The organism is Nocardioides sp. JCM 18998 (assembly GCF_055391535.1).
Genome location: NZ_AP043886.1, coordinates 2,827,962 through 2,883,422 on the forward strand (window position 1 = coordinate 2,827,962; position 55,461 = coordinate 2,883,422).

The following is a 55,461-nucleotide window of genomic DNA, read 5'->3' on the forward strand; positions in this document are numbered from 1 at the left end:
GTCGTGCCAAGGCGGAGAGCGCCGAGAGCCAGGCCGAGTCCCGGACCGAGTCCCGGACCGAGTCACGGACCGCGGACGCGCCGGGCGAGAGCCAGAGCGAGGCGGGCGCCCAGCAGGGCGACACCGCGGACAAGGGCGAGCAGGACGGCCAGCGCCAGCAGCGTCAGGGCCGGCGTCAGCAGGGCCAGCAGCAGGGCCAGGGCCGCCAGCAGCAGAACCAGCAGCAGAACCAGCAGCAGAACCAGTCCCAGCAGGGCCAGCAGCAGGGTCAGGCCCAGCAGCAGGGTCAGGCCCAGCACGGCCAGCAGCACCAGGACGGCGACGACGAGGGCGGCAGCCGTCGCAACCGTCGCCGCCGCGGCCGTGACCGCGACCGCCCGGCCGGCGCCGGCCGGGGTGACCTGGACGTCGAGATCCGCGAGGACGACGTCCTCGTGCCGGCCGCCGGCATCCTCGACGTGCTCGACAACTACGCCTTCGTCCGCACGTCGGGCTACCTGCCCGGTGCCGACGACGTCTACGTCTCGCTGTCGATGGTCCGCAAGCTCGGCCTGCGCCGGGGAGACGCGATCGTCGGGCAGGTGCGCCAGCCGCGGGAGGGCGAGCGCAAGGAGAAGTTCAACCCGATGGTGCGCATCGACAGCGTCAACGGGACCGACCCGTCGAACGCCGCGAGCCGCGTCGAGTTCTCCAAGCTCACCCCGCTGTACGCCAACGAGCGCCTGCGGATGGAGACCAACGCCGAGAACATGATCGGCCGCGTCATCGACATCGCGGCCCCGATCGGCAAGGGCCAGCGCGGCCTCATCGTCAGCCCGGCCAAGGCCGGCAAGACGATGATCATGCAGTCGATCGCCAACTCGATCACGGCCAACAACCCCGAGTGCCACCTCATGGTGGTCCTGGTGGACGAGCGGCCCGAGGAGGTCACCGACTTCCAGCGCTCGGTCAAGGGCGAGGTCATCTCCAGCACGTTCGACCGCCAGCCGACCGACCACACCATCGTCGCCGAGCTGGCCATCGAGCGCGCCAAGCGCCTCGTCGAGCTCGGCCACGACGTGGTCGTCCTGCTCGACGGCATCACCCGCCTCGGCCGCGCGTACAACCTCGCCGCCCCGGCGTCGGGCCGGATCCTGTCCGGTGGCGTCGACTCGGCCGCGCTCTACCCGCCGAAGAAGTTCTTCGGCGCCGCGCGCAACATCGAGAACGGCGGCTCGCTGACCATCCTCGCCACCGCGCTCGTCGAGTCCGGCTCAAAGATGGACGAGGTGATCTTCGAGGAGTTCAAGGGCACCGGCAACATGGAGCTGCGGCTGCGCCGCGACTTCGCCGACAAGCGCCTCTTCCCGGCGATCGACGTCGTCCAGTCCGGCACCCGCCGCGAGGAGCTCCTGCTGAGCAAGGAGGAGCTGGCCATCGTCTGGAAGCTCCGCAAGGTGCTGGCCGGCCTCGACGGCCAGCAGGCGCTCGAGCTGCTGCTGGAGCGGATGAGGAAGACGCACAGCAACGTCGAGTTCCTGATGCAGGTCGCCAAGACCACGCCGGGCGACGAGAAGTAGCACGCCCGTACGACCTCGCGGGCCGGCGGCGCACATGCCAGGGGAATTGGTGGCCGGCCCGCGTTGTTCGTACCATTGCCTGTCGGTTCCGGTTCACGTCGCGCACCCGCGCTGGACGACCCGGAACCCCGAGAGATGAGGACACCATGAAGGCTGACATCCACCCGACCTACGTCGAGGCCCAGGTCACCTGCACCTGCGGCAACACGTTCACCACGCGCAGCACCAAGGCGGACGGCATCATCCGTGCCGACGTCTGCAACGAGTGCCACCCGTTCTACACCGGCAAGCAGAAGATCCTCGACACCGGCGGTCGCGTCGCGCGCTTCGAGGCCCGGTACGGCAAGAAGGCCTAGCGTCCTCCGAGCGCCGACCTCCCCGATCACGGGGAGGTCGGCGCTCGTCATTTACCCCCACGTCGCCACCGGTCAGCGGAGAAGGTCATGTTCGAAGCAGTTGCGGGACTCGTCGATGAGCACAGCGCCCTGGAGGGCCGGCTCGCCGAGCCCGAGACCCATGCCGACCCCCGGCTGGCCAAGCGGCTCAACCAGCGCTACTCCGAGCTCAACGCGATCCTCGGGGCCTGGCGCGAGTGGGGGCAGCTCGCCGAGGACATCGAGGCCGCGCGCGAGCTCGCCGCCGACGACCCGGACTTCGCCGACGAGGTCGAGACCCTCACGACGCGTCGCGGCGAGGCGGAGGAGCGGCTGCGCCGCCTGCTCGCGCCCCGCGACCCGGCCGACGACAAGGACGCCATCCTGGAGGTGAAGTCGGGGGAGGGCGGCGAGGAGTCGGCGCTGTTCGCCGGCGACCTGCTGCGGATGTACATGCGCTACGCCGAGCGCGTCGGGTGGAAGGTCGAGCTGCTCGACGCCAACGAGTCCGATCTCGGCGGCTACAAGTCGGTGACCGTCGCGGTGAAGGCCCGGTCATCGGCGGGGCGGACGCTCGAACCTGGTCAGGCGCCGTACGGGATGCTCAAGTTCGAGGGCGGGGTCCACCGCGTCCAGCGCGTGCCCGCGACCGAGTCGCAGGGCCGCATCCACACCTCCGCCGCCGGCGTGCTGGTGATGCCGGAGGCCGAGCAGGTCGACGTCGTCATCGACGAGAACGACCTGCGCATCGACGTCTTCCGCTCCTCGGGGCCCGGTGGCCAGTCGGTCAACACCACCGACTCCGCCGTCCGGATCACCCACCTGCCGACCGGCACCGTGGTCAGCTGCCAGAACGAGAAGTCGCAGTTGCAGAACAAGGAGCAGGCGATGCGGATCCTGCGCGCACGGCTCCTGCAGGCGGCCGAGGAGGCCGCCGCGGCCGAGGCCGGCGATGCCCGCCGCTCCCAGGTCCGCACCGTCGACCGCTCCGAGCGGATCCGCACCTACAACTTCCCGGAGAACCGGATCTCCGATCACCGCACCGGCTACAAGGCCTACAACCTGGACCAGGTGCTCGACGGGGACCTCGGCCCGGTGCTGAACTCCGCCGTCGAGGCCGACCTGGCCCAGCGCCTCGAGGCGCTGGAGAAGTGAGCGCCGCGCAGTGAGTCCGGTCTCCGTACGCCGCCGCGACCTGCTCGCGTCGGCGACCGATGAGCTGCGTGCCGGCGGCGTGGCCAGCCCCGAGCACGACGCCGCCGAGCTGCTCGCCCACGTCCTCGGCACGAGTCGGGTCCGGCTCGCGTTCGTCGACGAGGTCGACGCCGCTCGCGCCGCCGACTTCGCCGCCCTGATCGCGCGTCGCGCCGCCCGCGAGCCGCTCCAGCACCTCACCGGCATCGCGTACTTCCGCCACGTCGAGCTCCGGGTCGGGCCGGGTGTCTTCGTGCCCCGCCCCGAGACCGAGCTGCTCGCCGGCTGGGCGATCGAGCAGGCGGGGAGGGTCTCGACAGGCTCGACGTCCGGGACCGGCTCGACCTCCGGGACAGGCTCGACCTCGCGGCCTCCGGTCGTCGTCGACCTGTGCACCGGTTCGGGCGCGATCGCGAAGGCGGTGAAGGACGAGCTGCCCGCGGCGGACGTGCACGCGGTGGAGCTCTCCGAGGACGCGCACGCCTGGGCGCAGCGCAACCTCGCCGACACCGGCGTCGATCTGCGGCAGGGGGACATGGCGACCGCCTTCGACGACCTGCTCGCCCGCGTCGACGTGGTGGTGTGCAACCCGCCGTACATCCCGCTCGAGGCGTGGGAGTCCGTCGCCGCCGAGGCGCGCGACCACGACCCCCACCTCGCCCTCTTCTCCGGTCAGGACGGCCTCGACGCGATCCGCGTCCTCGAGCGCCGTGCCGCGGAGCTGCTCGTACCCGGCGGCGTGGTGGGCTTCGAGCACGCCGACGCGCAGGGTGTCGACGGCGGTCGGTACAGCGCGCCGGCCGTTTTCGCCGCGACCGGGCGCTGGAGCGACGTACGCGACAACCTCGACCTGGCAGGTCGACCGCGCTTCGTGACCGCGAGGCTGGCACGATGACCCTCATGAGCACGCGCTTCCGCACCGGCACCGACGAGGAGCGCGAGGCGGCCATCGCCGCCGCCGTGCAGGCCCTGGGGGCGGGCGAGGTGGCGGTCATCCCGACCGACACCGTCTACGGCATCGCCGCCGACGCGTTCGACGCCGCCGCGGTCCGCAAGCTGCTCGCGGCGAAGGGCCGCGGCCGCGAGATGCCGCCACCGGTCCTGGTCAGCGCACCCAGCACGGTCGACGCGCTCGCGATCGAGGTCCCGGACTGGGCCCGCGCCCTCTTCGTCGAGTTCTGGCCCGGCCCGCTGACCGTCGTGCTGCACCAGCAGTCCTCGCTCCAATGGGACCTGGGCGAGACCCGTGGCACCGTGGCCGTTCGCGTCCCCGACCACGCGCTCACCCTCGAGGTCCTCGGCCGTACGGGCCCGCTCGCGGTCAGCTCGGCCAACAAGACCGGTCTGCCCGCGGCGCTCGACGGCGATGCCGCCGAGGCGATGCTGGGCGAGGACGTCGTGGTCATCGTCGACGACGGCGCCGTGCCCGGGGGTGAGGCCTCCACGATCATCGACGCCACCGGCGCCGAGCCGCGCCTGCTCCGGCTGGGCGCGCTCGCGGTCGAGCGCATCGACGCGGTGCTGGAGCCCTTCGGCGTCAGCGTCCAGGGCGTCGAACGAGAAGACTGAGTCGAGGCATCTGCTGTGCGGGCCTATCTCCTGCTCTTCCTCGTCGCCGGCACCGTCACCTATCTGCTGACCGTCGTCGCCCGCGAGGTCGCGCTGCGCACCGGCGCAGTGGCGAGGGTGCGTGACCGTGACGTGCACGCCGAGCCGATCCCGTACATGGGCGGGCTGGCGATGCTCGGCGGCCTCGGCGCCGCCTACCTGGTCGCACGGCACATGCCGTTCCTCACCGAGTCCCAGCCGTTCGTCGTCCGTGACGCCGGGGTCGTCCTGGCCGCGGGCGCGCTGATCTGCGCGGTCGGGGTGATCGACGACATCTTCGAGCTCGACGCGTTGACCAAGCTCGGCGGCCAGGTGCTCGCGGTCGCGGTGCTGATCTACTTCCAGATCCAATACACCTTCATCACCTGGTCCGACGGCCGGGTCTTCTCGCTCGACCCGGCACAGGGCGCGCTGCTGACCGGCTTCGTCGTGGTGGCCACCGTCAACGCGGTGAACTTCGTCGACGGCCTCGACGGCCTGGCTGCGGGAGTGGTCGCGATCGGGGCTGTCTCCTTCTTCCTCTTCTCCTACGAGCTGCTGCGGGCCAACGACCTGAGCCGGGCCGCGACCCCCGCCCTCCTGAGCGCCGCCCTGGCTGGTGCCTGCGGCGGCTTCCTCGTGCACAACTGGCACCCCGCGCGCCTCTTCATGGGCGACAGCGGCTCGATGCTGATCGGCCTGGTGCTGGCCGCGAGCGCCGTCAGCCTGTCCGGCCAGTTCACCTCCGAGCAGCTCACCTCGGGCGCGGGCGGGTCGCGGGCCAGCCTGCTGCCGACCCTGCTGCCGGTGCTGCTGCCGGTGACGATCCTGATCGTGCCGTTCACCGATCTGGTCCTGGCGGTCGTACGGCGCACCCGGGCGGGGCGCTCGCCGTTCGCGCCGGACAAGCTCCACCTGCACCACCGGCTCCTCGAGATCGGCCACTCGCAGCGTCGCGCGGTGATGATCATGTGGCTGTGGGCCGCCCTGATCGGCTTCGGCTCGGTGCTGGCCAGCCTCTACACCGGTCCGTGGATGTGGGGCGCCCTCGCGGTGATGGTCGTGGTGACCCTGTCGCTGACGTTCCTGTTGCCCAAGGTCTCCACGCCCGGCCACCCGGTGCAGCGCCCCGTCTCCGGGGACGCTCCGGCGGACGTGCCTTGAACGATCCATTTCGGGCGTGAAGCGCGCTCGTGATAGCGTTCACGAGCGTTGACGGGGACCTTCCCGTGACGCCCGACGACCGCCCTTTTTCAACAGAACGGCCGCCAATGTTGACGACCGAGTCGAGCACGACCAGCCGCGCCACGAGCGCCGGTCAGCTCCTCGTCGCCGCGTCTTTTGCGGGTCTGGTGGGTCTGCTCATCGGCCTCGGCGGAGCGATCCTGAGCGGCCACGGCACGTTCGAGGCGGCGCTCGTCGGCGCAGCGATCGGGCTCGGCGTCCTCTTCTTCGGCTCGTTCCTGGTCGACCTGGTCGCGAGCGTCATGCCCTCCGCGGCACTGCTCGTCGCCCTGCTCACCTACACGCTGCAGCTCGCGCTGCTCCTGATGCTCCTCATCGCGATCGACCGCTCCAACGCCTTCGCCGCACCGGCCGAGGCGCGTGCGCTGGCGACCGCGGTGATCGGGGTCGTGCTCACCTGGACGGTCACCCAGATCGCCCTGGCGGTGCGCCGCCGTACGCCGGTGTTCGACCTTCCGGTCACGAGCACCATGGCGGGGGAGCGGTGAGCGCCGGTGACTGTTATCCTCCGGGGCGTGAATGGCCCCGAGCGATCGTCTTCGGACGAACCGCACGGGGACCCCTGGCACTCGTTCGGCTACATCACGGCGGGGGTCGCGGTCTACGGACTGATCGGCTTCCTGCTGGACCGTTGGCTGGGCACGCACTTCCTGGTAGCGGTCGGCATCCTGGCCGGAGCCGCCTTCGGGATCTACATGACCTGGGCGCGCTTCAACAAGCCGCACCAAACCAAGCAATCACCGTACGACGACAAGACATGACGAAGCAGGAGGAACAGTGAGTTCCGTGATCCGAGCCGAGAGTTTCCACGCCCCGGGCCCGGCGGACTTCGACCTCCCGGGCTTCTTCAGCATCGGTGGCACCGACATCACCAAGCCGATGATCCAGCTGGTCCTGGCCGTGATCATCGTCTTCGTGTTCTTCCGCCTGGCGATCCGCCGCGGGACGCTGGTGCCCGGGAAGCTGCAGTACGCCGGTGAGAGTGCCTACGGCATGGTCCGCAACAGCATCGGGCGCGACATCATCGGCAGCCACGACTTCGCGAAGTTCACGCCGTACCTGGTGACGCTGTTCTTCTTCATCCTGGTGAACAACCTGTTCGGCTCGGTGCCGTTGCTGCAGTTCCCGACCTTCTCGCGGGCCTCGATGGCGTACGCGCTGGCCGCTGTCTCCTGGGTGCTCTACAACGCGGTCGGCATCAAGAAGCACGGCCTCGGTGGCTACCTCAAGCTGCAGTGCGTCCCGGCCGGTGTCCCGGTCGCGATGTACCCGCTGCTGGTCCCGCTGGAGTTCTTCTCCAACCTGCTGATCCGCCCGGTCACGCTGGCCCTGCGTCTGTTCTGCAACATGTTCGCCGGCCACCTGCTGATGCTGCTGTTCGCGACCGGCGGTCTCTACCTCATCGAGCACGTCGGCGGCATCGGCTACGTCGCCGGCCCGCTTGCCTGGGTCCTCGCGATCCTGGTCTCCTTCCTGGAGATCCTGGTCCAGTTCCTGCAGGCCTACGTCTTCACCCTGCTCAACGCGATGTACCTCCAGGGTGCACTCGCCGACGAGCACTGATCCACCCTGATCCAACCCAGCTCCACCACCCGCTTCACTCTCAATTAGAGAAACAACCGAAAGGAAGAGAGTCATGGACGGCTCCCTGAACATGGTCGGCTACGGTCTGGCTGCCATCGGCCCCGGTGTCGGTATCGGCCTCATCTTCGCCGCCTACATCTCCGGCGTTGCCCGCCAGCCCGAGGCGCAGAGCCGCCTCCAGTCGATCGCGATCCTCGGCTTCGCGCTCGCCGAGGCGCTGGCGATCATCGGTATCGCCCTCGCGTTCGCCCTCTGACCCACGCGTTTAGCGGTACCTGACAAGGAAGCTGCCCCATGCAGACAGATCTGATCCTCGCCGCCGGGGACGCGGAGGACAAGAACCCGCTGGCCTTCGTGCCGGTCGAGTTCATCCTCTCGCTCGTCACGTTCGGCATCCTGCTGTTCCTCATCACGAAGTACGTGGTGCCGCGGTTCGAGCAGACCTACAGCGAGCGCGCCACCGCGATCGAGGGCGGACTCGCTGCAGCGGAGAGCAAGCAGGCCGAGGCCGACGCCAAGCTCGCGGAGCTCGAGCAGCAGCTCGCCGAGGCTCGGCACGAGGCGGCGCGCATCCGTGAGGAGGCGCGCGCCCAGGGTGCGCAGATCGTCACCGAGATGCGTACCCAGGCCCAGGCCGAGGCCGACCGCATCGTGGAGCACGGCAAGACGCAGATCGAGGCCGAGCGTCAGCAGGCGGTCACCGCTCTGCGCGCCGAGGTCGGCTCGCTCGCGACCGGCCTCGCCGGTCGCATCGTGGGCGAGAGCCTGGAGGACGACGCCCGGCAGAGCCGTGTCGTCGAGCGCTTCCTGGCCGACCTCGAGTCCGGGGTGAACTGATGGACGTTCGTGGTGCATCCGCGGACGCCGTTGCGAGCCTGACCTCCGAGCTGGAGACCGCAGTCTCCGGCTCGGAGGGCGTGGCCGCCGAGACGGCGTCCTCGCTGTTCTCGGCCTCGCAGACGCTGCGCGCCGAGGGCACGCTGCGTCGGTTCCTCACCGACCAGGCGGTCGCCGAGCAGGCCAAGTCCGGCCTGGTCCAGGAGCTCTTCGGCGGCAAGCTCGCCGCCGGCGCCCTGGCACTGATCGGCTCCGCCGTCACCCGTCGTTGGACCCACGCCGGCGACCTGCCGGCGGCGCTGGAGCGCCTCAGCGAGATCGCCGTGGTCCGCTCGGCCGGCGGCGACGCCAAGCGGCTCTCCGACGAGCTCTTCGGCGTGCGCCAGCTGGTCCAGGACAACCCGGAGCTGCGCGACGCGCTCTCCGACCCGAGCCGGACGATCGCCGACAAGTCGGCGCTGCTCGACTCGCTCCTCGGCGGCAAGGCCCTCCCGGCCACCGTCACCCTCGCCAAGCAGGCCCTCGCGGGCACCTACCGCACCGTCTCGGTGGCGCTGAACGAGTACCAGAAGGTCGCCGCGGCGGCCCACAACGAGGGCGTCGCGACGGTCCGCGTCGCCAAGCCGCTCAGCGACGCCGAGACCTCCCGTCTCGCGGCGGCGCTCGAGCGCCAGTACGGCCGTCCGGTCCACCTCAACCTGCTGGTCGACCCGACCGTCGTGGGTGGCATCAAGGTCGAGATCGGTGACGACGTCATCGACGGGACCGTGGCCAGCCGCCTCGACGACGCACGCCGCCTCCTGGCCGGCTGAACCCGCCCAGCACCCACCGCAGCAGACTTAGACAGACAAGAGAGAAGGCATCTGAGATGACGGAGCTGACCATCCGTCCGGAGGAGATCCGCGACGCGCTGGCGAAGTACGTCGCCGACTACAAGCCGGAGGCCGCGAAGACCGAGGAGGTCGGCACGGTCGCGCAGACCGCTGACGGCATCGCGCGCGTCAGCGGGCTGCCCTCGGCGATGGCGAACGAGCTGCTTCAGTTCGAGGACGGCACGCTGGGCCTCGCCCTGAACCTCGACACCCGCGAGATCGGTGTCGTCATCCTGGGTGACTTCGACAAGATCGAGGAGGGCCAGACCGTCCGTCGCACGGGCGAGGTCCTCTCCGTCGCCGTCGGCGACGGCTACCTCGGCCGCGTCGTGGACCCGCTGGGCAACCCGATCGACGGCCTGGGCGACGTCGCCACCGTCGGCCGCCGCGCCCTCGAGCTGCAGGCGCCGGGCGTCATGCAGCGCAAGTCGGTGCACGAGCCGCTCGCCACCGGCATCAAGGCGATCGACGCGATGACCCCGATCGGCCGCGGCCAGCGCCAGCTGATCATCGGCGACCGCGCGACCGGCAAGACCACCATCGCGATCGACACGATCATCAACCAGAAGCAGAACTGGGAGACGGGCGACCCGTCGAAGCAGGTCCGCTGCATCTACGTCGCCATCGGCCAGAAGGGCTCGACCATCGCCTCCGTGCGTGGCGCCCTCGAGGAGGCCGGCGCGCTCGAGTACACCACCATCGTCGCGGCCCCGGCCTCCGACTCGGCGGGCTTCAAGTACCTCGCGCCCTACACCGGCTCGGCCATCGGCCAGCACTGGATGTACGAGGGCAAGCACGTCCTCATCGTCTTCGACGACCTGACCAAGCAGGCCGAGGCCTACCGCGCCGTGTCGCTGCTGCTGCGCCGCCCGCCGGGCCGCGAGGCCTACCCGGGTGACGTCTTCTACCTGCACTCCCGCCTGCTCGAGCGCTGCGCGAAGCTCTCGGACGACATGGGTGCCGGCTCGATGACGGGTCTGCCGATCATCGAGACGAAGGCCAACGACGTCTCGGCGTTCATCCCGACCAACGTCATCTCGATCACCGACGGCCAGATCTTCCTGCAGTCGGACCTGTTCGCGGCCAACCAGCGTCCCGCCGTGGACGTCGGTGTCTCGGTCTCCCGCGTCGGTGGCGCGGCCATGACCAAGGCGCTCAAGAACGTCACGGGCTCGCTCAAGGTCGAGCTGGCGCAGTACCGCGCCATGGAGGCGTTCGCCATGTTCGCCTCGGACCTCGACGCCGCCTCCAAGCAGCAGCTGGCCCGCGGTCAGCGCCTCATGGCCCTCCTCAAGCAGCCGGCGTACTCCCCGTACCCGGTCGACGAGATGACCGTCTCGCTGTGGCTCGGCACCTCGGGTCGCCTCGACGCTCTCCCGGTCGGCGACGTGATCAAGTTCGAGCAGGAGTTCCTCGACTACCTGCGCCTCTCGCAGCCGGGCATCCTGGCCGGCATCCGCGAGACGCTGAAGTTCGAGGACTCGACGGAGTCGCAGCTGGCCAGCGCGTACGACACGTTCCTGGGCCAGTTCGAGACCTCCGACGGCGAGACGATCAAGGCGGGTTCGGCCAAGGCCGACGCGCTTGAGGACGGCGACGTCGCGCAGGAGCAGATCGTCAAGCAGAAGCGAGCCTGATCCATGGCCGTTTCGCTGCGTGAGTACCGTGCGCGGATCAAGTCGACGGAGTCGATGAAGAAGATCACGCGCGCCATGGAGCTCATTGCTGCGTCCCGCATCGTCAAGGCGCAGCAGCGGGCCAACGCGGCCGCGCCGTACGCTCGAGAGCTGACCCGGGCGGTCTCGGCCGTGGCGACGTACTCCAACGTCGACCACGCCCTGACCACCGAGCCGGCCTCGCCGGACCGGGCCGCCGTCCTCGTGATCGCGAGCGACCGCGGCCTGGCCGGTGCGTACGCCGCCAACGTCCTCCGCGAGGCGGAGGGCCTGGTGGCCAAGCTCCAGGCTGAGGGCAAGACCGTGGACCTGTACGTGTCCGGCCGCAAGGCCGAGGCGTACTTCAAGTTCCGCAACCGTCCCGTCGTCAAGACGTGGATCGGCGGCTCGGACCAGCCGTCCTTCGAGGTGGCGCAGGAGATCGGCACCACGCTGATCACCACGTTCCTCGAGGGTCAGGAGCAGGGTGCTGAGGGCGTGCACGAGGTGCACCTCGTCTCGACCCGCTTCCACTCGATGATCCGCCAGGAGCCGCAGGCCGTGCGCCTGCTGCCGCTGGAGGTCGTCGAGGGCGAGTCGAAGCCGGAGTCGGACGACGTCCTGCCGCTCTACGAGTTCGAGCCCAGCCCGGAGCAGGTGCTGGACTCGCTGCTGCCGCAGTACGTCGTGAGCCGGATCTGGTTCTCGATGCTGCAGGCCGCGGCCTCCGAGCTGGCGGCTCGCCAGAAGGCGATGAAGTCGGCGACGGACAACGCCCAGGAGCTCATCAAGAAGTACACGCGGATCGCCAACCAGGCTCGCCAGGCCGGCATCACGCAGGAGATCAGCGAGATCGTCGGTGGCGTCAACGCCCTGGCCGACGCCACCGCTGCCAACGACTGAGAACCCACCTCGAGAAGGACACCGAAACCATGACCGCAACGGTTGACGAGACCCAGACGGCGACCGGACGTATCGTCCGCGTCATCGGCCCGGTCGTCGACGTGGAGTTCCCCGTCGACGCCATGCCGGACATCTACAACAAGCTCGAGATCGAGGTCACCCTCGGCGACGAGACCACCACCCTGCCGCTCGAGGTGGCCCAGCACATCGGTGACGGCGTCGTCCGCGCGATCTCGCTGAAGCCGACCGACGGCATGGTCCGCGGCGGCGCAGTCCGCGACACCGGCGACCAGATCACGGTCCCCGTCGGTGACGTCACCCTCGGCAAGGTCTTCAACGCCACCGGTGACATGCTCAACCTGGAGCCGGGCGAGACCGTCGAGGTCAAGGAGCGCTGGGGCATCCACCGCAAGGCCCCGGCCTTCGACCAGCTCGAGCCCAAGACCCAGATGTTCGAGACGGGCATCAAGGTCATCGACCTGCTCACCCCGTACGTCCAGGGCGGCAAGATCGGTCTGTTCGGTGGCGCCGGTGTCGGCAAGACCGTGCTGATCCAGGAGATGATCGCCCGTGTTGCGCGCAACCACGGTGGCGTCTCCACGTTCGCCGGCGTCGGCGAGCGTACGCGTGAGGGCAACGACCTGATCCACGAGATGCAGGAGGCCGGCGTCTTCGGCCAGACCGCCCTGGTCTTCGGCCAGATGGACGAGCCGCCGGGCACGCGTCTGCGGGTCGCCCTGTCGGCGCTGACGATGGCGGAGTACTTCCGCGACGTGCAGAAGCAGGACGTGCTGCTCTTCATCGACAACATCTTCCGCTTCACGCAGGCCGGCTCCGAGGTCTCCACGCTGCTCGGCCGGATGCCGTCCGCGGTCGGGTACCAGCCCAACCTCGCCGACGAGATGGGCACGCTCCAGGAGCGGATCACCTCGACGCGTGGTCACTCGATCACCTCGATGCAGGCGATCTACGTCCCGGCCGACGACTACACCGACCCGGCCCCGGCGACCACCTTCGCCCACCTCGACGCCACCACCGAGCTCTCGCGTGAGATCGCCTCGCTCGGTATCTACCCGGCCGTCGACCCGCTGACCTCGACGTCGCGCATCCTCGACCCGCAGTACATCGGTCAGGCGCACTACGACGCGGCCATCCGGGTGAAGCAGATCCTGCAGCGCAACAAGGAGCTCCAGGACATCATCGCCATCCTCGGTGTCGACGAGCTGTCGGAGGAGGACCGCACCGTGGTCCACCGTGCGCGTCGCATCCAGCGCTTCCTGTCGCAGAACACCTACGTCGCCAAGCAGTTCACCGGCATCGAGGGTTCGACGGTCTCGCTGGCGGACAGCATCGAGGCGTTCAACAAGATCTGCGACGGCGAGTACGACCACGTCGCCGAGCAGGCGTTCTTCATGTGCGGTGGCCTCGACGACGTCGACCGCAACTGGGCCGACATCCAGAAGAACCTCTGATCCTGTGGACGAGCGAAGCGAGTTCACCATCGGGTGCCGTCGGCCTTGTGCCTCGTCGGCGCCCGGAGCGAAGCGAGGACGTCGATGAGCAATAACCTTCAGGTGGAGCTCGTCGCTGCGGACCGGGTGGTCTGGAGCGGCGAGGCCACCATGGTCATCGCCCGTACGGTCGACGGAGACGTCGGCGTGCTGCGTGGGCACGCGCCGATGCTCTCCGTGCTCACCGACGCGGTCGTCGAGATCAACCCGGCGGAGGGCCCCGTGGTCGTCGCCTCGGCTGACGGCGGCTTCATCTCGGTGGCGAACGACCGGGTGTCGATCCTGTCGGCGCACATCCTGCTCGCCGAGGAGATCAACGTCGACGAGGCCCGTACCGAGCTGGAGAAGGCTCAGGGCCTGATCGGCGTCGACGACGAGGCGGAGCAGCGGATCCGCCGCGCCGAGGCCCGCATCCGCGCGGTCGAGAAGGCGCACTGATCCGTCGATGGCGTGGTGGGAGGAGCTGCTTGATCTCAGTGGGCTGCTGCTTCTGCTCGTCCTCGTCTATGGCGTCTGCCTGATGGTGCGCCGCCGGGTGATCGCCCGGCACGGCGGCACCTTCGAGCTGAGCCACCGCGTCCGGGCCACCCGGCCCGGACGCGGTTGGCTGCTCGGAGTCGGCCGCTATACCGGATCCACCCTCGAGTGGTTCCGGGTCTTCTCGCTCGCGCCCGCCCCCAAGCGGCGGTGGGAGCGGACCGGACTGGTCTACATCGCGAGCCGTCCGCCGCAGGGTGGCGAGGCGCTCGCGCTCTACCCCGACCACCTCGTCGTCGAGTGCCAGACCCTCGATGGCGAGTTGGTCGAGCTCGCCATGGGACCACAGTCGCTGATCGGGTTCCAGGCCTGGCTCGAGTCGCGCAACCCCGGCACCGACTGGTCCCGCTGATTCGACCCAGCTCGCCTCATCCCGTTGAATGAGAGCGTGATCACGCGGACGCCGACCCTGCCCCAGACGCGCACCGCAGTCGGCCTCGCCTTCGCCCTCAATGGGCTGCTCTTCGCCACGATGGTGTCCCGACTCCCGGACATCCGCGAGGGCCTCGGGCTGAGCAACTCCGACCTCGGGCTCCTGCTGATCTGCGCCTCCATCGGCTCGGTCGGATCGCTGCCGCTCAGCGGCAAGGTGATCGAGCGCTTCAAGCCCGGTCCCACGGTCTGCGGTGGCGCGATCGCGGTCGGCGCCGGCATCGTGATCCTCGGTCTGGGGGCGGCGGTGCTGCAGTGGGTCCCGCTCGCCTGCGTCGGGCTCTTCCTCTACGGCTCGGGCACGTCCTTCTGGGATGTCGCCATGAACGTCGAGGGCGCGGACGTCGAGCGCCGGCTGGGTCGCACGATCATGCCGCGCTTCCACGCCGGCTGGAGCATCGGCTCCATCGTCGGCAGTGGCGTCGGCGTCCTGATGGCCGCCCTCGGCGCGCCGGTGCTGCTGCACTACGCGCTGGTCATGGTCCTCGCCGTCGGCCTCACGCTGCGCTCCGCGCAGGCGTTCCTGCCCGTCACCGAGCACCACGAGACGGTCGCCGCAGAGCCCCAGGTCTCGGTCTGGCGCGAGCCGCGCACGCTCATCATCGGCCTGCTGGTGCTCTGCTACGCCACCGTCGAGGGCACCGCCAACGACTGGCTCTCGCTCGCGGTGATCGATGGCTTCGACACCCCGCACTGGGTCGGCGTCGCCGGCTTCTCCACCTTCGTCGTCTCGATGACGATCGGTCGTCTGGCCGGCACCCACCTGCTGGACCGCTTCGGCCGCGCCCCGGTGCTGTGGACCTGCTCGGTCGCCGCGGCGGTCGGCGTCCTGGTCGCCGTCTACGGCGGCTCGCTCACCACGCTGTTCATCGGCGTCGTGATCTGGGGCTTCGGTGCCTCGCTCGGCTTCCCGGTCGGGATGAGCGCCGCGGCCGACGACCCGGTCCGCGCGGCGGCACGGGTCTCGGCGGTGGCGACGATCGGCTACGCGGCGTTCCTCGCCGGGCCGCCGCTGCTCGGCATGCTCGGTGATCGCGTCGGCACGCTCAAGGCATTGGTGGTGGTCCCGATCCTGATGGTTCCGGCCGCGCTCACCGTCTTCGCGGCGCGGACGCCCCGGCCGGCGGCGAAGCCGGCCGAGGAGCCCGTCCAAGCCTGACCGACCCTCCGGCCGATGGTCGGCTCACGCGTTCCGTTCGTTCCTCACTTCGCGCGCTCGCCTCCGGCCGATGGTCGGCTCACGCGTTCCGTTCGTTCCTCACTTCGCGCGCTCGCCTCCGGCCGATGGTCGGCTCACGCGTTCCGTTCGTTCCTCACTTCGCGCGCTCGCCTCCGGGCACCCACAGCACGTCGCCGCGCTCGCGGTTGGCGTAGCGGGCCAGGATGAAGAGCAGGTCCGAGAGCCGGTTGAGGTAGGTGATCGCGAGGGGATTCATGGTCTCGCCGTGCACCGCGAAGGCGGCCCAGGCCGAGCGCTCGGCCCGGCGCGCGACCGTACGGGCGACGTGCAGCCGTGCCGCGGCCGGGGTGCCGCCGTTCAGGATGAAGCTGCGCAGGCTCTCCAGGTCGGCGTTGTAGTGGTCGCACAGCGCCTCGAGCCGGTCGACGTACTCCTGCTCGACGCGCAGCGGCGGGTAGGTCGGGTCGGGGACGATCGGCGTGGAGAAGTCGGCACCGACGTCGAAGAGGTCGTTCTGGATCCGGGTCAGGACCTCGACGACGTCGTCCGCCAGGCCACCGTCGGCGATGGCGACGCCGATCGCCGCGTTGGCCTCGTCGACGTCCGCATAGGCACCGAGCCGGAGGTCCGTCTTGCTCGTCTCGCTCATGTCGCCGAGCCGGGTCGTGCCGGCGTCGCCGGTTCGGGTGTAGATGCGTGTCAGGTTGACCATGGGCAGACACTATGCGGCGAGGGAGGATGCGGACCATGAGGACCACCATCCGAGGCGCCTGGCGGGCGCCCGCGGTCACGATGCTCGCGGTGCTCGGCACCTGGCTGACCGCCTGGCGCCTCGAGGCTGGGCTCGGGCTGGGCATCGACGTGATCGTGCTGGCCACGATGCTCGCCGTCACGCTGGCCCGGGTGGTCGCGGCCGAGCGTCCGCGAGCCGCCCTGCCGTACGTGCTGCGGGTGGCCTCGCTGCCGCTGATCGCGATCCTCGCCACCGAGGTGGGCCGGCTGCTCGTGCACCACGAGGTGCTCGGCGGCGCCGCCTTCATCGTCGTCCTGGCCGGATCGGTCTGGATCCGCCGCTTCGGCCTGTGGTGGCGACGCCTGGGCTCGCTGGCGAGCCTGCCGTTCATCGCGCTGCTGGTGGTTCCGGTGCCGGTGGATCCGCAGACGGCCCGCACCTGGTGGCCGGCCGTCTTCGCCCTGGTCGCCTTCGCCTGGGTGCTGGCGTGTCACCTGCTCGCGTGGCGCACCGGCTTCCTCGTCCCTCCGAGGGAGTCGGCTCCCGCGCCGACTGCCACGACTCCCGCGCCGGGCGGAAGGCGGCTGCAGGCGAGCACGCGGATGGCACTCCAGCTCGGGGTCGGCCTCGCGGTCGCGTACGCGTTGGGCCGGTGGCTGTACCCGGAGCACTGGCCGTGGCTGGTGCTCTCCTGCTACGTGGTGTGCAGCGGCAACCGCGGGCGAGGCGACGTGCTGCACAAGGGGACCCTGCGACTGGTCGGTGCGGCGGCGGGCACGCTCGTCGCCACGCTGATCGCGGGGCGGCTCGCGGCCGGCGATCGCGGGGCGATCGTACTGCTCTTCGTGGTGATGGCCCTCGCGCTGTGGGCGCGCCGGATCAGCTACGCCTACTGGGCCGCAGGGGTGACGGCGATGGTGGCACTGCTGCACGGCTACGCCGGCGTGGGCGGCTCCGGCGAGCTCGGCGAGCGGCTCGGCGGCGTGATCCTCGGCGCGATCATCGGGGTGCTCGCCTCCTGGTTCATCCTGCCGGTGCGCAGCCGCGACGCGTTCCGCAAGCGTCGCGGTGCCGCCCTGATCGCACTGCGCGACCTCCGCGACGAGCTGCGCGATCCGGCGTCGGACGAGGCCGCGCGGACCCGGGCCACGCGGAGCTTCGGGAGGGCCGTGGAACTGCTCGAGGAGCTCGATCCGCTGTGGCGGCTGCATGCCCGCGTACGTCCCCGGCACGCCCGCGAGCTGGGCGAGCCGGCCGTGCTGATCGCCCGCCTGGTGGCGCTGCGTGACGAGGTCGAGTCGCTGCCGCGGGAGGCCGCGAGCGCCCGGGCGGGGCACGTGCTGCGCGAATCTGTGACTTCTGGGAAGAAAGAGTCGCGAGTGATGCAACCCGAACGGGGTACTTCGGCGTCATAGTGGTAGGAGGTGTGCGTCTCCACGGGTACAGAGGCGCCACGACTCGGGCGAGGGAGCAGGCGATGGACATCTTCACCGACGGACCACGACTGGTGCTGGTGGGCGACTTCGACGTACGGAGCACCCTGCAGGTACGGGCGGCCCTGTACGACCACCTCGCCGAGCATCCCGAGAACGTCGTCCTCGACCTGAGCCGGGTCGACATGATCGACGTAACAGCGCTCAAGGTGCTCGCGGTCGCGAGCCGCCACGCGGTCTCCCACGGCCATCACCTCACCCTGCGCGGCTGCCGCCCGGCGGTGCGCCGGATGATGCTGATCTCGCGGCTGCACCGGATGGTCGAGGTCGAGCCCGAGGCCGTCTCCGCCTGATCCTGATCCTGATCGGGAGGCGCCCGCGCAACGTGGGCTGTTCCACATGGCACAGGGTTACCGGCCGGTAGACAAAGGCATATCCTCCGTCTCATGAGCAGCGAGAAGCAGGCGCGCCCGGTCAAGGATCGTCCGTGGGTGATGCGGACGTACGCCGGCCACTCGACGGCGGAGGCGTCCAACGCCCTCTACCGGACCAACCTGGCCAAGGGCCAGACCGGCCTGAGCGTCGCCTTCGACCTGCCCACCCAGACCGGCTACGACCCGGACAGCCCGCTCGCCAAGGGCGAGGTCGGCAAGGTCGGCGTCCCGGTCCCGCACCTGGGTGAGATGCGGAAGCTGTTCAACGACATCCCGCTCACCGAGATGAACACCTCGATGACGATCAACGCCACCGCGATGTGGCTGCTGGCGATGTATCAGGTGGTCGCGGAGGAGCAGAACCCCGACCTGTCGCCCGAGGAGGTCGCCGCGCAGCTGGCCGGCACCACTCAGAACGACATCATCAAGGAGTACCTGTCGCGCGGCACGTACGTCTTCGGGCCCGAGCACTCGCTGCGCCTGATCGGCGACATGATCGCGTACACGGTCAATCACATCCCGAAGTGGAACCCGATCAACATCTGCAGCTACCACCTGCAGGAGGCAGGGGCCACGCCGGTGCAGGAGATCGCCTACGCGATGTGCACCGCGATCGCCGTCCTCGACCAGGTCAAGGCCTCCGGGCAGGTCTCGGACGAGGACTTCGAGAAGACCGTGGGGCGGATCTCCTTCTTCGTCAACGCCGGCGTCCGCTTCGTCGAGGAGATGTGCAAGATGCGCGCCTTCGTCGACCTGTGGGACGAGATCACCCGGGAGCGCTACGGCGTCCAGGACGAGAAGATGCGACGCTTCCGCTACGGCGTCCAGGTCAACTCGCTCGGCCTGACCGAGGCGCAGCCCGAGAACAACGTCCAACGCATCGTGCTCGAGATGCTCGCCGTCACGCTGTCGAAGAAGGCCCGCGCCCGCGCCGTCCAGCTGCCCGCCTGGAACGAGGCCCTCGGCCTGCCGCGGCCGTGGGACCAGCAGTGGTCGCTGCGGCTGCAGCAGGTGCTCGCGTACGAGTCCGACCTGCTCGAGTACGGCGACATCTTCGACGGCTCGCCCGTCATCGAGGCCAAGGTCGCCTCCCTGGTCGAGGGCGCCAAGGCCGAGATCGACCGGGTCCAGGCGATGGGCGGCGCCATCGCCGCCGTCGACTCGGGCTACATGAAGTCCGAGCTCGTCTCGAGCCACGCCCGCCGCCGGGCGGCGATCGAGGCGGGCGAGGAGATCATCGTCGGCGTCAACAGGTTCGACACCACCGAGCCCTCGCCGCTGACCGCCAACCTCGACGAGGCGATCATGGTCGCCGACCCGCGCGCCGAGCAGGCCGCGATCGCGTCGGTCGCGGCATGGAAGGCCCAGCGCGACCAGGCCGAGGTCGACGCGGCCCTGGCCGCCCTGGCGGCCGCCGCCAAGACCAGCGAGAACCTGATGGGCCACACCCTCGTCGCGGCCCGGGCCGGCGCGACGACGGGGGAGTGGGCCGCCACCCTGCGCGGCGTCTTCGGGGAGTTCCGGGCGCCGACCGGCGTCCAGGGCGCCGTCGGTGCTGTGCAGGACGGGGCGGGCGAGGCCGGCGCTGCACTCACCGCCGTACGGGAGAAGGTCGCGGCCACCGGCCACGAGCTGGGGCGCAAGCTGCGCTTCCTGGTCGGCAAGCCGGGCCTGGACGGCCACTCCAACGGCGCCGAGCAGGTCGCCGTACGAGCGCGTGACGCCGGCTTCGAGGTCATCTACCAGGGCATCCGGCTGACGCCGGAGCAGATCGTCTCGGCGGCGATCGACGAGGACGTCGACGTCGTCGGACTCTCGATCCTGTCGGGCTCCCACATGGAGCTCGTGCCGATGGTGGTGGAGGGCCTCCAGGCGGCCGGCATGGGCGAGGTCCCGGTGATCGTCGGCGGCATCGTCCCCGAGTCCGATGCCAAGGCGCTGATCGCCTCGGGCGTCGCGGCGGTCTACACCCCCAAGGACTTCTCGCTGACCGAGATCATGAGCGACGTCGCCGACGTCATCCGCCGGGCGAACGGTCTCGCCTGACGCCTCGTCGCGGTGGCCTGAGGGGTGCTCGCGCCGGCCGAGGCGAGCACCCCTTGTTAGGTAAGCCTTCCCTGGATTAGGGTGCGGCCGTGGGGAAGAGCGCCAAGCTGCCGAAGACCGAGTGCTGCGCGTCGAAGAAGAAGTGCGACCGCTGCCCGCTCCGCATGCTGAAGGACGGCACCCTGCCGAGCGGCTACACCGTGAAGCGGCGCAAGCTGGTCAGGGTCGACGGCGGTAAGGTCAGCAAGAAGCAGCTGCGGAAGGCTGCTTGATCCCAACGCTAGGAGTCCCGTGGTCGCCGACCGCTTCGTGAAGCAGCTCAATGTCCAGATCGGCAACGAGCTCGCCTCGCACAATCAGTACCTCGCCTGTGCCGTCTACTTCGACGCCCAGACGATGCCGCAGACCGCGGCGTTCTTCTACCGCCAGGCGGAGGAGGAGCGCGAGCACGGGCTGATGATGGTCCAGTACCTGCTCGACACCGACGCCCAGGTCGAGTTCCCGGCCATCCCCGGCGTGATCAACGAGTTCGACAGCATCGTCGCCCCGGTCGCGCTCGCCCTCGAGCAGGAGAAGCGCGTCACCGCGCAGTGCAACGAGCTCTACAAGATCGCGCGCGAGGAGGCCGACTTCGCCTCCGAGCAGTTCATGTCGTGGTTCATCAAGGAGCAGGTCGAGGAGATCGCCACGATGAGCGATCTGCTCACCGTCGTCACCCGCAACGAGGGCAAGATCGAGCAGATCGAGGCCCACGTCGCCCGCGAGACCGGCCGCGGGGCAGCCGACCCGACGGCCCCGTCGATCGCCGGGGCCGGAGCCTGACGCCTCGAGCAGCGCGAGAGCCGCCGACCGGGTCCGGTCGGCGGCTCTCGTCGTGCTGGACCAGGAGTGGTCGACGGTGATGAGCGGTCAGGTCGGGTTGATCCAGGTCGCGATCGTCAGAACAGCCGGTCCTCGGAGTTGTCGATGCCGCGCAGCGCGTCGTAGTCGACGACCGCGCAGGTGATGCCGCGGTCCTCGGCCAGCACGCGGGCCTGCGGCTTGATCGCCTGTGCGGCGAAGATGCCCCGTACGGCGCCCTTCTCGGTCAGCAGCGGGTCGCGGTTGAGCAGCTCGAGGTAACGGGTCAGCTGCTCGACGCCGTCGATCTCGCCGCGGCGCTTGATCTCGACCGCCACCGACAGGCCGCCGGCGTCGCGGCACATCAGGTCGACCGGGCCGATCGCGGTGGGGAACTCGCGCCGTACCAGGGTCAGTCCTGCGGCGAGCGTGGCCGGGTGCTCGGCCAGGAGCTCCTGGAGGTGCTTCTCGACGCCGTCCTTCTGCAGGCCGGGGTCGATCCCGAGGTCGTGGGAGGTGTCGTGCACGATCTCGTCGATGAGGATCCGCAGGGTGTCCTCGGTCTTGGCGGCCGACACGGTCCACTCGGGGCGGCCGTCGTCGGAGGTGCCCTCCGTGAGGGAGCACGGCGGCGACATCCAGTTCAGCGGCTTGTACGAGCCGCCGTCGGAGTGCACCAGGACCGATCCGTCGTTCTTGATCATCAGCACCCGGGTCGCCATCGGCAGGTGCGCCGTCAGGCGACCCGCGTAGTCGATCTGGCAGCGCGCAACGACGAGTCTCACGGGCCAGGAATCTACAGCGGCGTCGGCCTGGTCGCGGCGAGCACCCCCGGGATCGGCGGTTGAGCCGAATCCGCGTCGAGGGCGGCGAGGGCGCTCCCGATCAGGGGCACGACGTCGATGGCCGACTCCGGGCGCCCGATGAGGTAGCCCTGGACGATGTCGCACTCCAGCGTGCGCAGGCGCTCCAGCTGAGTGGAGCGCTCGACGCCCTCCGCGATCACGCTCATGCCCAGGATGTGGGCAGCGTTGATCACGCCGGCGATGAGCTCGGCGTCGGCCTGGTCGGAGTCGATCCGCTCGACGATGCTCTGGTCGATCTTCAGCGTGCTCACCGGCAGCCGGCGCAGCATCGACAGCGACGAGTAGCCGGTGCCGAAGTCGTCGAGGTGGACCGTGATGCCGGCCGACTGGAGCTCGCGCAGCTGTGCGTTCGCGAGTCCCTCGTCGAGCACGGCGCGGCTCTCGGTCACCTCGACCTGCAGCAGCCGGTGCGGGATGCCGGCCTCCTCGACCGCGGCGAGCACGGCGCCGGCCAGGCCGGGCGCGGCGAGCTGGACGGGGGAGACGTTGATCGCCACCGACCACGCGTGACCGGCGTCCATCCACACCCGGGCCTGCGCGCACGCGGTCCGCAGCACCCAGTCGCCGACCAGGCGGATCAGGCCGGTGTTCTCCGCGACGTCGATCAGCTCGCCGGCGGACACCACGCCCAGGAGGGGGTCGGTCCAGCGCACCAGCGCCTCGACGGAGGTGATGTCGCCGGTGCGGAGATCGAGCTTGGGCTGGTAGTGCAGCCGCAGCAGGTCGTCGCGGACCGCCTCGGGCAGGCGCTGGCGGATGAGTGCGCGCCGCTCGGAGAGGCCGCTGGCGGTGGGCTCGTTGGGACGGCCCATCCGGGCCTTGCCGGACCGCTTCGCGTAGAGCATCGCGGCATCGGCCTGCTGGAGCAGGGCGTCCAGCGGACTCAGTGAGGCGCCGGAGGTGGCGAGGTCACTGCCGACGGCGACGCCCACGGTGGCCGAGAGCTGCAGCTGGTTGCCGATCAGGTCGAACGGCTCCTGGGCGAGCTTGACGATCCGGTCGGCGATCGTGGTGGCCTCCTCCAGGGTGGTGTCGTGCAGGAGCACGGCGAACTCGTCGCCGCCCAGGCGCCCGGCGAGGTCCGCGGGGCGTACGGTGCGGGCGAGTCGGCCGGCGAAGGTGAGGAGGAGCTCGTCGCCGGCCTTGTGGCCGAGGGTGTCGTTGACCTGCTTGAAGCCGTCGAGGTCGATGTAGAGCACGGCCATCCGCTCGGGGTCGACGCCGGCGGCCACCAGGTCCGCGCCGCGCTCGTCGAGCATCCGCCGGTTGGGCAGGCCGGTCAGCGGGTCGCGCAGGGCGACCTCGCGAAAGACGGTGCCGACCTCACGGAAGACCACCGAGACGGCCACGATCCCGATCGGGGTGCCGTCCTCCTCGACGACGAGCACATCCTCCTCGGCGCCGCCGCGGGCGAGGATCTCCGCGGCCGCGTCGCGCAGTGACAGCTCGGCGTTCAAGCGCAGGGGGTCCTCGGCGAGGATGTCGCACACGCGGGCGCGGGACAGGAGGGCGCGGCCGAAGCCGAGGCGGCCGCTCAGCATCGTCTCCAGGCGCAGCCGGGTCAGCAGGTCGGTGCTGTCGGGGGCGAGCACCGCGACCGCGCGCAGGTGCGGATCGTCGCGGAAGGCGCGCTCGACCGGCTGCAGGGGGTCGGAGGCCGCGACCTCCGGCACCCGGGTGCTGAGCTCGCGCAGGGTCGGGACGCGGATCGCTGTCATATCCGGCACGAGCAGGGCGTCATCCGTCACGACCGACACGTCGGGCGGCCGGGACGGCGGGTGAGCGGAAAGACGTGAACGACCGGCGAACAATCGGTGCCCCGGCTTCGGAACGGCGGCGTGATGCCGATCACTACGGGGTTACCGACGAGTAGTAACGGTGTCATGATGCCCGGCATGAGTGCTTCGCAGTCGCCCGAGCAGATCGCCCCGACGCTGATCTACCCGTACCTGAACCACGCGGTGAAGTTCCTCCAGGACGAGTACGCCACCGCCTCCGACATCGACAACGGCATGCGCTTCGGCTGCGGCTACCCGGTGGGACCGCTGGCCTACCTCGACCAGGTCGGCCCCGGGGTCGTCCGCGACGCGCTGGCCGCACGCTTCGCCGAGACCGGCGACAGCCTGCACAAGCCGGTCGCGCTGCTCGAGCAGATCGCCGACGCCGGGACGACGTTCCACGGCCCGTCGGGCGCGGCCGGAGCCGGCGCCCCGGAGCTCAGGCACCAGATCGCCACGGTGGGCGTCGTCGGCACCGGCACCATGGCCAGCGGCATCGTCCAGGTCTTCGCCCAGGCCGGCTACGACGTAGTCTACGTCGGCCGCGGCCAGGACAAGGTCGACGGTGTCGTCGGCTACATCGGCAAGAACCTCGACCGCGCGATCGCCAAGGGCAAGGCCACCGAGGATGAGAAGCGGGCCGTGCTCGGCCGCCTCACCGGTGCCACCGAACGCGGCGCCCTCGCCGACGCCGACATCGTCATCGAGGCGATCGCCGAGGACCTCGAGGTCAAGACCGAGCTCTTCACCGACCTCGATGCGATCCTCGAGCCGGGTGCGATCCTGGCGACCACCACGAGCAGCCTCCCGATCACCCGGCTCGCCGAGGTGACCGCTCGCCCCGCTGACGTGATCGGGATGCACTTCTTCAACCCGGCTCCGGTGATGAAGCTGGTCGAGATCGTGACGACCACCCACACCGCCCCCGAGGTCGACGAGACCGTCCGTGCGCTGACCGCCCGGGTCGGCAAGGTCGGCGTCAGCTGCGCCGACCGGGCGGGCTTCATCGTCAACGCGCTGCTGTTCCCCTACCTCAACGACGCGGTCAAGCTCTCCGAGGCCGGCGTGGCCCTCGGCACCATCGACGGTGCCGTCAAGGAGCAGGTCGGCCTGCCGATGGGCCCCTTCGAGCTGCTCGACGTGGTCGGAAACGATGTCTCCCTGGCGATCGAGAGGGAGCTCTTCGCCGAGTTCAAGGAGCCGGGCCTGGCTCCCGCGGCGACCCTGGAGCAGAAGGTCGCCGAGGGCAAGCTCGGTCGCAAGACGGGCGAGGGCTTCCACACCTACTGAGGCGACGCCTGCCCAGTCGACCGTGCCCAGTCGACCGTGCCGGGTCCGGCCCTTTCCGGGTACCTGTCCGGGCATGAGCACCATCGAGACAGGCAGGATCACCACCGACATCCCGGCACGGCTGGACCGGCTGCCGTGGGCGCGATGGCACTGGCTCGTGGTGATCGGCCTCGGCACGGTCTGGATCCTGGACGGTCTCGAGGTCACCATCGTCGGGTCGATGTCCGATGCGCTGCGCCCGAGCGACACCGGTCTGGGGATGAGCGGCTGGGACATCGGCTTCGCCGGGGCCTCGTACGTCGCCGGCGCCTGCGTCGGGGCGCTCTTCTTCGGCCAGCTCACCGACCGGTTCGGTCGCAAGCGGCTCTTCCTGATCACTCTCGGCGTCTACGCCGTCGCCACCGTCCTCACCGCCTTCTCGATGAGCCCGGCGTGGTACTTCGCCGCCCGCTTCCTCACCGGCACCGGCATCGGCGGCGAGTACGCCGCGATCAACTCGGCGATCGACGAGCTGATCCCCGCGAAGTACCGCGGCCGGGTCGACGTGGCGATCAACGGCTCGTTCTGGGTCGGCGCGGCAGCGGGGTCTCTGCTCACCATTCCTCTGCTCGACCCCTCGATCGTGGACGCCCGGATCGGCTGGCGACTCGCGTTCGGGCTCGGCGCGGTGCTCGCGATCGGGATCCTGCTGGTGCGCCGCAACGTGCCCGAGTCGCCGCGCTGGCTCTTCATCCACGGCCGCGACGAGGAGGCCGAGGAGATCGTCCGCGACGTGGAGCGGACGGTGACCGAGGAGACCGGCGAGGAGCTCGGCGAGGTGGGCGAGTCGATCACCATCCGGCAGCGGCGCAGCATCGGCTTCGTCACGATCGCCCACACCGTGTTCGCCCGCTATCCGCGCCGTACGGTGCTGTGCTTCAGCCTCTTCGTCGGTCAGGCGTTCCTCTACAACGCCTTCTTCTTCACCTACGGCGACACCCTCTCGACGTTCTTCGGTGTCGGGCAGACCGGCTGGTATCTCGCTATCTTCGCGGCCAGCAACTTCGCCGGGGCACTGCTGCTCAGCCCGCTCTTCGACCGGATCGGCCGGGTGCCGATGATCACCGCGACGTACGTCGTCTCCGGGGTGCTGCTCGCCGTCGCCGGACTGATCCTCGGCGACCTCGATGCGAAGACGCTGACCCTGATGGGAGCCGTCATCTTCTTCCTGGCCTCGGCGGGTGCGAGCGCCGCCTACCTGACGGCCAGCGAGGTCTTCCCGATGGAGACCCGAGCGTTGTGCATCGCGTTCTTCTACGCGATCGGCACGGCGGCCGGCGGGATCAGCGGGCCGCTGCTCTTCGGCTGGCTGATCGACCGCGCGGAGGCCGAGAAGGATGTCACCGTGATCGCCGCGGGCTACTTCCTCGGGGCGGTGCTGATGATCGGTGGCGGGGTCGCGGAGGCGTTCCTCGGAGTGAAGGCCGAGGGCCGGTCGTTGGAGAGCATCGCACAGCCGCTGACCGCGGACGACGAGGCGCAGGATGCAGACGGGCAGGCCGACACGGACGGGCAGAATCACCACCATGAAGAGCAGCAGGCTTGAGGCGTTCAGCGACGGCGTCCTCGCCATCATCATCACGATCATGGTGCTGGAGCTCCACCTGCCCGACGACCCCACCCTGCACAGCCTGTGGAACACCGCCGGGATCAGCCTGCTGACCTACCTGCTCAGCTTCGTCTACGTCGGCATCTACTGGAGCAACCACCACCATCTCTTCCAGGTCGTCCCGCACGTCGACGGCATCGTGCTGTGGGCCAACCTGCACCTGCTCTTCTGGCTCTCGCTCTACCCGTACACGACCAACTGGATGGACGAGGAGAAGCTGGCGAAGACGCCGACGATCGTCTTCGGCGTCAACCTCATCGGTGCCGCGATCGCGTACTGGCTGCTGGTGCAGGCCATCAGACGCCTGCCCACCAGCGGCCACTTCGACGAGGTCTTCGGCGAGGACTGGAAGGGCCGGCTCTCGATCGTGTTCTACGCGATCGGCATCGGGCTCTGCTTCGTCAGGCCGTGGCTCGGCGTGGTGCCCTACGTCATCGTGGCGCTCGTCTGGCTGATCCCGGATCGCCGGGTGGAGCGCTGGCTCCAGGCCCGCGACGAGATGCCGACCGTCTAGACCGTGGCGGGTGCCCGCCACGGCTTGACGTAGGGCTGCTCCTCCCAGCCCTCGCGCCCGGCGAGCAGGGCGATCGCGTCGGCACCGTCGACGCACTCGCGCAGGATGTCGGCGTGGCCGGCGTGGCGGGCGATCTCCTCGATCAGGTGGAACCACACCCAGCGCACCGACCAGGCGGCCACGTCCTGGGGGAACCAGGGGGCGTCCGGCACCGGCACCGCCTTGTCGAGGTCGAGGGTCGCCACCCCGTCGAGGACAGCGACGCAGACCTCGTCGTAGGCCCGTAGGACCTCGGCGAGCGTGTCGGTCTCGCGCCACTCCCACGCATCGGCCCAGGCCGCAGCGGCGCCGTCGGCATCGGGGCCGAACGCGGGATGCTCGGGGCCGGCCACCGCCTTGTCGAGCCACCCCTGGGAGACGAAGGTGACGTGCTTGACCAGGGTGCCGACGGACAGTTGGCTCGCGGTGGAGCGGAGCGCGGCCTGCTCGTCGGTGAGGCCGTAGGCGGCGGTGCGGAGGGCGTCCTGCTGCTGGCGCAGGAAGCCGAGGAGTGCGGAGCGCTCGTCGGGGGTGACGGGGGCGTGTGCGGGCATCGGAGGGTCCTCTCGGGTCACTGACTTGTTCCTGCAGCCTCCCGCATCAAGCGGACAGTTTCGGTCCGCTATCGGTGGCAGGCTCTCCCCATGAGCGAGAGCGGAACCACCGAGCGGGTGCTGCGCCTGCTCGGGCTGCTGCAGCAGCGCCCGGTGTGGACAGGCCCCGAGCTGGCGGCCCGGCTGGGCGTGACCAGCCGCAGCATCCGGCGCGACGTCGAGCGATTGAGGGCGCTCGGATACCCGGTGCGCGCGACCCAGGGCGTGGGCGGCGGGTACCAGCTCGGCGCCGGGAAGGCACTGCCGCCGCTGCTGCTCGACGACGAGGAGGCGATCGCCACCGCCGTCTCCCTGCGGCTTGCCGCGGGCGGCACCGTGAGCGGCGTGAGCGAGGCGGCCGTGCGCACCCTGGCCAAGCTCGACCAGGTCCTGCCCACCCGGCTGCGGTCGGAGGTGCGCGCGCTCCAGGACGCGATCGCCACCCTGGCCGGGTCGCAGACGGCCGTCGACGCCGAGACGCTGCTGAGCCTGGCCCGCGCCTACCGCGACCTGCTGCGGGTGGAGTTCCACTACGTCGATCGCGGGGGCACGTCCTCGCTGCGCCGCGCGGAGCCGTACCGGCTGGTCGCGACCGGTCGCCGCTGGTACCTCGTCGCGTACGACCTGGATCGCGCCGACTGGCGCACGTTCCGCCTCGATCGCCTCGGCGAGGTCCGGACCACCACGTTCCGGTTCACGCCGCGCCCGCACCCGCCGGCCGAGGAGATGGTGCAGCAGGCGATCAGCGTCTCGCCCTCCCGTCGACCGGTCCGGCTACGGGTGCACGCCGACGCTGCGACCGTGCGCGAGCGGGTTCCCGCGACCGTGGCGGTGATCGAGCCCGACGAGGGGCCGGGGACGTGTGTGCTCAGCGCGGGCGCGCCTGAGCCGGCGTGGGTGCTGCTGCACGTCGCCCGTCTCGGCTTCTCCTTCGAGGTGCTCGAGCCCGAGGAGATCCGCTCCCTCGCCGCCGACCTCGGGCAGCGGCTCCTCGCGGCCGCTCAGGCACCCGGCGAGCGCAGATAGAGGTCGCGCAGCAGGCTGACCTCCGCCAGATGGTGGATCGCCTCGCGGTGGACGTGCAGGACCAGCGTCGCCCGCGGTGCCTCGGCGTAGGGGCCCTCGGCGGGACCGCACGGCACGCGCAGGTCCTCGTCGCTCCACCCGAGAACACCCGCGCGCCAGCGCGCGATCTCCACGTCGAGCTGGGCGAGCGCCTCGGTTGCCGTCGCCGCCAGCGGGAAGGTGTCGTACGAGACGATCGGACCGCCGAAGTGCGAGGCGCTGCGCATGGCCAGGACCCCGACGATGACGTGCGCCAGCCGCCACGCGATCGTGGTCACCGGTGCCGGTTCGGGCGCGGGCCAGGCCCAGTCGAGGCTCAGCCGGCCGTCCCCGCCCTCGCGCAGCGACCAGCAGTCGGGCACCGGCTCCCACCGGTACTCCGCGTCGTCGAGGCCGGCCAGCCGTGGCCGGAGCTGGTGCTCCCAGTGGAAGTCGAGCTGGTCGAGGAGCTGATCGCGCCAGAACGCCATACCCCAGCGTGACACGGCCCCCGCGTTCGGGCTACCGACGTCGCCGTAGGGTTGGTGCCATGGGTGGAGTGGTCCTTCTCATCGCGATCATCGCGATCGTCATCGCCGTGCGGCAGACCCGCAAGCGCAGCCGGGCCGCCGCGCTCGAGCGGGCGCAGCGCGAGCTCGAGCCGGTCAAGAAGCTCGCCCTGGAGGACGTGACGGCGCTCGGCGAGCAGCTGCGCGACCTCGACCTCGACACCGCCGGCCAGGCCCTCGACGACGGCGCCCGGGCGGACTACCAGCGCGCGCTGGACGCCTACGAGGCCGCCGGCAAGGCGGGGGAGTCGATCACCCGCCCCGAGGAGATCAGCAACGTCACCAAGATCGTCGAGGACGGCCGCTACGCGATCGCGTGTGTCCGGGCCCGGCTCGCCGGGGACGCCCTGCCCACCCGCCGGCCGGCCTGCTTCTTCGACCCGCGGCACGGGATCGCCGTGACCGACGTGGACTTCGCCCCGGGTGGCGGCGCCGTGCGCCAGGTCCCGGCCTGCGCCCTCGACGCCGAGCGGATCCGCGCCGGCGCCGAGCCGGACGCGCGGCAGGTGATGGTCGGCTCCCGCCGGGTGCCGTACTGGGAGGGCGGGCGCGCCTACCAGCCGTACGCCCGCGGCTACTTCGGCGGCTTCGGCGTCCTGGACTGGATGTTCATGGGCTTCATGTTCGAGGGTGTCGGTGAGGGCCTCGGCGCGCTTGCGGAGGGCGTCGGCGACGGCATCGGCGAGATCGGATCCGGTCTGGGCGACATGTTCGGTGGCATCGGTGACGGCATCGGCGACCTCTTCGACGGATTCGACCTGTGAGTCCTGCGCCCGACGGCCGCTCCCTCCACACCCTCCAGTACGGCGACGGCAGCAGCTCGGTCGTCTTCCTGCACGGTCTCTTCGGCCAGGGCCGCAACTGGAACACCATCGGCAAGGCGCTCGCCGCGGATCACCGCATCACCCTCGTCGACCTGCCCAACCACGGCCGCTCGGCCTGGACCGACCGGGTCGACTACGTGCAGATGGCCGACATCGTCGCCGACGACGTGCTCGCCCCGCTGGCCGAGACCGGCCCGGTGGCCCTGGTCGGTCACTCGATGGGTGGCAAGGTCGCGATGATGGCGGCGCTGCGCCGCCCGGAGCTGGTGGAGCGGCTGGTCGTGGCCGACATGGCCCCGGTCGTCTACGGCACCGCGCGCGAGTTCAGCGGGTACATCGAGGCGATGCACGCGCTCGACCTCACCACGCTCGCCACCCGTGAGGATGCCGACGCAGCCCTGGTGGAGGCCGTCCCGACTGCCTCGGTCCGCTCGTTCCTGCTGCAGAACCTCCGCCGCGACGGCGAGCACTGGCGCTGGCAGCCCAACCTCGAGGTGCTCGCCCGCGACGCCGGGCAGCTCTCGGCGTGGCCCGCCGACGTGGTCGCCTCCCTGCCGCCCTACGAGGGTCCGGTGCTGTGGATCGCGGGTGGTGAGTCGGCGTACATCACGCCCGAGTACGACGCCGCGATGACGACGCTCTTCCCGCGCAAGCGGCTCGTCACCATCAAGGGCGCCGGGCACTGGGTGCACTCGGAGAAGCCGGAGATCTTCACCGAGGCCCTGCGCCGCTTCCTCGCCGGCTGAGGCCGCGCCGCTCAGCTGCAACGAACGCTCGCGCTGCGGCGTGAGTCATGCATGGATGTACGGGTGAGCGATCGGCCCCCTCCCGTCGCGGCGCCGTCGTTCGACGACTGGGTGGCGGCTCGCAGCGCATCCCTGCTCCGGTTCGCCTACCTGCTCACCGGGAGCCAGGGCGAGGCCGAGGACGCCGTCCAGAGCGCGCTCGAGCGCGCGCTCGCATCGTGGCACCGGGTCTCGCGGACACAGGACCCCGAGGCGTACGTGCGGCGCATGATCGTCAACCAGCACATCTCGCTGTGGCGACGCTGGCGCCGACGGGTGACGCCGGTGGACGCGGTGCGAGAGGGCGCGCCGGCGCGTGACCTGGCCTCGGACGTGACCGCCCGCGAGGCCGTGCGGCGGCTGTGTGCCGCGCTGCCACCCGCCCAGCGCGCCGCTGTCGTGCTGCGCTTCTACCAGGACCTGGACTACCGCGAGATCGCCGTGCTGCTCGGCTGCGCCGAGGCCACCGCGCGCTCGCACGTGCACCGAGCGCTGCAGACCCTGCGACGCGAGCTGGCCGAGGAGGACAGTGATGACTGATCTCGAGGAGACGCTGCGCGAGCGGCTCGCGCAGCTGGCCGACGAGGCCGAGACCCGGGCACCGATGGCACAGCGTGCGCGGACGGCGCGCCGGCGCCGGGTCCGCCGGCTCGCGGGCATCGGCGCGGTGGCGGCCCTGGTCGTGACCGGTGCCGGAATCGGGGCGGTCGTTCACCGGTCGACCGATGTGCCGCCGAGCGGTGGCGTCCCCTCGGACCGCGCGTCCGACGAGGGGCCGACACCGCTGGGCGGCTACCGGCTCGAGGTCTGGCACGACGTCGCCGTCTACGTCCCGGCGACCTGGGGCTGGGGTGGAGCCCCGGGGGCGTGTGGCGTCGGCCCGACGGTCGATGCCGACGGCCATCGCCTGACCGCCGCCGAGCGCGCCGACGGCGGGCTGCCCGGCTACGTGGGTCGCCCGATCGCGCAGACGCCGCGCTGCCCCCAGGATGCGACCCAGGATTCGGGCGGGGATTCGGGCGGGGACCTGTCGTACGCCTGGCTCGGCGCCGACGTACCGACTGGCAGCATCGAGCTGGCCGACGGATCGGTCCAGGAGACCCGGGAGGTCGCCGGGGTCGCGGTCACCGTGGCGAGCCCCGACGCCGCGCTACGGGAGCAGATCCTCTCCTCGGCCCACCAGGCGAGCTTCCGGGCCTGCCCGGCCCACCTGGACGCGCCCCCCGAGCCCGGGGAGCAGGGCACCGGCTCGTTCGACGCGATCTCGCTGGACGTGTGCGCCTACGCGCCCGCCGACGGAACGGCCGCCGGTGCCGCTGCGGACGGCTACCGCCTGCTGTACGGCGAGGAGCTGGCAGCGGGGTCGGCCGAGCAGCTGGCCGATGCGGTGGAGAGCGCAACCCCGATGGGGCAGTACAGCTGCTTCGGCGCCAGCGGCGGGGAGTGGGCACTGCTGCACGTGGTGGGGGATCGCGCGCGGAGTCGCACCTATGTGGTCGACCTGACGTGCCCCAGCATCGCGGACCCGACGGGCCTGCAGCATCGCCTCACCGCTGCCGACGTCCGGCCGTGGGCGGTGGGCGGCGTCAACGCCGTGCTGCACGGGAGTCCGCTGATCGAGGTGCCGGGCGTGCTCGTGGGCGAGTGATGAGTGATCGCCGGGCTCAGGCCTCGCTGTCCGCCTGCCGGGCGCGGTAGGCGGCGACAGCGTTGCGGTTGCCGCAGGCCACCGAGCAGAACCGCTTGGAACGGTTGCGGGACAGATCCAGGGCGATCCCCTCGCACGTGTCGTCGGCGCACACGCTGAGCCGGGCGTGCTCGTCGGAGCGGATGACGTCGATCATCGCCATCGCCGTCTCGACGCGGATCCGGGTCGCCAGCGGCGCGTCGATGCCGACCGCGTGGATGTGCCAGTCGAGCGGATCGTGGCGGATCAGCTGGGGCACGGCCCGCTCCTCGCTGAGGATCGCGTTGACCTGCGCGACGGCGTCGTCGCGTCCGGCCAGCAGCAGCTCCCGCAGCTCGGGGCGCAGGTCCCGGACCTGCGCCAGCTCGACGCGGGTGCGGTCGTGGCGACCGGTGTAGCCGAAGCGCTCGAAGAACGCGTCGAGCTCCGCCACCGTGGCCATCGTCTCCGGCGGCTGGGCGCTGTTCACCAGCGCGACGGCGGCGAGGAGCGACTCCTCGGTGTCATGAGCGAAAACCACTTTGACAGATTACCGAACGGGTCCCTAATGTCATGAGTCATGGACACCTACGCCAATGACGCGAGCGCGCGGCCCAGCGCCGGTCGATTCGGCCCGGGCCTGCTTCTCGCCGTCCTGTCGGCGCTCAGCTTCAGCCTGTCCGGCTCGATCGCCTCGAGCCTGTTCGCGATCGGCTGGACGCCGGGAGCGGTGGTCCTGCTCCGCGTCGGCCTGGCGGCGGTGGTCCTGGCACCGTTCGGGGTGCGGGCGCTGCGCGGGCACCTCGCCGGCGCGGCGCCGGGGACGCTGCGCCGGGAACTGCCGACGGTGGTGGTCTACGGCCTGCTCGCCGTGGCCGCCTCGCAGTTCTGCTACTTCTCCGCCGTCCAGCACATGGAGGTCGGGCCGGCGATCCTGATCGAGTACACCTCGCCCGCCGCCGTCGTGATCTGGCTGTGGCTGCGCCACGGCCAGCGGCCCGCGCCGCTCACCGTGGTCGGCGCGGTGATCGCTGCCGCCGGCCTGGTGTTGGTCCTCGACCTCATCGGCGGGGGCGTCGGGCTCAGCCTCGCCGGCGTGCTCTGGGCGCTCGGCGCGATGATCGGCGCCGCGGTCTACTTCGTGCTCAACGCGGAGGGCGGCATCGACCTGCCGCCGATCGCGCTCGCCTGGCTCGGCCTGGTCGTCGGCACCGCCGTCCTCGGGCTGCTCGGCCTGAGCCACCTGATGCCGCTCGGTGCCGCCGGGGGCACCGTCGAGCTGGCGCACGCCGACCTGCCGTGGTGGGTCGCCGTCCTGGTGCTCGGCATCGTCACCGCCGCCCTCGCGTACGCCGCCGGCATCGCCGCGGGCCGCCTCCTCGGAGCCCGACTGGCCAGCTTCGTGGCGCTCTTCGAGGTCGTCTCCAGCGTCCTGTTCGCCTGGCTGCTGCTCGACGAGCTGCCGGTCGGGGTGCAGGTCGTCGGCGGCCTGCTCATCCTGGCCGGGGTCGTCGCGGTCAAGCTCGGCGAGCCCGCCGCCGGCGAGCCGGACGCGGTGGACACGCTCGCGACGGCCGCCCGTACGGTCGAGGCCGCCGCGTCACGCTGATCGCGGCGCTAGCGCTCGTCCTGCGCCCGGATGAAGACCTCGCGCACCAGCATCAGCACCGCCGCGGCGGTCGGGATCGCCAGCAGCGCGCCGACCACGCCCATCAGCGAGGCGCCGACGAGCGCCGCGATGACCGTCAGCACGCCGGGGATCTCGACCGAGCGTGACATCACGCGCGGGTAGATCACGTAGTTCTCGAACTGCTGGTAGGCGATGTAGAAGATGCCCGCGATGACGGCCGTCTCGACCGAGTTCGACAGGCAGATCGCCGTCACGATCACCGCGCCGATGGTGGCGCCGATCATCGGGATCACGTCGGTCACCATCACGACGAACGCCAGCGCGACGGCGTAGCGCTCCATGCCGATGATGAACAGGAGCGCGAGCGAGCTGAGGCCGGCGCACAGCGCGATGATGAACGCGCCGGAGACGTAGCCGCCGACGCCCTCCACGATCCGGTCGCCCAGCTTGGAGACCCGCTCGCGACGCGATGCCGGCGCCAGGCTGTAGGCGGCCTTCTTGAGCGTCTCGAAGGAGCCCAGGAAGTAGAGCGTCAGCACCACGATGATGAAGGCGTTGAAGAACGCGTTGAGCACCGCGAGGCCCACGCCCAGGACGCCGCCGAAGACCTGGCCGACGAAGTCGCCGTTGGTCACGAACGACTTCAGGTGCTCGATGAAGCCGTACTGGTCATCGAGGTCCCGGACCTTCTGGTTGTTCTCCAGACGGTCGAGCCAGTCGGGCGCGTTGCTGCCGATCGCACGCACCTGATCGGCGATGACCGGCACGAGGGCGAACACGAAGAGCGCGATGAACGCCAGCACGACGACGATCACGACGAGCACCGCCATCGAGCGGCGCAGGCCGCGCCGCTCGAGTGCGCGGACCAGCGGGTCCAGGCCCGCGGCGATGAAGAGCGAGACGATGATCAGGACCAGGGTGCTGCCCAGCGAGACGAAGATCTTGCTGGCTGCGAAGGCGGTGAGCAGGCCGAAGCCGCCCAGCAGGCCCACCATGTAGGGGGCCTTGCGGTCGAACGGCTTGCCCCGACGGCCCAGCCGCGGCTCCGGCTCCTCGGCCTCGGTCAGGGTGTCGGCCTCGGCGGGCGCGGCCTCCGGCGGCTCGCCGGAGGCCTGCGTCTCGTCGCTCACTCAGCGTCCTTGTCGGACTCCTCGTCCTTGCCGAGACCGGCGAGGAGGTTGGTGAGCGGGGCGAGCTGGGCGGTGATCGCGTCGCGCCGCTTGGAGAGCCGGTCGACCTCGGCGCGGATCGAGGCCAGGCCGCGCTCGGCCTCGGCGTGACCCGCGGAGGTGAGCGTGTCGGCCTGTGCGCGGGCGCTGCTGAGGATGTGCTCGGCCTCGCGCTTGGCGCGCGTGATGAGCCCCTCGGCGTCGGACTCGGCCTGGGCGCGCTGGCTGGCGATCTGCGCGGACGCCTGGCGCGCGCGCTCCTCGGCGGCGGAGGCGCGCGACTCGGCCTCCTCGACCAGGCGGCGGGTCTCGGCCATCGAGCTGTTGTGGTGGTCGGTGGCCTCGCGGGCGAGGCGCTCCTTCTCGACGGCCAGCATCCGGCGGGCCTCCTGCACCTCACGGTCGGCGCCGGCACGGGCCTGCTCGACCTCGCGCTGGGTGGCGGCACGCTGCTCGGTGGTCTCCTGCTGGGCGGCCAGACGGAGCTGGTCGGCCTCGCGCTTCGCGGAGGCGAGCAGGTCGTCGGACTCGCTGCGGGCCAGCGCGCGCTCCTGCTCGGCCTGGGTGGTCACCCGGGCGCGGTGGTCGTCCATCTCCTGGTAGTGCGCCTTGCGCAGCTCGTCGACCTCGCGCTGGGCGTCGTTCTTGATGCCGGCGGCGTCGCGGGTGGCCTGGTTGCGGATCTCGGTGGCCTCGCGCTCGGCGGCGTTCTTGATCTCGCCCGCCTCCTCCTCGGCGAGACGCAGCATCGCCTCGGCGCGACCGCCCAGGCCCGCGTACGACGGGTTGGCGGCCTCGGCCAGCTGCTCGCGCAGCGACCCGATCTCCTTCTCGGCCTCGGCGGCGCGCTGCTGGGCGGACTGGGCGGCACTGTGCGCGGCCGCGTGCGCCGAGGTCAGCTGCTGGATGCGCGAGTCGACGGAGGCCGGGTCGTAGCCGCCACGGCGCACCAGCGGCAGCGGCGAGGACGAGACACCGGGGACGCTGGGGGTCACCGGCCGCGGCGGCGTCGCCGGGGCGTTGCCGGTCGGCGCCGGTCGGGTCGGCGCGCTCGCCGCCGGGGGAGCGGAGGTAACCCGCGGGATCACCTGGGTGCGGTCGTCGTCGGCCGGCGCGGCGGGCTTGGCGGCCGGTGCCGCGGCCGGCTTCTCCGCGGCCTTCGCAGGCGTGGCGCCGCCGGATCCGGCCGGCGCGCTCGGCTTCTTGCCGGCCGCGGCAGTGCCTTCCTCGGCAGCCGCGTTCGGCTCATCGTCGAAGATCGAAAGGCCCTGATCGCTCATGGTCGGCGCTACCTCTTCCGTACGGGTGGGGTGGACTGCGTCCTAGGGTCCCACATCACTGGTCGGTGAAGGGCGAGGGCCGCTCCCCGAAATCTCGGGGGAGCGGCCCTCGCCGGTGACACGACGTGCGATCAGATCCCGCGGAACAGATTGATCTTGTCCAGGTGCTTGTCGCGCAGCTCCTGGTCGAGCACGCCCAGGCCCTCCTGCGGGGCCAGGCACAGCACGCCGACCTTGCCCTGGTGCTTGTTGTGGTGCACGTCGAGTGCCGCCTGGCCGGTCTCCTCGAGCGTGTAGGTGCGCGACAGGGTCGGGTGGATCTTGCCCTGGGCGATGAGGCGGTTGGCCTCCCACGACTCGCGGTAGTTGGCGAAGTGCGAGGAGATGATCCGCTTGAGATTCATCCACAGGTAGCGGTTGTCGTACTCGTGCATGAACCCGGTCGTCGACGCGCACGTGGTGATGGTGCCGCCCTTGCGGGTGACGTAGACCGAGGCGCCGAACGTCTCGCGACCGGGGTGCTCGAAGACGATGTCGATGTCCTCGCCGCCGGTGAGCTCGCGGATGGCCTTGCCGAGGCGCTGCCACTCCTTCGGGTTCTGCTGGGTGCCGTCCTCGTTCCAGAACCTGAAGTCCATCTCGGAGCGGTTGATCACCTTGTCGGCGCCCATGTTGCGCACGATCTGGGCCTTCTCCCCGTTGGAGACCACGCAGATCGGGTTCGCGCCGCCGTTGAGGGCGTACTGGGTGGCGAAGCCCCCGAGCCCGCCCGAGGCGCCCCAGATCAGGACGTTGTCGCCCTGCTTCATGTTGCCGCCGTTGGCGGAGACGAGCTGGCGGTAGGCGGTGCAGTTGACCAGGCCGGGGGAGGCGGCCTCCTCCCAGGTGAGGTGCTCGGGCTTCGGCATCAGCTGGTTGGCCTTGACCATCGCGACGTCGGCCAGGCCACCGAAGTTGGTCTCGAAGCCCCAGATCCGCTGCGAGGGGTCCATCATCGTGTCGTTGTGGCCGTCCGGGGCCTCCAGCTCCACGCTGAGGCAGTGCGCGACCACCCGGTCACCGGGCTTCCACTTGGTCACGCCGGCGCCGGTCTTGAGCACGACGCCGGACAGGTCTGAGCCGACGACGTGGTACGGCAGGTCGTGGCGCTTGGCCAGCTCGGACTCGCGGCCGTAGCGCTCCAGGAAGCCGAAGGTGGAGACCGGCTCGAAGATCGAGGTCCACACGGTGTTGTAGTTGATCGCTGAGGCCATCACGGCGACGAGCGCCTCGCCCGGCCCGAGCTCGGGCAGTGCGACCTCGTCGAGGTGCAGCGACTTGCGCGGGTCCTTCTCCTTCGAGGTCACCCCCTCGAACATGTCGACCTCGTCCTTGTGGACGGTCACGGCGCGGTAGGACTCCGGAAGCTCGAGGTTGGCGAAGTCCTCCGTGGAGGCCTCGCCGCTGACGATGGCATCGAGGATGTGCTGCACGTCGTACTCCTGAGAAGAGGGCGGCCCTCGCGGGCCCTGGCGTGAGGCAGAGATTACTGACGAGTAACCGGCGGGTCCACTGCTGTGACTGACGACACTACGTGTCGGGTGCTGGCCATGTTCCGGTCACCTGGGCGCGGGTCGCTGGTCGGTTGGCGCCGGTTGACTTCCGGGGATTCCGTGACCGCCCGGCCGGCGGTCCTCGACTGAGGAGTGTCTGTGAACCGCACCGCCCGCACCTCGTTGGCCATCGCGACGGTCTCGGCTGCCGTCGTGCTGCCGATCGGCGCCTTCGCCGTCGGCGGCGGCTCGTCCGCCGCCAGCTGCACCGCCCAGAGCTCGGCCGTCACGGCCGCCCAGAACACCGTGAGCCACGACCGGGCCGCCCTCGCCGCCGTGAGCCAGAAGAAGGCCAGGGGCGTCCAGGCCAAGGCGCGCAAGCAGCAGGCCGTCGCCCGCGCCACCGCCCGCCTCGCGGACGACCAGGGCGACCTGACCGCCGCCCAGGCGGCGCTGATCTCCTGCCAGGCCCACCGGCCGACCGCGACCGTCACGGTGACGGCCACCACCACCGCGACAGCCACCGCGACCGCGACGGCCACCGCCACCGCGCCCGGCTCGGTCTCCACCGTGACGGCGGTGCCGACCATCCCGGCCAACGGGGGCAAGGCGCCGGTCGACGGCACCGAGCTCTTCCCGATGACCAACCCCGACGGCACCGAGCTCACCCCGAACGGCTACTGGGACGGCACCAAGATCGTCAGCAGCGGCTACGGCTCGGGCCTGACCGCGATCCCCGGACAGCCGGGCTGGTTCTACGGCATCACCGACCGCGGCCCGAACGTCGGTGGCCCCGACGGCGTCAAGATGGACCCGGTCCAGGGCTTCCAGCCCGCCATCGCCAAGATCCACCTCGTCGGCGGCCGGGCTCTGGTCGAGGACGTCATCGGCCTGTCGAGCCATGCCGGCGATCCCCTCAACGGGCTCGTCCCGCCGGAGGTGCATGCCGTGCAGGGCACCGGCGACGACATCGAGGACCAGTACGGCTCGTACGTGGTCAACAGCGCGAACGGGCTCGACTCCGAGGCCGTCGCGGTCGCTCCTGACGGCACCTTCTGGGTGTCGGACGAGTACGGCCCCTACATCGTGCACTTCAGCACCTCCGGCCAGGAGATCGAGCGCTACAGCCCGTACGTCGCGACGACGACCACCACGACCGACGGCGAGACGATCTACCCGCTGCCCTCCGAGCTGCTCAAGCGCGCCAAGAACAAGGGCATGGAGGGCCTGACGATCACGCCGTCCGGCGACTACCTCGTCGGCGTGATGCAGGCGCCGCTCAACTCGAACGTCGGCACCGGAGGCGGCGCCGCCCCGACGGCTGCCGCCGGCCAGGCGCTGCGTATCGTCAAGGTCAAGATCAGCGACCACAGCGTCCAGGAGTACATGTACGTGATGCACGCTCCGGTCGGCAACGCGATCGTGGAGGGTCCGAGCGAGATCACCGCGTTGAGCGACACCCGGTTCGTGGTCGACGAGCGGGACGGCTGCTTCGAGGGCCCGACGGCGGGTCAGATCGCGGCCTGCTCCGCGCCGGCGAGGAAGGACCTGTGGATCGCCGACCTCTCGAACGCCACGGACGTGGGTCCTCACGGTGCGCTCGCCTCGGCACCCGGCAACAGCTACCAGCACATCACCGCCCCGGCGGTCGCCGCCGACAAGACCAGCGCCGCCAACTCCGGCCTGAACATCGGCGGGCAGAGCGTCGAGACCATCGGCGGCAGCGGCGCCCACGACACCGTGGTCGCCAACCTCGTCGCTGCGGGCATCCACACCGCCGACGACGACGACCCGGCGACGTCGTACCTCGACTACTCCGGTCTGCTGAACGTGATCGACCCGACCGGCCAGTACTTCGGGCACGACAAGGTCGAGGGCGTCTCGGTCGACGTGGCGAACAACATCGTCTACCTCGCCGACGACTCCGACTTCGGCATCACCGACGTCGCCAAGGACACCAACTGGCCGGCCGACAGCATCAGCCACGGTGGCCCCAAGCGCGTCCTCGGCAGCCAGGCGCTCAAGAACCTGCCCGGCGCCACCGGCCAGGGCTCGGGGCCGCAGGACTTCGGCGAGATCATCAAGATCGACCTCACGAAGATCCCGGGCGGCTTCAGCCTCCGCTGAGGATCCCCGCGAACAGGGGAGGCCCCGCCGACGTCAGCGCTGTCGGCGGGGCCTCCCCGGTGATCCCGGGGTGTCAGTGCCCGGCGCTCCCGGCCGGCTCGACGAGCTCGACCAGCACGCCGCCGGCGTCCTTCGGGTGGACGAAGTTGATCCGGCTGTCCGAGGTGCCGCGGCGGGGCGCGTCGTACAGCAGGCGCAGGCCCCGCCCGGTGATGTGGGCCATGGCGGCCTCGACGTCGGTGACGCGCAGCGCGAGCTGCTGCAGGCCCGGTCCGCTGCGCCCGATGAACTTCGCGATCGTCGACTCCTCGGTGAGCGGCGCGAGCAGCTGGACGACGGCCGCGCCCTGGTTGCCGGCGTAGCCGATCATCGCCTCGCGTACGCCCTGCTCCTCGTTCGTCTCGCTGTGCAGCACGCTCATCCCGTAGCTCGACTCGTAGAAGGCGATGGCCTCGTCGAGGTCCGGCACGGCGATGCCGACGTGGTCGATGGCGATGAACAGATGGTCGGGGATCAGGCTCATGGGGGCCACTCTGGTCCAGGGCCGGTGCGCGAGGGAAGATCGGTGTGACCATGGGCACACCGAGGGCGCGTACGGCCCCCTCCCGCTGGCCACTACCCGTCGGTAATGTCGGAGCCCACTGACCGCTCAGCTTGGAGGCACCATGTCCGGAACCGTCATCGTCGCCGGGGCTCGCACCCCGATCGGCCGCCTGCTGGGTGGTCTCTCGTCGCTCACCGCCGCCGAGCTCGGCACGGTCGCGATCAAGGGGGCGCTGGAGAAGGCGGGCGTGGCGCCCGAGCAGGTCGAGTACGTGATCATGGGCCAGGTCATCCAGGCCGGTGCCGGTCAGAACCCCGCCCGGATGGCGGCGGTGGGTGCCGGCGTGCCGATGAGCGTCCCGACCATCACCACCAACAAGGTCTGCCTCTCGGGCCTCAACGCCATCGCCCAGGCCGACCAGATGATCCGCACCGGCGAGTACGACATCGTCGTGGCCGGCGGCATGGAGTCGATGACCAACGCCCCGCACCTGCTGCCCAAGTCGCGCGACGGGTTCAAGTACGGCGACACCACGCTGGTCGACTCGATGGTCTACGACGCGCTCTTCGACCAGTTCACCAAGCAGGCGATGATCAACCTGACCGACGCGTGCAACGCCGCCTCGGACCGGTTCACCCGCGAGGAGCAGGACGCGTTCTCCGCGCAGTCGCACCAGCGCGCCGCCGCCGCCCAGAAGAACGGCGTCTTCGACGACGAGATCGTCCCGGTCACGATCGCGTCCCGCAAGGGCGACATCGTCGTCAGCCAGGACGAGGGCGTCCGCGCCGACACGACCGTCGAGTCGCTGGCCGGGCTGCGCCCGGTCAGCAAGGAGGGCACCATCACGGCCGGCTCGGCCTCACAGATCTCCGACGGCGCCGCCGCCGTGGTGGTGATGAGCAAGGCGAAGGCCGAGGAGCTCGGCCTGACCTGGCTGGCCGAGATCGTCTCGCACGGTCAGACCGCCGGCCCGGACTCCTCGCTGCAGCTGCAGCCGGCCGCCTCGACCGCCAAGGCGCTGTCGAAGGCCGGCCTGGCCGCCTCCGACCTCGACCTGGTCGAGTTCAACGAGGCCTTCGCCGCGGTCGGCATGGCCTCCGCGCGCGAGCTCGGGATCTCGGAGGAGATCGTCAACGTCAACGGCGGCGCGATCGCGCTGGGTCACCCGCTGGGGATGTCCGGCACCCGCGTCGTGCTGCACCTCGCCAACGAGCTCAAGCGCCGCGGTGGCGGCACCGGCGTGGCCGCCCTCTGCGGCGGGGGTGGCCAGGGCGACGCCCTGATCGTGCGCGTCCCCGGGGAGTAAGGGACGCCGGTCGTCGTAGCCATGGCTCGTACCGACATCGAGGTCGCCGACCTCGTGCAGGCCGCCCGTGGAGGACCCGGAGATCCGGGCTCCTCGCGGGCGGTCGCCCGTCTGATCTCGCTGGTCGAGGACGCCTCGCCGCGCCTGCGCGAGGTGATGACCGCGCTGTCCCCGTACGTCGGGCATGCGCACGTCATCGGCCTCACCGGGGCTCCGGGCGTCGGCAAGTCGACCACCACCAATGCGCTGGTGCGCGAGCTGCGTGCGGCCGGCCAGCGGGTCGCCGTGCTCGCCGTCGACCCGTCCTCGCCGTTCTCCGGTGGCGCGCTTCTCGGCGACCGGATCCGGATGACCGACCATGCCGGCGACCGCGGCGTCTACATCCGCTCGATGGCCTCCCGGGGCCACCTCGGCGGCCTGGCCTGGAGCACGCCCCAAGCGATCCGGGTCCTCGACGGCGCAGGCTTCGACGTCGTGCTGGTGGAGACCGTCGGCGTGGGCCAGTCCGAGGTCGAGGTGGCCGGTCTCGCCGACACCACGCTCGTCCTGCTCGCCCCGGGGATGGGCGACGGGATCCAGGCCGCCAAGGCGGGCATCCTCGAGATCGGCGACCTCTACGTCATCAACAAGGCCGACCGCGACGGGGCGATGACGGTCCGCCGCGACCTGCGCGGCATGCTCGCTCTGGCCGCGCGCCCCGAGGGGGCCTGGAGGCCGCCGGTGCTGCCGATCTCCGCGCAGAGCCACCAGGGGCTCGGCGACCTGGTGACGGCCATCGCCGATCACCGGCGCTGGCTCGGGGAGTCCGGGGCGCTCGCCGCGCGGCGCGCACGCCGAGCGCGCGAGGAGATCGAGGCCATCGCCGTGGCCGCCCTGCGGGCGCGCTGGGAGCTGCAGGGTCGCGATCGGCTCGACGAGCTCGCCACCTCGGTGGCCGACGGTGCGCTCGACCCGTACGCCGCCGCCGACACGCTGCTGGGCTGAGCTCGCGGCGGTCGCACCGACGATCCGGGGCTGTGGGAGCGACCACTAAGATCGCGGCCATGACGCAGCAGCCCTTCTCCCGTCCCGGAGCGATCGACCTCGGCGCCCTCCAGCGCCCCGCGCAGCCGCCCGCCGCCGGGCAGGGCGCCCCCGGAGCCGGCACCGCAGCCGGCGCGGGTGCCCCCGCCGCCGGTGGCACCCCCGCCGGTGGCACCGCGTACAGCGTCGAGCTGGGCCGCGAGAACTTCCAGAGCACCCTCGAGTCGTCGATGCACGCCCCGGTGCTGCTGGCGTTCTACTCGCCCACCCGGATGCCCGAGTCGGCGCAGCTGGCGGCCGACATGCGGACCCTGTCGGACGAGTTCGAGGGCCGCTTCCTCGTCGGCCTGGTCGACATCGACACCGCCCCCGAGATCGCCCAGGCGATGCAGATCCCGTCGATCCCGCTGGTCGTGGCCGTCATCGACGGCCGTCCGCAGCCGCTGCTCCAGGACGTCGTCCCGATCGAGCAGCTGCGCACCATGCTGACCCAGGTCGCCCAGCAGCTGACCGTCTCCGGCCTCACCGGCCGCCACCAGCCGCGCCGCGTCGAGGCGGCCGAGGGCGAGGAGGAGCTCGTCGACCCGCGCTACGCGGCTGCGCAGGACGCGCTCGGCGAGGGCGACATCGACCGCGCCGTGGCGGAGTACCAGAAGCTCGTCGACGCCAACCCGGCCGACACCGAGGCCGCCGCCGGCCTGGCGATGGCGAAGGTGCTGCAGCGCACCGCGGGCGCGGACCCGGCCGCCGCCCTCGCGGCCGCCGACGCCGCTCCCGACGACGTCGAGGCGCAGACGCTGGTCGCCGACCTCGACCTGGTGAGCGGCCGCGTGGACGAGGCGTTCGCGCGCCTGATCGGGCTCGTCACCCGTACGGCCGGCGACGAGCGCAACGCCGCGCGCGAGCACCTGCTCGGCCTCTTCGGCGCTGTCGGCAACGAGGACCCCCGCGTGCTGAGCGGGCGTCGGGCGCTCGCCTCCGCCCTCTTCTGACGAGAGGTCACCTCTCGCCGGGCGAGAGCTCACAGCGCGGCGCCGGCCTCCCGCAGCGCCTCGAGCACGGCGCCGATCGCGGGGGAGTCGGTCATGCTGCGCCGGTGCAGCGCGATCACGGCGCGGGTCGGCACCGGGTCCTTCATCGGCACGGCGACCAGGTCATCGCTCAGCGGCGCCCGGCCGAGTCGCGGGATCGACGCGATGCCGAGACCGGCGCGGACCAGCGCGAGATGGGAGTCGAACTCCATCGCCACGTGCGCGATCCGCGGCAGCCGGCCGGTGCCGACGTACATCCGGTTGAGCCACTGCCGGCAGATGGTGCCCTCCGGGGTGGCGATCCAGCCCTCGTCGGCCAGGTCCCTCGGCGTGACGACCTGGCGCGATGCGAGCGGGTGGGTGCGCGGCATGATCACCTCGGCCAGGTCGAGCCCGACCTTGGTGGCGGTCAGGTGGTCGGGGATCTGCAGCGCGACGTCGCCCCAGCTGTGCACCAGGCCGAGGTCGGCCTCGCCGCGGGCGACCAGGTCGATCGTGTCCCATGGCTCGCTCTCCACGAGTGCGACCGTCAGGGCCGGGTGCTCCGCGATCACCGTGGGCAGGGTCGGGGCGACCAGGCCGCGGGTCGCGGTGGAGAAGACCGCCAGCCGTACGTCCCCGGCGACGGTCTCGGCCTGCTGGTGCAGCCCGGCCTCCAGCTCCTCGAGGTCGGCGAGCAGGCGGGTGCCGTGCTCCACCAGGTGGCGGCCGTGCCGGGTGAGCATGACGCCGCGTCCGACCCGCTCGAGGACCGGTACGCCGGCGCTGCGCTCCAGGCGCTTCACCTGCTGGGAGACGGCGCTCGGGGTGAAGCCGAGCGCGTCGGCCGCGGCGACCACCGAGCCGTGGGTGGCGACGGCGCGCAGCGAGACCAGGGCGTCGAGATCGATCATGAAGCGATGCTAATGGGTTTGGTGCAGTTCTATTCGCTGGTCCTTCATGGTCGCTCCGGCGACGATGGTCCTCATGAGCCGCCGTGACTCGCTCCTCGCCGCCCTCGTGGCCGCCATCTGGGGCTTCAACTTCGTCGTCATCGACTGGGGGATGGGGACGGTGCCGCCGCTGCTCTTCGCGGCGATCCGGTTCACGTTCGTCGCGCTCCCGGCGGTCCTGCTGGTCCCGCGACCGCAGGCGCCGTGGCGTACCGTCGCGGCGGTCGGTGCGTTCATGAGCCTCGGCCAGTTCGGCTTCCTCTACGCCTCGATGCACGCCGGGATGCCGCCCGGGCTCGCCGCCCTGGTGCTGCAGGCGCAGGTCGTGCTGACCATCGTGATCGCGGCCGGCGTGCTGCGAGAGCGCCCGTCGGCCGAACACGCGGTCGGCGTCGGCCTCGGCGCGCTCGGGCTGGTGGTCGTCGGGCTCGGCCGCGGTGGCCACGTGCCGGCCACGGCCCTGCTGCTCTGCCTCGGCGGCGCGCTGTCGTGGGCGATCGGCAACGTCGTGTCCCGCGCGGCCCGCCTGACCGGTGGAGGTCTGTCACTGACGGTCTGGTCCGCCCTGGTCGTGCCGGCGCCGCTGCTCGGGCTCTCGCTGCTCATCGACGGGCCGCACGGCGTCGCCGACGGCTTCTCCGCCTTCGGCTGGCACGCTGCGCTCTCCACCCTCTACACGGCCGGACTCAGCTCGATCGTCGGGTACGCCATCTTCAACACCCTGCTCGCGCGCCACGCCTCGCACCGGGTGGTCCCGTGGATCCTGCTGGTGCCGCCGGTGGCGATCGTCTCGGCGTGGGCGCTGCGGGACGAGGTCCCGAACGCCGCCGAGCTCGGCGGCGCCGCGCTGCTGATCCTGGGCGTGCTGATCGCCCAGGGCGTGCTGCGGCTGCGCCCAGGAGCAGGCCCAGGATCAGGCCCAGGATCAGGCTCAGGAGTGCGCGCGACCGCTCTCGGTGTAGGGCGACCCGCCCCCGTGCGTACGCGCTAGCGCCGCCTCGATCCGGCGCGCGGTGAAGTCGGCCGCGAGCTCGCGCACCTCGTCCATCGTCTTGAACTCGGCCGAGCGGATCTCGTTGGGCTGCAGGGTGAGCTGCCCGGCGAGCTCGGCGGGCTGGGTGCCGCCGTCGAAGACCAGGCAGACCGCGTCGTCCCAGCCGCTCCACGGCGGCAGCCAGTCGGTGAGCAGCAGCTCGCCGGCCGCGATCTCGACGCCGAGCTCCTCCTCGAGCTCGCGGCTCACCGCGAGGCGCGGCGACTCGTTGACCTCGACGACGCCACCGGGCAGGTCCCAGTCGCGCTTGTACGTGAGCTGGCACAGCAGCACCCGCTCCTGGCCCGACTCGTCGGGCGTCGATCGGATCAGCATCTGCCCGATCGCGCGCTTGCGCGGCAGGAACGAGTTGAGCAGCGATCGGAAGCTCTGCGGGTCGTCGAGCGGCAGGTCGGAGGCGAGCCGGGCGTAGACGATCCGGTCACGCGGCTCCCCGGAGGCCGTGACGCCGCGCATCGTGCCCTCGCGCAGCATCCCTGCCCACGCCGCGACCCGCTGCCCGGCCTCGTCGTCCGGGTCGAGCAGCGTCTCGACCCGGGTGTGGGCCACCAGCGCCGCCGCCACCTCACGCCGTACGACCGAGGCCGGAACGTCGGCGGGCCACTCGATCCGCGCGGCGCCGTCGGCCACCGTGGTCACGATCGTCAGCGGCTCCTCGGTCACGTCCTCACCCTAGGGGACCGTACGAGACGTGACGCCTCGACCCGCGAGAGGTGACTCCTCGACCCGCGAGAGGTGACCCCTCGACCCGCGAGAGGTGACCCCTCAACGGGTGGGGCGGAGCCAGACGGTGGCGAGGGGCGGGATGGTGAGGGTGGCGCTGGCCGGCTGACCGTGGGACGGCTCGTCCACCGCCTGGACGGTGCCGAGGTTGCCGACCCCGGAGCCGCCGTACGTCTCGGCGTCGGTGTTGAGCACCTCCTCCCACGACCCCGTCGCCGGCAGCCCGAGCACGTAGTCGTGCCGGGGGACGGGAGCGAAGTTGGTGACGCAGACCAGCGGGTCGGCATCGGCCGATGAGCCGTACCGGACGAAGGCGAAGACGTTGTTGGCCGCGTCGTCGCCGACCAGCCAGCCGAACCCGTCCGGTGAGGCGTCCTGCTCCCACAGTGCCGGCTCGGCGCGGTAGCGCCGGTTGAGGTCGCGCACGGTGGCGTGCATGCCGCGGTGCTCGGGATGATCGAGCAGCCACCAGTCGAGCTCGCGCGACTCGGCCCACTCGGCGTCCTGGGCGATCTCGCTGCCCATGAAGAGCAGCTGCTTGCCCGGATGCGCCCACATGAAGGCGAGGTAGGCGCGCAGCGTGGCGAGCTGCTGCCAGCGATCGCCGGGCATCTTGCGCAGCAGCGACCCCTTGCCGTGCACGACCTCGTCGTGCGAGAGGGGCAGCACGTACTTCTCCGACCAGGCGTACGAGAGCCCGAAGGTCATCTCGCCGTGGTGGTAGGAGCGGTGCACCGGATCGTGACGCAGGTACGACAGGGTGTCGTGCATCCAGCCCATGTTCCACTTGAAGCCGAAACCGAGCCCGCCGCCGTCGGTGGGCGCCGTGACACCCGGCCACGCGGTCGACTCCTCGGCGATCGTGACGATGCCGGGGGAACGCTTGTAGGAGGTCGCGTTCATCTCCTGGAGGAACTCCACCGCCTCGAGGTGCTCGTGGCCGCCGTGCCGGTTGGGCAGCCACTCGCCGGCGTTGCGGCCGTAGTCGAGGTAGAGCATCGAGGCGACGCCGTCCACCCGCAGGCCGTCGGCGTGGAACTCCTCGAGCCAGTACGCGGCGTTCGCGTACAGGAAGTTGCGCACCTCGGGCCGGCCGAAGTCGAAGATGTGCGAGCCCCACTCGGCGTGCCAGCCCTTGCGCGGGTCGGGGTGCTCGTAGAGGGGCGTGCCGTCGAAGCGGGCCAGCGCCCACTCGTCGGTGGCGAAGTGGCCCGGCACCCAGTCCAGGATGACGCCCACGTCGGCCTGGTGGAGCCGGTCGACGAGGTAGCGGAAGTCGTCGGGCGTCCCGAACCTGCTGTCGGGGGCGAAGTAGCCGGTCACGTGATAGCCCCAGCTGCCGCCGAACGGGTGCTGCATCACCGGCATCAGCTCGACGTGGGTGAACCCCAGGTCCGCGACGTAGTCGACCAGCTCGTCGGCGAGGTCGCGGTAGCTGCGGCCGCGGCGCCACGAGGCCAGGTGCACCTCGTAGACCGACATCGGCCGGTCGATGCGCTGCTTCTCGCCGCGGGCCGCCTGCCAGTCCTGGTCGCCCCACTCGTACGTGGACGCCCACACCCGCGACGAGGTCGCCGGCGGCACCTCGGCCCAGCGGGCCATCGGGTCGGCCTTCGCGCGCCACTCACCGTCCGCTCCGCGGATCATGTACACGTAGTGCGCGCCGCTGCCGGTGCCGGGTACGAACGTCTCCCACACGCCCGACGAGCCGAGAGGCCTGAGCGGGTGGGTGGCGCCGGTCCAGCCGTTGAAGTCCCCGGCGACCTGCACCTCCTGGGCGTTCGGCGCCCAGACGGCGAAGTGCGTGCCCTCGGCGCTCACGTGCGCGCCGAGCGCGTCCCAGAGCTGCTCGTGGCGGCCCTCGTTGATCAGGTGCAGGTCGATCTCGCCCAGGTGGGGATCGCGGGCGTTGGTGGCGGGCATCAGGCTCCGATCCGCGCGACCGCGGCCAACGGGATGTCGATCCACGTCGGGCGGTTGCGCGCTTCGTAGACGGTCTCGTACACGGCCTTGTCGGCGACGTAGGCGTCGAGCAGGAGTCGCTGCTCGTCGGTGATCTCGCCGCGGTAGGCGACCAGGAAATGGTTGCGGGCGCGGTGGGCCCACTCCTCGACCCGCTGGGCGAGCAGCGCCTCCTGGTCGGTGATCACGGTGGGATCGAGGTCGGGGTGCTGGTGCAGCACGGCGTGTGGGGCGTAGTCGAAGGAGCGCAGCATCCCGGCGACGTCGCGCCACCGCGAGTCCGGCAGCGCCCGTACGTCCAGGGGCTTGGCCGGCTCGCCCTCGAAGTCGACGAACTTCCACCCCAGCGAGGTGCGCAGGGTCTGGCCGAGGTGGAGGTCACCGTGGATGCGCTGCACCTCGATCTCGCCGAGCTCGGCGACGCGATCGAAGATCACCCGCAGGGAGGCGTCGTAGGGGGCGAGCTCGGGCACGGCCGCGATCGCGGCCTCGAGCCGCGTCGTCATGCCGGCGGCCAGCTCGGCGGCCGACGCGGTGGTGACGGGGAAGTGCGAGGCCAGGTCGCGGTGGACCTCGGCGAGCGCCTCGCCGAGGCGGGCCGCCTCGGCGGCGAAGTCGCCGCCGGAGGAGGAGGCGTGCACCTCGGGCTCGGCGAACATGTTGCGGACCGACGCGAGTGCGAGGTCCCAGCCGTCGGTGGCCGTGCGCAGGAAGCGCTGCAGCATGGCCAGGTGCAGTGTCTGCGGGCCGTCGCCCAGGTCGGCCGAGCCCTCGACCCAGCCGTACAGGTCCGCGATGTGCGTGCTCTCGGCGTTGGTCAGGACCTCGTGGATCTCGATGTCCGGGTTGACCCCGGGCGTGACCTTGCGGAAGACCTTCATGATCGCGTCCTCGCCGTAGGCCACCGAGGAGTTGGACTGCTGACCGGAGAAGAGCGTCGAGTGCGTGCTCAGGTCGAGCTCGTGGCCGGGCAGGCGGTGGAACGTCAGCGCCTCGCCGGAGACCGCCTGGTCGAACGAGCGCAGCCAGCAGGCCATCGCCTCACGGTCGTGCAGCGCGTCGTAGGCGTGCACCCAACCGTGCCTCTCGTCCTCCCACCACCCGACGAACGCGTGGTCGAGGCGGCCCTGCGGCTTCTCGTAGAAGGCGAGCGGCACCTGGTAGAGCTCGGTCCCGCCCTCCTCGTCGGCGAAGCGCACCTCCACGAGGTGGATCACCACGACCGGGCTGTCCTCGACGCGGCCCGGCACCTCACCGAGCACACGGACCGCGCCGATCCCGAACGGCCGGCCCTTGCCGGCGAACCAGCGCGTACGGCTCAGATAGTCGCTGAAGATGCTCTCGTCCAGACTCACAGCAGCTCTCCCTCCCCGCTCGGCGCCGCCGGCTCGACGGGGTCCACCAGACGGAACCAGTAGAAGCCGTACCCGCCCAGCGTCAACAGATAGGGCAGTTCCCCGATGGAGGGGAAGGAAACCCCGCCGAGGACCTCGACGAGCTGCTTGCCCTCGAAGCGGCGCAGGTCGATCTCGGCCGGCTGCGGGAAGCGCGAGAGGTTGTTGACGCACACGATGATGTCGGTGCTGCCATCGGCGTTCTCCAGCTCGCGGCTGTAGGCAAGCACCGACGGGTTGGTGCCGCCCAGGTCGTGGAACGTCCCGAGCCCGAAGGCCGGGTGCAGCTTGCGGGCGTGGATCATCCGCTGGGTCCAGCGCAGCAGCGAGGACTGGTCCTCCATCTGCGCCTCGACGTTGACCGCCTGGTAGCCGTAGACGGGATCCATCACCAGCGGTCGGTCGAGCTTGCCGGGGTTGGCGGTGGAGAAGCCGGCGTTGCGATCCCCGGACCACTGCATCGGCGTCCGTACGCCGTCGCGATCGCCCAACCAGATGTTGTCGCCCATCCCGATCTCGTCGCCGTAGTACAGGACGGGCGAGCCCGGCAGCGACAGCAGCAGGGCGGTGAAGAGCTCCATCTGGTTGATGTCGTTGTCGAGCAGGGGAGCCAGCCGGCGGCGGATCCCGATGTTGGCCTTCATCCGCGGGTCCTTGGCGTACTCGCCCCACATGTAGTCGCGGTCCTCGTCGGTGACCATCTCGAGGGTCAGCTCGTCGTGGTTGCGCAGGAAGATGCCCCACTGGCAGCCGGTCGGGATCTGCGGGGTCTGCTCGAGGATCTCCGAGATCGGGTAGCGCGACTCGCGGCGCACCGCCATGAAGATGCGGGGCATCACCGGGAAGTGGAAGGCCATGTGGCACTCGTCGCCGCCGACGCTGGGATCGCCGAAGTACTCGACCACGTCCGCGGGCCACTGGTTGGCCTCGCACAGCAGGATCCGGTCGGGGTACTCGTCGTCGACGACCTTGCGGACCTTCTTCAGCATCTCGTGCGTCTCGGGGAGGTTCTCGCCGTTGGTGCCGTCGCGCTCGTAGAGGTACGGCACCGCGTCGAGACGGAAGCCGTCGATGCCCATGTCCAGCCAGAACCGCAGCCCGTCGATCATCGCGTCGTGCACGGCCGGGTTGTCGAAGTTGAGGTCGGGCTGGTGGCTGAAGAACCGGTGCCAGAAGTACTGCTGCCGCACCGGGTCCCACGTCCAGTTGGACGGCTCGGTGTCGACGAAGATGATCCGCGCCTCCTCGTAGCGCTCGTCGGTGTCGGACCAGACGTAGAAGTCGCCGTACGGGCCCTCGGGGTCCTCCCGGGAGGCCTGGAACCACGGGTGCTGGTCGCTGGTGTGGTTCATGACGAAGTCGATGATCACCCGGATGCCGCGCTCGTGGGCGGCGTCGAGGAACGCGTGGAAGTCCTCGACGGTGCCGACCTCGGGCAGGACCCCGGTGTAGTCCGCGACGTCGTAGCCGCCGTCGCGCAGCGGGCTCGGGAAGAAGGGCGGGAGCCAGAGGCAGTCGACGCCGAGCCACTGGAGGTAGTCGAGCTTCTCGGTCAGGCCGTTGAAGTCGCCGGTGCCGTCGCCGTTGGAGTCCTTGAACGAGCGCACCAGGACCTCGTAGAACACCGCGGTCTTGAACCACTCCGGCTGGCTGCCGAGGACGGTCCCGACCGGGGTCTGCTGGTCGTGCTGGATGGTCACAGGGGGCTCCTGACGGTGAGGATGTGGGCGGGCTCGTGGCCGGGGTCGAGCCGGACGTAGTTGTCCCGGCCCCAGGTCCAATCCTGCCCGGTGATCTCGTCGTGCACGGTGAAGGCGGTGCCGTCGGCGATCGGGAGGCCGAGGGCGGCCAGGTCCAGCCGTACGACGGTCTCGCGGGCGGCGTGCGGATCGAGGTTGAGCACCACGATCACGGTGTCCTCGGAGGTCGAGCCTGTCGCGGAGGTCGAGCCTGTCGAGACCGTTCCGGAGGTCGAGCCTGTCGAGACCGTTCCGGAGGTCGAGCCTGTCGAGACCCGCTTGCTGAAGCACAGGATGTGGTCGTCGTCGGCGTGGTGGATCGTGATGTTGCGCAGCAGCCGCAGCGCCGGGTGCTCGCGACGCAGCGTGTTGAGCAGGGTCAGGTACGGCGCCAGGCTGCGGCCCTCGGCCTCCGCCGCTGCCCAGTCCCGGGGCCGGAGCTGGTACTTCTCCGAGTCGAGGTACTCCTCGCTGCCGGGGCGCACGGCCACGTGCTCGTACAGCTCGAAGCCGGCGTAGACACCCCACGAGGGGGACGACATGGCGGCGAGGGTGGCGCGGATCTTGAAGGCCGCCGGCCCGCCGTACTGTAGGAACGCGTGCAGGATGTCGGGGGTGTTGACGAAGAAGTTCGGCCGCATCAGATGGGCAGAGCGGTCGGACACCTCCAGGAGGTAGTCCTCGATCTCGGTCTTCTCGTTGCGCCAGGTGAAGTACGTGTACGACTGGTGGTAGCCGATCGCGCCGAGCCCGTGCATCATCGCGGGGCGGGTGAAGGCCTCCGACAGGAACAGGACATCGGGATCGGTGGCGCGCACCTCGGCCAGCAGCCGCTCCCAGAACGCCAGCGGCTTGGTGTGCGGGTTGTCGACCCGGAAGATCCGCACGCCGTGGCCCATCCAGAGCCGGACCACCCGCAGCACCTCGGCGTAGATCCCCTCGGGGTCGTTGTCGAAGTTGATCGGGTAGATGTCCTGGTACTTCTTCGGCGGGTTCTCGGCGTAGGCGATGGTGCCGTCGGCGCGCGTGGTGAAGAACTCCGGGTTGCTGGTCGCCCACGGGTGGTCCGGTGCGGCCTGCAGTGCGAGGTCGAGCGCCACCTCGAGCTCGAGCTCCTTCGCCCGGGCGACGAAGGCGTCGAAGTCGTCGAACGTGCCGAGGTCGGGGTGGATCGCGTCGTGTCCGCCGTGCTTCGAGCCGATCGCCCAGGGGCTCCCGGCCCAGTCGGCCGGGGCCGGTCCGGGCGGGTTCATCACCGCGTTGTTGGGGCCCTTGCGGTTGACCTCGCCGATCGGGTGGATCGGCGGCAGGTAGATGACGTCGAAGCCCATCGCGGCCACTGCGTCGAGTCGCTCGGCGGCGGTGCGGAGCGTGCCGCTGACCAGCTTCTTCGTCCTCGGGTCGGTGGTGGCGCCCTCGGAGCGCGGGAAGAACTCGTACCAGCTGCCGAACAGCGCCCGCGGACGGTCCGCGTACGCCGGGAACGGACCCTCAACGCTGCTGAGCTGCCGGATGGGGTGCTCGTGCAGCACCCGGGCCAGCTCGGGGTCCTCGATGACGGCCAGCCGTGCCTCGACCGGGCGGGTGGGGTCGCCGCACGCGTCCAGAGCGCCGTCGATGATCTGCTCGTCGCTCGCCGCCGGGCCGGTGATCTGCTCCAGCAGCAGTCGGCCCTCGGTGAACATCAGCTCCACGTCGACGCCTGCGCGGATCTTGATCGGCGCGTCGTGCAGCCAGGTCGCCAGCGGGTCGGACCAGGCGTGCACCTCGAAGCTCCACGCCCCCTCGACATCGGGGGTGAGCCAGGCCTCGTACCGGTCGGTGCCGGGTGCCAGCATGCGCATCCGTACGGGTGGCCTTCGAGCACCCGTGGGATCGATCCCGATCACCTCGCAGCCGAGCTGGTCGTGGCCTTCTCGGAAGACCGTGGCCCGTACGGGGAAGGGCTCGCCGAGCGTCGCCTTCGCAGGCTGACGCCCTCGGTCGACCAAGGGCATGACGTCCATGACAGGGATGCGTCCGACCATGCCTACTAACTAACCAGACCCGGACGACCCCATGCGAGGTCGGTCCGGGCCGGTCAGGTTTTCTCCGCCGGGTTTCGTCGACTCGCCTCGCTCAGCAGCAACCCGGCGGGCAGCACTCGGAGTCGCAGCAGGTGTCGTCGAGCATGATGCCTCCTTCCAAAGTATCGATGTCAATCGATATAGATCACCGTCGATGTTGCGCCCATGGATCGATGCCTGTCAATATCGATCCATGCCGACGTCCCTGCCGCTGACACCCGTCCAGGCGGTCGCGTGCTGCTCGCCGCTGCTCAGCGAGCCGATGAGCGTCGAGACCGCCGGGCGGATCTCGCCACTGCTCAAGGCCCTCGCCGATCCCGTGCGCCTGCGCCTGCTGTCGCTCGTCGCCGCGCACGAGTCCGGTGAGGCATGCGTCTGCGACCTCAACGAGGCCTTCGACCTCTCCCAGCCCACCATCAGCCATCACCTCAAGGTGCTGCACGAGGCGGGTCTGCTGGAGCGCAGCAAGCGCGGCACCTGGGTCTACTACGCCGTACGGCGCGAGGCGCTCGGTGACGTGGCGGCCCTGCTCGGTGGGGTCGGCGCGTGACGTACCTGTGGCGGCGCGCGGTGGCCGAGCTGCTCGGCACGGCGCTCCTGGTAGCGGCGGTGATCGGCTCGGGCGTGATGGCGCAGCGACTGTCGCCGGGCGACGTCGGTCTGCAGCTGCTGGAGAACTCGATCGCGACCGGCGGCGCTCTGCTCGCCCTGATCATCGCGTTCGGCTCGGTCTCGGCGGCGTTCAACCCGGTGGTGACGGTCGTGGAGATGGCACTGGGCCGGATCTGGCTCGCCGAAGCCGTGCTCCTGGTGCTCGCACAGATCCTGGGCGGGGTGCTGGGGGCCATGGCTGCCAACCTGATGTTCTCGTTGCCGGTCGTCGACCTCGCCCGCAACCACCGCGCGTCGGCGGCCCACCTCTTCGCCGAGGTCGTCGCCACCGTCGGGCTGATGCTCGTCATCCACGGCGCCCTGCGCCGCACCCACCTCGAGTCGGTGGCGGTCGCGGTGTCCGGCTACATCGTGGCCGCCTACTGGTTCACCTCGTCGACGTCGTTCGCCAACCCGGCGGTGACGATCGCCCGGATGCTCTCCGACACCTTCGCCGGGATCGCTCCCGCCAGCGTCGCCGGCTTCGTCGGCGCCCAGGTCGCAGGCGGTGTGCTCGCCTACTTCCTGATCCGCTTCCTGCATCCCCGGCCCGCGTCCACGGAGTCCTGATGACCGCACCCAGCACCGTCCTGTTCGTCTGCGTCCACAACGCGGGCCGCTCGCAGATGGCGGCCGGCTTCCTGCGCGCGCTCGGGGGAGAGCGCGTCCGGGTCCTCTCGGCCGGCTCGATGCCCGGGGATCGGATCAACCCGGTCGCCGTCGAGG

General features: G+C 70.8%; 56 protein-coding genes (2 of these 56 running past the window's edge). 40 read left to right on the forward strand and 16 right to left on the reverse strand.

Annotated elements, in window-relative coordinates:
• The 18 genes from rho to ACZ5L9_RS13320 form a co-directional block, all read left to right on the forward strand.
• Positions 1 to 1,559: the 3' portion of a transcription termination factor Rho gene (gene rho, locus ACZ5L9_RS13235; protein ID WP_464528452.1), read on the forward strand. 397 nt of this gene lie to the left of the window's left edge; only the last 1,559 of its 1,956 coding nucleotides appear in the window; the start codon falls outside the window, past its left edge; its stop codon occupies positions 1,557 to 1,559.
• Between the two features lie 146 nt (positions 1,560 to 1,705).
• On the forward strand, positions 1,706 to 1,915 hold the full coding sequence (gene rpmE / locus ACZ5L9_RS13240) for a 50S ribosomal protein L31 (protein ID WP_464528454.1): 210 nt from the start codon (positions 1,706 to 1,708) through the stop codon (positions 1,913 to 1,915).
• Positions 1,916 to 2,002: 87 nt separating this feature from the next.
• On the forward strand, positions 2,003 to 3,088 hold the full coding sequence (gene prfA, locus ACZ5L9_RS13245; RefSeq protein WP_464528457.1) for a peptide chain release factor 1: 1,086 nt from the start codon (positions 2,003 to 2,005) through the stop codon (positions 3,086 to 3,088).
• Positions 3,089 to 3,098: 10 nt separating this feature from the next.
• The gene (prmC, locus tag ACZ5L9_RS13250; protein ID WP_464528459.1) at positions 3,099 to 4,022 is read left to right on the forward strand and encodes a peptide chain release factor N(5)-glutamine methyltransferase; all 924 of its coding nucleotides are present in this window, start codon (positions 3,099 to 3,101) and stop codon (positions 4,020 to 4,022) included.
• Between the two features lie 5 nt (positions 4,023 to 4,027).
• Positions 4,028 to 4,696: an L-threonylcarbamoyladenylate synthase gene (locus ACZ5L9_RS13255; RefSeq protein WP_464528461.1), complete on the forward strand. Its 669-nt coding sequence runs from the start codon at positions 4,028 to 4,030 to the stop codon at positions 4,694 to 4,696.
• A gap of 15 nt (positions 4,697 to 4,711) precedes the next feature.
• Positions 4,712 to 5,878, forward strand: a complete 1,167-nt coding sequence (locus ACZ5L9_RS13260; protein WP_464528463.1) for a glycosyltransferase family 4 protein — start codon at positions 4,712 to 4,714, stop codon at positions 5,876 to 5,878.
• Between the two features lie 107 nt (positions 5,879 to 5,985).
• Complete coding sequence (locus ACZ5L9_RS13265; protein WP_464528466.1) at positions 5,986 to 6,447, forward strand: hypothetical protein; 462 nt, start codon at positions 5,986 to 5,988, stop codon at positions 6,445 to 6,447.
• 27 nt (positions 6,448 to 6,474) lie between these two features.
• Positions 6,475 to 6,720, forward strand: coding sequence for an AtpZ/AtpI family protein (locus ACZ5L9_RS13270; RefSeq protein ID WP_464528468.1), 246 nt, complete (start codon positions 6,475 to 6,477; stop codon positions 6,718 to 6,720).
• Positions 6,721 to 6,745: 25 nt separating this feature from the next.
• Complete coding sequence (atpB, locus tag ACZ5L9_RS13275; RefSeq protein ID WP_464528470.1) at positions 6,746 to 7,522, forward strand: F0F1 ATP synthase subunit A; 777 nt, start codon at positions 6,746 to 6,748, stop codon at positions 7,520 to 7,522.
• A 73-nt stretch (positions 7,523 to 7,595) separates the two neighbouring features.
• Positions 7,596 to 7,799: an ATP synthase F0 subunit C gene (gene atpE / locus ACZ5L9_RS13280; RefSeq protein WP_225284028.1), complete on the forward strand. Its 204-nt coding sequence runs from the start codon at positions 7,596 to 7,598 to the stop codon at positions 7,797 to 7,799.
• Between the two features lie 38 nt (positions 7,800 to 7,837).
• A complete protein-coding gene (locus ACZ5L9_RS13285) occupies positions 7,838 to 8,380 on the forward strand; it encodes a F0F1 ATP synthase subunit B (RefSeq protein ID WP_464528472.1) in 543 nt (180 codons plus the stop codon).
• Positions 8,380 to 9,192, forward strand: coding sequence for a F0F1 ATP synthase subunit delta (locus ACZ5L9_RS13290; RefSeq protein WP_464528474.1), 813 nt, complete (start codon positions 8,380 to 8,382; stop codon positions 9,190 to 9,192). Before ACZ5L9_RS13285 ends, ACZ5L9_RS13290 begins: the two co-directional genes overlap by 1 nt.
• 56 nt (positions 9,193 to 9,248) lie before the next feature.
• A complete protein-coding gene (gene atpA / locus ACZ5L9_RS13295) occupies positions 9,249 to 10,889 on the forward strand; it encodes a F0F1 ATP synthase subunit alpha (protein WP_464528476.1) in 1,641 nt (546 codons plus the stop codon).
• Positions 10,890 to 10,892: 3 nt separating this feature from the next.
• Positions 10,893 to 11,810 (forward strand): F0F1 ATP synthase subunit gamma, encoded by a 918-nt coding sequence (locus tag ACZ5L9_RS13300; protein WP_464528478.1) that lies wholly within the window; start codon positions 10,893 to 10,895, stop codon positions 11,808 to 11,810.
• Positions 11,811 to 11,839: 29 nt separating this feature from the next.
• Positions 11,840 to 13,282, forward strand: a complete 1,443-nt coding sequence (gene atpD, locus ACZ5L9_RS13305; RefSeq protein ID WP_464528480.1) for a F0F1 ATP synthase subunit beta — start codon at positions 11,840 to 11,842, stop codon at positions 13,280 to 13,282.
• A gap of 84 nt (positions 13,283 to 13,366) precedes the next feature.
• Positions 13,367 to 13,759, forward strand: a complete 393-nt coding sequence (locus ACZ5L9_RS13310; RefSeq protein WP_464528482.1) for a F0F1 ATP synthase subunit epsilon — start codon at positions 13,367 to 13,369, stop codon at positions 13,757 to 13,759.
• A 7-nt stretch (positions 13,760 to 13,766) separates the two neighbouring features.
• Entirely contained in the window at positions 13,767 to 14,210 is a 444-nt protein-coding gene (locus tag ACZ5L9_RS13315; RefSeq protein WP_464528484.1) for a DUF2550 domain-containing protein, read from the forward strand.
• 36 nt (positions 14,211 to 14,246) lie between these two features.
• Positions 14,247 to 15,449, forward strand: coding sequence for an MFS transporter (locus ACZ5L9_RS13320; RefSeq protein ID WP_464528486.1), 1,203 nt, complete (start codon positions 14,247 to 14,249; stop codon positions 15,447 to 15,449).
• A gap of 154 nt (positions 15,450 to 15,603) precedes the next feature.
• Here ACZ5L9_RS13320 and ACZ5L9_RS13325 read toward each other — a convergent pair whose 3' ends face one another.
• Positions 15,604 to 16,182, reverse strand: a complete 579-nt coding sequence (locus tag ACZ5L9_RS13325) for a cob(I)yrinic acid a,c-diamide adenosyltransferase (protein WP_464528487.1) — start codon at positions 16,180 to 16,182, stop codon at positions 15,604 to 15,606.
• Positions 16,183 to 16,217: 35 nt separating this feature from the next.
• On the opposite strand from ACZ5L9_RS13325, the gene ACZ5L9_RS13330 reads away from it, so the two are divergent.
• From ACZ5L9_RS13330 to ACZ5L9_RS13350, 5 genes are all read left to right on the forward strand, one after another.
• Positions 16,218 to 17,618 (forward strand): FUSC family protein, encoded by a 1,401-nt coding sequence (locus tag ACZ5L9_RS13330; protein ID WP_464528489.1) that lies wholly within the window; start codon positions 16,218 to 16,220, stop codon positions 17,616 to 17,618.
• A 62-nt stretch (positions 17,619 to 17,680) separates the two neighbouring features.
• Entirely contained in the window at positions 17,681 to 17,989 is a 309-nt protein-coding gene (locus ACZ5L9_RS13335; RefSeq protein WP_464528491.1) for an STAS domain-containing protein, read from the forward strand.
• 93 nt (positions 17,990 to 18,082) lie between these two features.
• A complete protein-coding gene (locus tag ACZ5L9_RS13340) occupies positions 18,083 to 20,116 on the forward strand; it encodes a protein meaA (protein WP_464528493.1) in 2,034 nt (677 codons plus the stop codon).
• An 89-nt stretch (positions 20,117 to 20,205) separates the two neighbouring features.
• The gene (locus tag ACZ5L9_RS13345; RefSeq protein ID WP_464528495.1) at positions 20,206 to 20,388 is read left to right on the forward strand and encodes a hypothetical protein; all 183 of its coding nucleotides are present in this window, start codon (positions 20,206 to 20,208) and stop codon (positions 20,386 to 20,388) included.
• Positions 20,389 to 20,407: 19 nt separating this feature from the next.
• Positions 20,408 to 20,938, forward strand: a complete 531-nt coding sequence (locus tag ACZ5L9_RS13350) for a ferritin (protein WP_464528497.1) — start codon at positions 20,408 to 20,410, stop codon at positions 20,936 to 20,938.
• A 116-nt stretch (positions 20,939 to 21,054) separates the two neighbouring features.
• Here ACZ5L9_RS13350 and nucS read toward each other — a convergent pair whose 3' ends face one another.
• Both nucS and ACZ5L9_RS13360 read right to left on the reverse strand, forming a co-directional pair.
• On the reverse strand, positions 21,055 to 21,741 hold the full coding sequence (gene nucS, locus ACZ5L9_RS13355; protein WP_464528499.1) for an endonuclease NucS: 687 nt from the start codon (positions 21,739 to 21,741) through the stop codon (positions 21,055 to 21,057).
• Positions 21,742 to 21,752: 11 nt separating this feature from the next.
• Positions 21,753 to 23,570, reverse strand: coding sequence for a putative bifunctional diguanylate cyclase/phosphodiesterase (locus ACZ5L9_RS13360; protein WP_464528501.1), 1,818 nt, complete (start codon positions 23,568 to 23,570; stop codon positions 21,753 to 21,755).
• 147 nt (positions 23,571 to 23,717) lie between these two features.
• Between ACZ5L9_RS13360 and ACZ5L9_RS13365 the strand changes: the two genes are divergently transcribed.
• The 3 genes from ACZ5L9_RS13365 to ACZ5L9_RS13375 all read left to right on the forward strand — a co-directional run bounded on the left by ACZ5L9_RS13365 (position 23,718) and on the right by ACZ5L9_RS13375 (position 27,052).
• Entirely contained in the window at positions 23,718 to 24,890 is a 1,173-nt protein-coding gene (locus ACZ5L9_RS13365) for a 3-hydroxyacyl-CoA dehydrogenase NAD-binding domain-containing protein (RefSeq protein WP_464528502.1), read from the forward strand.
• 73 nt (positions 24,891 to 24,963) lie between these two features.
• Positions 24,964 to 26,475, forward strand: coding sequence for an MFS transporter (locus tag ACZ5L9_RS13370; protein WP_464528504.1), 1,512 nt, complete (start codon positions 24,964 to 24,966; stop codon positions 26,473 to 26,475).
• Entirely contained in the window at positions 26,456 to 27,052 is a 597-nt protein-coding gene (locus ACZ5L9_RS13375; RefSeq protein ID WP_464528505.1) for a TMEM175 family protein, read from the forward strand. The genes ACZ5L9_RS13370 and ACZ5L9_RS13375 overlap by 20 nt, the downstream gene beginning before the upstream one ends.
• Here ACZ5L9_RS13375 and ACZ5L9_RS13380 read toward each other — a convergent pair.
• A complete protein-coding gene (locus ACZ5L9_RS13380) occupies positions 27,049 to 27,645 on the reverse strand; it encodes a DinB family protein (protein ID WP_464528507.1) in 597 nt (198 codons plus the stop codon). The two genes, ACZ5L9_RS13375 and ACZ5L9_RS13380, sit on opposite strands and share 4 nt — an antisense overlap.
• A 90-nt stretch (positions 27,646 to 27,735) precedes the next feature.
• Here ACZ5L9_RS13380 and ACZ5L9_RS13385 point away from each other — a divergent pair, with 90 nt between their 5' ends.
• Positions 27,736 to 28,710 carry a helix-turn-helix transcriptional regulator gene (locus tag ACZ5L9_RS13385; RefSeq protein WP_464528509.1) on the forward strand — a complete coding sequence of 325 codons (975 nt, stop codon included), beginning with the start codon at positions 27,736 to 27,738 and terminating at the stop codon, positions 28,708 to 28,710.
• Here ACZ5L9_RS13385 and ACZ5L9_RS13390 read toward each other — a convergent pair.
• Positions 28,686 to 29,234 (reverse strand): DinB family protein, encoded by a 549-nt coding sequence (locus ACZ5L9_RS13390; RefSeq protein ID WP_464528511.1) that lies wholly within the window; start codon positions 29,232 to 29,234, stop codon positions 28,686 to 28,688. The two genes, ACZ5L9_RS13385 and ACZ5L9_RS13390, sit on opposite strands and share 25 nt — an antisense overlap.
• Before the next feature lie 44 nt (positions 29,235 to 29,278).
• Here ACZ5L9_RS13390 and ACZ5L9_RS13395 point away from each other — a divergent pair, with 44 nt between their 5' ends.
• The 4 genes from ACZ5L9_RS13395 to ACZ5L9_RS13410 all read left to right on the forward strand — a co-directional run bounded on the left by ACZ5L9_RS13395 (position 29,279) and on the right by ACZ5L9_RS13410 (position 32,554).
• Entirely contained in the window at positions 29,279 to 30,061 is a 783-nt protein-coding gene (locus ACZ5L9_RS13395; protein ID WP_464528513.1) for a hypothetical protein, read from the forward strand.
• Positions 30,058 to 30,867 (forward strand): alpha/beta fold hydrolase, encoded by an 810-nt coding sequence (locus ACZ5L9_RS13400; RefSeq protein ID WP_464528516.1) that lies wholly within the window; start codon positions 30,058 to 30,060, stop codon positions 30,865 to 30,867. Before ACZ5L9_RS13395 ends, ACZ5L9_RS13400 begins: the two co-directional genes overlap by 4 nt.
• Before the next feature lie 63 nt (positions 30,868 to 30,930).
• A complete protein-coding gene (locus tag ACZ5L9_RS13405) occupies positions 30,931 to 31,446 on the forward strand; it encodes a SigE family RNA polymerase sigma factor (protein WP_464528519.1) in 516 nt (171 codons plus the stop codon).
• The gene (locus ACZ5L9_RS13410) at positions 31,439 to 32,554 is read left to right on the forward strand and encodes a hypothetical protein (protein WP_464528521.1); all 1,116 of its coding nucleotides are present in this window, start codon (positions 31,439 to 31,441) and stop codon (positions 32,552 to 32,554) included. Before ACZ5L9_RS13405 ends, ACZ5L9_RS13410 begins: the two co-directional genes overlap by 8 nt.
• Positions 32,555 to 32,570: 16 nt before the next feature.
• On the opposite strand, the gene ACZ5L9_RS13415 is transcribed toward ACZ5L9_RS13410, so the two are convergent.
• Complete coding sequence (locus ACZ5L9_RS13415) at positions 32,571 to 33,113, reverse strand: CGNR zinc finger domain-containing protein (protein ID WP_464528522.1); 543 nt, start codon at positions 33,111 to 33,113, stop codon at positions 32,571 to 32,573.
• A 39-nt stretch (positions 33,114 to 33,152) separates the two neighbouring features.
• Between ACZ5L9_RS13415 and ACZ5L9_RS13420 the strand changes: the two genes are divergently transcribed.
• Positions 33,153 to 34,181, forward strand: coding sequence for an EamA family transporter (locus ACZ5L9_RS13420; RefSeq protein ID WP_464528525.1), 1,029 nt, complete (start codon positions 33,153 to 33,155; stop codon positions 34,179 to 34,181).
• Between the two features lie 8 nt (positions 34,182 to 34,189).
• On the opposite strand, the gene ACZ5L9_RS13425 is transcribed toward ACZ5L9_RS13420, so the two are convergent.
• The 3 genes from ACZ5L9_RS13425 to ccrA all read right to left on the reverse strand — a co-directional run bounded on the left by ACZ5L9_RS13425 (position 34,190) and on the right by ccrA (position 38,123).
• Positions 34,190 to 35,332, reverse strand: a complete 1,143-nt coding sequence (locus ACZ5L9_RS13425; RefSeq protein WP_464528526.1) for an AI-2E family transporter — start codon at positions 35,330 to 35,332, stop codon at positions 34,190 to 34,192.
• A complete protein-coding gene (locus tag ACZ5L9_RS13430) occupies positions 35,329 to 36,651 on the reverse strand; it encodes a hypothetical protein (protein WP_464528528.1) in 1,323 nt (440 codons plus the stop codon). The genes ACZ5L9_RS13425 and ACZ5L9_RS13430 overlap by 4 nt, the downstream gene beginning before the upstream one ends.
• Before the next feature lie 131 nt (positions 36,652 to 36,782).
• Complete coding sequence (gene ccrA, locus ACZ5L9_RS13435; RefSeq protein WP_464528530.1) at positions 36,783 to 38,123, reverse strand: crotonyl-CoA carboxylase/reductase; 1,341 nt, start codon at positions 38,121 to 38,123, stop codon at positions 36,783 to 36,785.
• A 219-nt stretch (positions 38,124 to 38,342) separates the two neighbouring features.
• On the opposite strand from ccrA, the gene ACZ5L9_RS13440 reads away from it, so the two are divergent.
• Complete coding sequence (locus tag ACZ5L9_RS13440; RefSeq protein WP_464528533.1) at positions 38,343 to 40,310, forward strand: esterase-like activity of phytase family protein; 1,968 nt, start codon at positions 38,343 to 38,345, stop codon at positions 40,308 to 40,310.
• A gap of 73 nt (positions 40,311 to 40,383) precedes the next feature.
• On the opposite strand, the gene mce is transcribed toward ACZ5L9_RS13440, so the two are convergent.
• Positions 40,384 to 40,833, reverse strand: coding sequence for a methylmalonyl-CoA epimerase (mce, locus tag ACZ5L9_RS13445; protein WP_464528535.1), 450 nt, complete (start codon positions 40,831 to 40,833; stop codon positions 40,384 to 40,386).
• Between the two features lie 142 nt (positions 40,834 to 40,975).
• Between mce and ACZ5L9_RS13450 the strand changes: the two genes are divergently transcribed.
• Genes ACZ5L9_RS13450 through ACZ5L9_RS13460 form a run of 3 tightly spaced genes read left to right on the forward strand, consistent with a single transcriptional unit; the run spans position 40,976 to position 44,175 of the window.
• A complete protein-coding gene (locus ACZ5L9_RS13450) occupies positions 40,976 to 42,160 on the forward strand; it encodes an acetyl-CoA C-acetyltransferase (protein WP_464528537.1) in 1,185 nt (394 codons plus the stop codon).
• A gap of 21 nt (positions 42,161 to 42,181) precedes the next feature.
• Positions 42,182 to 43,144 (forward strand): methylmalonyl Co-A mutase-associated GTPase MeaB, encoded by a 963-nt coding sequence (gene meaB / locus ACZ5L9_RS13455; RefSeq protein WP_464528539.1) that lies wholly within the window; start codon positions 42,182 to 42,184, stop codon positions 43,142 to 43,144.
• Positions 43,145 to 43,203: 59 nt separating this feature from the next.
• A complete protein-coding gene (locus ACZ5L9_RS13460; RefSeq protein ID WP_464528540.1) occupies positions 43,204 to 44,175 on the forward strand; it encodes a co-chaperone YbbN in 972 nt (323 codons plus the stop codon).
• 29 nt (positions 44,176 to 44,204) lie between these two features.
• Here ACZ5L9_RS13460 and ACZ5L9_RS13465 read toward each other — a convergent pair whose 3' ends face one another.
• On the reverse strand, positions 44,205 to 45,107 hold the full coding sequence (locus ACZ5L9_RS13465; protein ID WP_464528542.1) for a LysR family transcriptional regulator: 903 nt from the start codon (positions 45,105 to 45,107) through the stop codon (positions 44,205 to 44,207).
• Positions 45,108 to 45,180: 73 nt separating this feature from the next.
• On the opposite strand from ACZ5L9_RS13465, the gene ACZ5L9_RS13470 reads away from it, so the two are divergent.
• Positions 45,181 to 46,137 carry an EamA family transporter gene (locus tag ACZ5L9_RS13470; RefSeq protein ID WP_464528544.1) on the forward strand — a complete coding sequence of 319 codons (957 nt, stop codon included), beginning with the start codon at positions 45,181 to 45,183 and terminating at the stop codon, positions 46,135 to 46,137.
• Here the strand turns inward: ACZ5L9_RS13470 and ACZ5L9_RS13475 are convergent.
• From ACZ5L9_RS13475 to ACZ5L9_RS13495, 5 genes are all read right to left on the reverse strand, one after another.
• The gene (locus ACZ5L9_RS13475; RefSeq protein WP_464528546.1) at positions 46,078 to 46,863 is read right to left on the reverse strand and encodes an NUDIX domain-containing protein; all 786 of its coding nucleotides are present in this window, start codon (positions 46,861 to 46,863) and stop codon (positions 46,078 to 46,080) included. The genes ACZ5L9_RS13470 and ACZ5L9_RS13475 overlap by 60 nt on opposite strands.
• 102 nt (positions 46,864 to 46,965) lie before the next feature.
• A complete protein-coding gene (glgB, locus tag ACZ5L9_RS13480) occupies positions 46,966 to 48,846 on the reverse strand; it encodes a 1,4-alpha-glucan branching protein GlgB (protein ID WP_464528549.1) in 1,881 nt (626 codons plus the stop codon).
• A complete protein-coding gene (locus tag ACZ5L9_RS13485) occupies positions 48,846 to 50,240 on the reverse strand; it encodes a maltokinase N-terminal cap-like domain-containing protein (RefSeq protein ID WP_464528551.1) in 1,395 nt (464 codons plus the stop codon). Before ACZ5L9_RS13485 ends, glgB begins: the two co-directional genes overlap by 1 nt.
• A complete protein-coding gene (gene treS / locus ACZ5L9_RS13490; protein ID WP_464528553.1) occupies positions 50,237 to 51,979 on the reverse strand; it encodes a maltose alpha-D-glucosyltransferase in 1,743 nt (580 codons plus the stop codon). Before treS ends, ACZ5L9_RS13485 begins: the two co-directional genes overlap by 4 nt.
• On the reverse strand, positions 51,976 to 54,045 hold the full coding sequence (locus ACZ5L9_RS13495; protein ID WP_464528554.1) for an alpha-1,4-glucan--maltose-1-phosphate maltosyltransferase: 2,070 nt from the start codon (positions 54,043 to 54,045) through the stop codon (positions 51,976 to 51,978). The genes treS and ACZ5L9_RS13495 overlap by 4 nt, the downstream gene beginning before the upstream one ends.
• Positions 54,046 to 54,277: 232 nt before the next feature.
• On the opposite strand from ACZ5L9_RS13495, the gene ACZ5L9_RS13500 reads away from it, so the two are divergent.
• The 3 genes in view from ACZ5L9_RS13500 to ACZ5L9_RS13510 are tightly spaced (each overlapping or abutting the next) and all read left to right on the forward strand, a layout consistent with a single transcriptional unit that may run on beyond the window.
• A complete protein-coding gene (locus ACZ5L9_RS13500; protein ID WP_464528555.1) occupies positions 54,278 to 54,634 on the forward strand; it encodes a metalloregulator ArsR/SmtB family transcription factor in 357 nt (118 codons plus the stop codon).
• The gene (locus ACZ5L9_RS13505) at positions 54,631 to 55,305 is read left to right on the forward strand and encodes an aquaporin (RefSeq protein ID WP_464528556.1); all 675 of its coding nucleotides are present in this window, start codon (positions 54,631 to 54,633) and stop codon (positions 55,303 to 55,305) included. The genes ACZ5L9_RS13500 and ACZ5L9_RS13505 overlap by 4 nt, the downstream gene beginning before the upstream one ends.
• A protein-coding gene (locus ACZ5L9_RS13510) for an arsenate reductase ArsC (protein ID WP_464528557.1) crosses the window boundary here: on the forward strand, positions 55,305 to 55,461 show its beginning. Its footprint extends 242 nt past the window's final position; only the first 157 of its 399 coding nucleotides appear in the window; its start codon is at positions 55,305 to 55,307; the stop codon falls past the right edge of the window. Before ACZ5L9_RS13505 ends, ACZ5L9_RS13510 begins: the two co-directional genes overlap by 1 nt.

Excerpts from the sequence above, each read along its gene's own strand:
- rpmE (WP_464528454.1), top strand. The coding sequence starts at position 1,706 with ATGAAGGCTGACATCCACCCGACCTACGTCGAGGCCCAGGTCACCTGC.
- prfA (WP_464528457.1), top strand. The coding sequence starts at position 2,003 with ATGTTCGAAGCAGTTGCGGGACTCGTCGATGAGCACAGCGCCCTGGAG.
- ACZ5L9_RS13255 (WP_464528461.1), top strand. The coding sequence starts at position 4,028 with ATGAGCACGCGCTTCCGCACCGGCACCGACGAGGAGCGCGAGGCGGCC.
- ACZ5L9_RS13265 (WP_464528466.1), top strand. The coding sequence starts at position 5,986 with ATGTTGACGACCGAGTCGAGCACGACCAGCCGCGCCACGAGCGCCGGT.
- atpE (WP_225284028.1), top strand. The coding sequence starts at position 7,596 with ATGGACGGCTCCCTGAACATGGTCGGCTACGGTCTGGCTGCCATCGGC.
- ACZ5L9_RS13285 (WP_464528472.1), top strand. The coding sequence starts at position 7,838 with ATGCAGACAGATCTGATCCTCGCCGCCGGGGACGCGGAGGACAAGAAC.
- ACZ5L9_RS13290 (WP_464528474.1), top strand. The coding sequence starts at position 8,380 with ATGGACGTTCGTGGTGCATCCGCGGACGCCGTTGCGAGCCTGACCTCC.
- atpA (WP_464528476.1), top strand. The coding sequence starts at position 9,249 with ATGACGGAGCTGACCATCCGTCCGGAGGAGATCCGCGACGCGCTGGCG.
- ACZ5L9_RS13300 (WP_464528478.1), top strand. The coding sequence starts at position 10,893 with ATGGCCGTTTCGCTGCGTGAGTACCGTGCGCGGATCAAGTCGACGGAG.
- atpD (WP_464528480.1), top strand. The coding sequence starts at position 11,840 with ATGACCGCAACGGTTGACGAGACCCAGACGGCGACCGGACGTATCGTC.
- ACZ5L9_RS13310 (WP_464528482.1), top strand. The coding sequence starts at position 13,367 with ATGAGCAATAACCTTCAGGTGGAGCTCGTCGCTGCGGACCGGGTGGTC.
- ACZ5L9_RS13315 (WP_464528484.1), top strand. The coding sequence starts at position 13,767 with ATGGCGTGGTGGGAGGAGCTGCTTGATCTCAGTGGGCTGCTGCTTCTG.
- ACZ5L9_RS13325 (WP_464528487.1), bottom strand. The coding sequence starts at position 16,182 with ATGGTCAACCTGACACGCATCTACACCCGAACCGGCGACGCCGGCACG.
- ACZ5L9_RS13330 (WP_464528489.1), top strand. The coding sequence starts at position 16,218 with ATGAGGACCACCATCCGAGGCGCCTGGCGGGCGCCCGCGGTCACGATG.
- ACZ5L9_RS13335 (WP_464528491.1), top strand. The coding sequence starts at position 17,681 with ATGGACATCTTCACCGACGGACCACGACTGGTGCTGGTGGGCGACTTC.
- ACZ5L9_RS13340 (WP_464528493.1), top strand. The coding sequence starts at position 18,083 with ATGAGCAGCGAGAAGCAGGCGCGCCCGGTCAAGGATCGTCCGTGGGTG.
- ACZ5L9_RS13365 (WP_464528502.1), top strand. The coding sequence starts at position 23,718 with ATGAGTGCTTCGCAGTCGCCCGAGCAGATCGCCCCGACGCTGATCTAC.
- ACZ5L9_RS13370 (WP_464528504.1), top strand. The coding sequence starts at position 24,964 with ATGAGCACCATCGAGACAGGCAGGATCACCACCGACATCCCGGCACGG.
- ACZ5L9_RS13375 (WP_464528505.1), top strand. The coding sequence starts at position 26,456 with ATGAAGAGCAGCAGGCTTGAGGCGTTCAGCGACGGCGTCCTCGCCATC.
- ACZ5L9_RS13380 (WP_464528507.1), bottom strand. The coding sequence starts at position 27,645 with ATGCCCGCACACGCCCCCGTCACCCCCGACGAGCGCTCCGCACTCCTC.
- ACZ5L9_RS13385 (WP_464528509.1), top strand. The coding sequence starts at position 27,736 with ATGAGCGAGAGCGGAACCACCGAGCGGGTGCTGCGCCTGCTCGGGCTG.
- ACZ5L9_RS13395 (WP_464528513.1), top strand. The coding sequence starts at position 29,279 with ATGGGTGGAGTGGTCCTTCTCATCGCGATCATCGCGATCGTCATCGCC.
- ACZ5L9_RS13410 (WP_464528521.1), top strand. The coding sequence starts at position 31,439 with ATGACTGATCTCGAGGAGACGCTGCGCGAGCGGCTCGCGCAGCTGGCC.
- ACZ5L9_RS13420 (WP_464528525.1), top strand. The coding sequence starts at position 33,153 with ATGGACACCTACGCCAATGACGCGAGCGCGCGGCCCAGCGCCGGTCGA.
- ACZ5L9_RS13430 (WP_464528528.1), bottom strand. The coding sequence starts at position 36,651 with ATGAGCGATCAGGGCCTTTCGATCTTCGACGATGAGCCGAACGCGGCT.
- mce (WP_464528535.1), bottom strand. The coding sequence starts at position 40,833 with ATGAGCCTGATCCCCGACCATCTGTTCATCGCCATCGACCACGTCGGC.
- ACZ5L9_RS13450 (WP_464528537.1), top strand. The coding sequence starts at position 40,976 with ATGTCCGGAACCGTCATCGTCGCCGGGGCTCGCACCCCGATCGGCCGC.
- meaB (WP_464528539.1), top strand. The coding sequence starts at position 42,182 with ATGGCTCGTACCGACATCGAGGTCGCCGACCTCGTGCAGGCCGCCCGT.
- ACZ5L9_RS13460 (WP_464528540.1), top strand. The coding sequence starts at position 43,204 with ATGACGCAGCAGCCCTTCTCCCGTCCCGGAGCGATCGACCTCGGCGCC.
- ACZ5L9_RS13465 (WP_464528542.1), bottom strand. The coding sequence starts at position 45,107 with ATGATCGATCTCGACGCCCTGGTCTCGCTGCGCGCCGTCGCCACCCAC.
- ACZ5L9_RS13470 (WP_464528544.1), top strand. The coding sequence starts at position 45,181 with ATGAGCCGCCGTGACTCGCTCCTCGCCGCCCTCGTGGCCGCCATCTGG.
- glgB (WP_464528549.1), bottom strand. The coding sequence starts at position 48,846 with ATGCCCGCCACCAACGCCCGCGATCCCCACCTGGGCGAGATCGACCTG.
- ACZ5L9_RS13495 (WP_464528554.1), bottom strand. The coding sequence starts at position 54,045 with ATGGTCGGACGCATCCCTGTCATGGACGTCATGCCCTTGGTCGACCGA.
- ACZ5L9_RS13500 (WP_464528555.1), top strand. The coding sequence starts at position 54,278 with ATGCCGACGTCCCTGCCGCTGACACCCGTCCAGGCGGTCGCGTGCTGC.